Raw genomic sequence first — 55,991 nt, forward strand, 5'->3', positions numbered from 1 at the left:
ACCTCGGCGAGGAAGGGGTCGGTGTAGTAGGCCCGGCAGATGGCCCCCGAACGCCCGGTCGGGCCCGAGGCCGGGGCGCCCCGGTCGAAGACGGCGGTCGAGACGCCCCTGCGGGCGAGGTGGAAGGCCGCGCTGACCCCGTGGACTCCGGCTCCGATGATTCCGACGTCGTATGACACGCCACCACCACATCCTCGAACTAGGGCTTACCCGGACAAAATACCAATTCAACAGATAGGAATACTAGGTATCATGGCCGTCGTGATCACCCGGCACACCGCGGGGAGGCCGGAGGCGCCCCCCCCGGGCGAGGGAGCTACGCTCGTTTCATGATCACTGCTTGGGACCCCTCGGCGGCGGGTGTGCTACGGCTGCCCTCGGGCAGGCTCGTTCGCGGCCGGGGGCTTCGCCACCCTCTCCCCGCGGGACCTGAACCCACCTTCGCGCTGTATCTCCTGGGCCGTGAGCCGTCCCCGGTCCCCTGGGAGTCCCGCTGGCTCCGCTGGCCGGACTTCTGGCTGCCGTCCGACCGCGCCGCCGCGGGGGACGCGTTGCGCGAGGCGTGGGCGCGTGCCGGGACCGAACGCGTCGAGGTGGCCTGCGGCGGCGGACGCGGACGGACCGGCACCGCGCTGGCCTGCCTCGCCGTACTGGACGGGGTGCCCGGCCACGAGGCGGTCGCCTACGTCAGGGAGCACTACTCCTCACACGCCGTGGAGACCCCCTGGCAACGTCGCTTCGTCGCCCGCTTCCGGTAACGGCCCGTCTCCTCTTCCGACGGCTTCCGACGGCTTCCGACGGCCGCCTGACTCGTCAGCGGCCGTCCTGCCCTCGGGCGACCGCCCCGACCGCCCCGACCGCCCCGACGGAACGCTACCGGCCGGCGGCCTGGGCGGCGTCCGGGGTCTGGGCGGCGACCAGGGCGGCGTACCTGCCGCCTCTGGCGAGCAGGCCCTCGTGGGTGCCGCGCTCCACGATCTTCCCCTCGTCGACCACCAGGATGAGGTCGGCGTCCTTCACGGTGCTCAGCCGGTGAGCGATCACGATGCGCGTCTGGGTGAGCCAGCCGAGGTTGGCCTCGATGCGCGCCTCCGTGGTGCTGTCGAGATGGCTGGTGGCCTCGTCGAGAAGCAGGATCTTCGGCCGGGACAGCAGCGCGCGGGCGAGCGCGAGCCGCTGCTTCTGCCCGCCTGACAGGCCGCCTCCCTCCATGAGGAGGGTCTCGTACCCCATGGGCATCATGCTGATCTCTTCGTGCAGACAGGCCAGCTCGGCGGCCTGGATGATCCGCTCCATCGGCGCGTCGGGGGCGTTGAGGGCGATGTTCTCCCTGATCGACCCGGTGAACAGCGACGGCTCCTGGGTGACCACGCCGAACTGGCGGCGCAGCGAGCGCAGGTTCAGCTCGGACAGCGGAACGCCGTCGTAGCTGAGCTGTCCCTCCGACGGCGTGTGCAGCGCCAGCAGCAGTCTGGCCAGGGTGCTCTTGCCCGCCCCTGAGGGGCCGACCAGGGCGATCTTCTGACCCGAGCTGATCGACACGGAGATGCCGCGCAGCGTCCACGGTCCCCTGGGGTCGTGCCGGAAGCCGACGCCGTGCAGTTCGACCGAGCCGCGCAGCCTGAGCACCTCGATGCCCGCGGTCGACTCGGGCTCGGAGGCGAGGATGTCCGACAGACGGTCGAAGTGCGCCCCCGCCTGCTGGAGTCCCTGCAGACTGGCCATCAGCGAGCCGATGGGGGTCAGGGCGGCGGCCGCGAGGGCGTTGAGCGCGAGCAGCGCGCCCAGGGTCAGCTCCCCGTCGAGCACCCGCCACGCGCCGACCCAGAGCAGCGCGAGCGGGGCCAGCAGGCGCAGGGTCCCGAGCGCGGCCTCCAGCAGTCCCTGGGCCAGGCCGCCCCGCATGTCGGCGTTCAGCTGGGTGGTGAAGTGCCTCGACCACTGCTCGACCGCGCGGTGCTCCGCCCCGGAGGCCTTCAGCGTCTCGATGCCGCCGATGGCCTGGACCAGCTGGCTCTGGGTCGCGGAGAAGGCGCTGAGCTCCTCCTGGGTGAGGAGGCTGACCCTGCGGGCCGTGGCCAGCAGCAGCAGCACCTGAAGGGCCGCGAAGGCGAGCAGACAGGCGCCGAAGGCGACGTCCCAGCTGAAGACGAGGATCAGGTAGCCGACGGCGAGCGGCCCGTCGAGCAGCGCGGACAGGACCTGCCCCGTGAGCATGTCCCGCAGCACGGCGACGCTTCCCGCGCGTGTCATCAGGTCGCCCTTGCCCCGCAGCGCGAAGTAGCGGTACGGCAGGGCGACCAGATGTGAGACCACCCCCCCGGTCAGCTCGGCGTCCGCCCCCGCGCGTATGGCGACCAGCAGGACCGAGCGGAGGTAGCCGACCGCGAACTGCGTCGCGGCGGCGATCCCCAGCCCCACCCCGATCAGGGTCAGCAGCCCCTGCGCGCCCGTGGGAAGGACCCGGTCGACCAGCGCCTCGGAGAAGAACGGCAGCGCCAGGCCGAGCAGCTGCAGCAGCAGGGAGGCCAGCACCACCTGGGCGAGCAGCCCCTTCCTGCGCATCAGCAGCGCGCGGACGAACCTGCGACGCCAGGCCGCGCCCGCGGTCGAGCGGCCCCGCCGGAAGCCGGGCCCCGGCTCGAAGGCGAGCAGCACGCCGGTGAAGCCCTCGTCGAACTCCTCGGCGGTGAGCCTGCGGCGGCCACGCCCCGGATCGACGATGTCGACCCGGTCCTCGGCCCAGCGCTCGACGACCACGAAGTGCTTGAACTCCCAGTGCACCACCGCGGGCATCGGCACGCGGGCCAGGTCCGCGGGGGCCAGGGAGAAGGCCCGCGACTTCAGCCCGCACTCCACGGCCCCCTCGCGCAGCGCCTTGGCGCTGAGGCCGTCCCTGCCGATCTGGAGCCGGTCGCTGATCTCCTGCAACGAGATCCGCCGCCCGTGGTAGGACAGGACCATCGCCAGACAGGCGGCCCCGCACTCGGTCGCGGTGTTCTGCAGCACGACGGGCACGCGTCTCATGCCCCGCCTCCCATCCGTGTCCTCAGCACCAGGGCGAACACGACGCCCGCCGCCATCAGCAGCACGACCACCGCCCACAGCGCGACCAGCGTGCGCGTGCGGATCGTCAGCGGGACGTCCTCACGCGTCGAGGAGTCCCGGTAGCGGCGCAGGGACTCCTCACGGAAGATGCCGCCGCTCATGACCAGTGCCATTCGATCGAGGCCTGACGGCGGCGCTCGGCCAGCCATTGGGAGAACGCCAGGCGGCCTGCGGCGGCCAGCGTCCGCTCGTCCCGTACCGCGGCCGCACGGGTCAGGACGACTCCGGCGAGGAAGGTCCCGCCGTGGGCCACGGGCCCGACCACGGTCCCCGGCGCGGCGTCGCGGAGCGGCTCGGGCAGCTCGAAGGCCAGACGCTCGGCGATCGTCGTCTCGATGTCGCCGTCCCCCGACGCGAGAGCCGCGAGGCCGCCGTCGTGGACCCGGGCGAGGTCTCCCGCACAGGCCGCCAGAGACGTCTCGGGTCCGGTGATCCAGACCCCGCGCACCCGGTCGAACGCCCCGGGGGCGGCGGCCAGGCGGGCGGGGCCGAGCTCGGCCTCCATGCGGCGGCGGAAACCCCTGCGCCGGGCCACGCCGCCGATGTAGGTCTCGAACTGCGGCAGGGTCATGCCCATCTCGGCCAGCCAGGCCATCGTCGAGGCACGGTCGTGCAGGCCCCGCCCGCGGCGGAACTCGTCGGCCGCGGCCTGCAGATCCCCGGCGTCGACCGGCTCGGTCTCCTTCCGGATCTCGTTGAGGATCAGGCACTGGTCGACGATCTCGTCGTGCGGCGTCATGTCACGGCGCGACAGCGACCGGATCATGGTCAGTGCCTGCGCGACCGACAGATGCACCTCGTCGACGCTGACCAGCTGGCCCGCCGCCCAGTGCGTCGAGTGGTCGATCAGCCAGGGCACGCCGTCCTCCGCCTGCGCGGTGAGGGCGACCGTCCCGCCCTCCGGGTCCTCGACCAGCAGGTCGAAGTCGACCACCGGGGTGCCGGGGCGCTCGTCGACGACCAGCTGGGCCCGCAGTCCCGGATGCTCCTCGGCCCACGCGGCGGCCGCCCGCCTGGCCTCCTCGACGTCGGCGCGGCGTCGGGGCAGGCCGCGCAGCAGCCGCACGCCGGACGCGAGCGCGGTTGCGAAGTCACTCATGGTCCGTTGATCCGTTCTCGGTCTCCGCCGCCGCGAGCCAGTCGGCGATCGCCTCGGCGATGGGCAGCCCCGTGTGGTGCTCGACGAATCCCCAGGCCCCGTTGGGGTTGATCTCCAGGAACACGTACTCCCCCTCGGGGGTGAGGATGAGGTCGATCGCGCCGTAGGTCAGGTCGAGCGCGGCGACCAGGTCCGCGCACCGGCGTTCCAGGTCCTCGGGAAGCCGGTGCGCGCCGTGCCGCACCCGGTCGTCGTCGTAGTGCCGCCAGTCGTCCCTGGCCGTGCGCGACGCCTGCGAGTCGATCTCCATCGCGAAGACCCGGTCGCCGACCACGATCACGCGCAGTTCCACGGCCTTGGGAACGTACGGCTGGAGGATGACCGGCTCATGCCTGAGGCGGTGGCGCGAGGTGAGGTGCCGCCGGGTGAGGACCGTGGTGTAGGTGCGGTGGTCGACGCCGTCGAGGGTGAACTCGTCCGAGTTGATCTGCTTGGCGATGAGGTCTCCCCCGGCCCTCTCGTAGGCGGGCGCCAGCTCGAACGGGTCGTTGGTGTAGACGGTCTCCGGCACCGAGAAGCCGAGGGCCACGGCACGCGCCATATGAATGATCTTGTTGTGCGCCCTGCGCTCGACGTCCCTGCGCGCGGGCAGCCACCGGGCGGGCGCAAGCTCCCACGCCCCGTCGAGCAGGAACTCCGCCTGCCAGACCACGTGTCGGCGGTGGGAGGGCTCGGTGACGTTCTCCGCGGGTGTGGGCCGGTTGGGGCGACGCCACCACACGGCGCGCACCTGCGCCAGGTCCAGCGGCCCCGCGCCCGCTCCGGTGTCGAGCACGATCCGGTGGCCCTGACCGGTGAAGGCGGCGGTGAGACTGCCTCTGGCGGGAAAGTCGCCCGGATCCCACCACGTCACCGGCACCCCGCGCGCTCTCAGCTTCGGCAGCACCATCTCGACCGCGTCGTCCTGCCGGTCGCTCAGTATCAGGATCACGTCACCCTCGTCACAGAAGCGGCGACCTCCGGTGATCACGGCGTCCCGGCGGTCGTCCCTACGGCGAGGACGCTACGGGTCACCCCTTGTGATCACCTGGTGGATGACTTGCGAACCACTGAACCCACCGGGCGCCTCGCCCCCGCCTGGTTCGCGGCCGCCCCGGACGCGGCGCGGCGAGCGGGCCGACGCCGACGAAAGCCCCCGGAACGCTCAGGCCACGCGACCCCGACGCCGTGACGTCGGGGTCGCCGACGGACCCGTCGTGACCGCCCGCCGCCCGCCGCCCTCCGCTCAGCCCGCTCAGCCCGCCTCCGCGAGCCCGGGCCTGCAGTGCAGGCACGTCCGGTACCCGGCCCGCTCGGCCTGGGCGACGCTGTGGAAGCCGTGCCGGTGCGCGGAGGTGATCCTGCGCGCGTTGTGACAGGTGGGGAAGCACACGATCCCGGTGGTGTCGCTGCCCAGGTACAGCACGCCCGCCTCGGCCAGCGAGCGCACCTCGCCCAGGTCGACGTTCTCCGCGCGCAGCAGCGCCTCCTTCGCGGCCCGGCCGAACGCGTGCCCGCCCGCCGCGCCGTCCGCCCGGACGACGCGGTGGCAGGGGATGAGGACCGGCACGGGGTTGCGCTCCAGCGTCGAGGCGACCTCACGGGCGGCCTCCGGCCTGCCGACCAGCCTGGCGATCCAGGAGTACGGCCGCACCTGCCCCCTGGGGACGGTCAGGGCCGCGCGCAGCACGTCCCGCTGGAAGTCGTCGGCGTCCCGCAGGTCGAACCGGAGCCCCGAGCTCCGTCCCGACCGCAGCGCGGGCAGCAGCCCCGCCGGGGGACGCGGCGCGGGCAGCAGCGGGCGGGCGAACCTCTCCCTGAACGAGGCCGCGAAGTCCTCGCCCTCGAGCCGCGCGTAGACGATCCCCTCGTCGGTGAACGCGACGAGCAGCTCCCCCACCGGGCTCGGGGCGCGCGTCCAGCGGGCGGCGATCCGCCCGAGCAGGCCGTCGGGGGCATCGGTGGCCAGCCCGGCCAGCCTGGCGAGCAACGGGTCGTGGGTGGAATCCATCGGGCGCCTCCTTGCGGGCTTACGGGGTGGTCAGAGCGCGGAGCCGCTGCAGCCCCCGCGAGATGTGCGACTTGACGGTTCCCTGCGGGAGGCCCAGCACGACGGCGATCTCGCCGACGGGCAGATCGACGACGTGACGCAGCACCACCGCGGCCCGCTGGTCCTCGGGCAGCAGTCCCAGCAGGCCGGCCAGCTCGTCGCCCGTCTCCCGCCTGACCGCCGCCTCCTCGACCCCCTCGTGCGGGTCCGGGGTCTCCACCGGCTCCTCGAGCAGGGTGGTCGGCGGCCGGCGGGCCTCGGTGCGCAGGCTGTTGCGCCACACGTTCATCACGATCGTCATCAGCCAGGCACGCGACCGCAGCCTCGCGACGCGCTCGCGGTCGTAGCCGCACAGCGCGCGGTAGGCGCGCAGAAAGGCCTCCGCCGTCAGGTCCTCCGCGTCCGCCCACCGCCCGCACAGGCGCAGCGCGGTGGAGAACACCAGCCCCCGGTACGCGGCGAACAGCGCGGCGAACCCCTCGTCGAGATCCTCGACGAGGGCTTTCACGACGAGATCCGCGCACTCGGGCAGCGTTCCTGTCTCGCGGTCGACATCCCTCATGCCCGTCTCAACCCCGGGCGTCCCGTATCGGTTGCACCCGCCTCGCCGTACGGCGGGCGCGGGGCGCCCGGACGGCCGGGGAGGCGGCGAACGGGCGAAGGAGGTTTCGGCCGCGCGGGCACGCGGGGAGAGACCGGAGGTGACTCACTCCCGCACCGGTGTCTCCCTCAGCGTCTCGGTCGACGCGGCGGCCGCTCCCGAACGGGTGTTCGCCGTCATGACCGACTGGCCGCGTCACGACGAGTGGATGGTCCTGACCCGCGCCCGCGTCACCGGGGGAGACGGCCACAGCGCGGGGAGCCGTCTCGCGGCCTTCAGCGGGGTCGGCCCCTTCGGGTTCCTGGACACCATGGAGATCACCCGCTGGGATCCGCCGAGGACCGTGGAGGTCCGGCACACCGGCGGCCTGGTGCGCGGGACCGGCGCCTTCCACGTGCTGCCCCGCGAGGGCGGCGGCAGCACGATCGTGTGGGAGGAGGAGCTGGACCCGCCCTTCGGTCCCGTCGGACGGCTGGGCTGGCCACTGGTCAGACCGCTCGGCGAGGCGTTGCTGCGGCGCTCGCTGCGGCGCCTGGCCGATCTCAGTGGCCGGTGAGGTCGCGACTCGAGTCACGGGCGCCCGGCCTGTTCGGCTCGTCCCGGATGACCTCGCCGTGGATCACGGGCCCCGAGCCCCTGCCCTGGCCGCGCGTCGTGTCGAAGGGCGAGCCCGCCTCCCCGAACGGCGAGCCCATGGGGCCGAACGGCGAGCCGAGCCCAGGGCCCGCGGCCGTCTTGGCGAGCGTGCGGACCCTGCGGGCGAAGAACCAGGTGCCCAGCCTGCGGACCAGCGGCCGGGTGAAGGGCAGGATGCACAGGAAGCCGGCGATGTCGGTGACGAAGCCGGGGGTGAGCAGCAGCGTGCCCCCCGCGACGATCATGGCGCCGTCCGCGAGCTCGCGGTCGGGCATCCGGCCGCTCTGCAGCGCGGCCTGCAGGTTCCGCCAGGCCCTGCGGCCCTCCCTGCGGACGATCCAGGCGCCGAGCAGGCTGTCGGCGAGCAGGAGGGCGACCGTGGGCCAGCCGCCGATGACCTGACCGACCTGGATGAGCACCCAGATCTCCAGGACCGGGACCACCAGGAAGACCAGGAACAGCAGAAGGCGCATCTTTTCCTCGCTCGTGCGACAGCCCTACGACAGTGACAACGTCCGGGAGCGGCCGTGCGTTCCTGGCCGGCCCGGCCTCTGTCCGGCGTCCGCCCGGTGTTCGCTCAGCGTGGACGGCGCAGGCGGCGGGGCAGACCGGCCACGCCCCACACGGCGACCCGCCAGAACGCCTCCACGATGATGCCCCTGCTCATCTTGCTGGCCCCGACGGTGCGCTCGACGAAGGTGATGGGCACCTCCGCGACGCGCAGACCGTGGTGGACGGTGCGCAGGGTCAGGTCGATCTGGAAGCAGTAGCCCTGCGACTCCACGTCGTCGAGACCGATCTTCTCCAGGGTGGAGGCGCGGTAGGCGCGGAAACCGGCGGTGGCGTCCCGGATCGGGACGCCGAGCATGATCCGGCTGTAGAGGCTCGCGCCGCGCGACAGGAGCTCCCTCGACAGGGGCCAGTTGACCACCTTGCCGCCGGGCACCCATCGGGAGCCGACCACCAGGTCGGCCCCGTCGGCCAGCCTCTCCAGCAGCTTGGGCAGCTCCTCCGGCTGGTGGGAGCCGTCGGCGTCGATCTCGACGAGGACGTCGAAGCCCTCCTTCAGGCCCCAGTGGAAACCCTCGATGTAGGCCGCGCCCAGCCCCTGCTTTCCCGGGCGGTGCAGCACGCTGACGTGGTCGTCGTCGGCGGCCAGGCCGTCGGCGACCTCCCCGGTGCCGTCGGGGCTGTTGTCGTCGGCGATCAGCAGGTGCGCCTCGGGCACCGCGGCGCGAATCCGCCCGACGATCATCGGCAGGTTCTCCCGCTCGTTGTACGTCGGGACGATGACGAGCACCCGGTCCAGCATCCGCTCCATCACGCGTCTCCTACCTGCTGCTCGTCCTCCCGGCCCGGGAAGGGGGCCGGGGTGCGCGTCCTGCGCCGCCTGACGGCGGCCAGCGCGCCCGCACTCACAAGTATCAACAGCCACTCTGGCAGGGCGCCCACACGAGTGGCGAGGGTTTGGGCGGTCCGCACCGGAACGGTGAGGACGTTCATCGCGGGAACCAGTTCGCCGGTACGCCAGGCGATTTTTCCTTGGGGGGTCACATACGCGGATATACCCGTGATCGCGGAGGTGATCACCGCCCGGTTGTGCTCGACCGCGCGCAACTGCGACATGGCGAGCTGCTGGGCGGGCAGGTTCGTCAGCGCGTACGTGGCGTTGTTGGTCTGCACGATCAGCGGGCTCGCCCCGGTCCTGGCGGTGCCGCCGACGACGCCGTCGAAGGCCACCTCGTAGCAGTTGATCGCGCCGACGGTCACCGGGCCGAGCCTCAGGTCGCCGTCGCGGACGCCGGGCACCGACTGCTTGCCGACCAGGCCCGCCCGTTCGAACAGGGCCAGCACGAGGTCCTTGAGGGGGGTGTACTCCCCGAAGGGGACCAGCTTCTGCTTGTCGTAGTAGGCGCCCGGCCCCGTGACCGGGTCCCACACCAGGCTGCGGGTCGCGCGGTTGTCCTCACCGATCCCGACCACGGCGCCGACCAGGACGGGCACCCCGATGTCCTTGACCGCGGCGTCGATCTGCCCGCGGGCGAGCTCGCTGCGGTAGGGGTCGATGTCGGTCGAGTTCTCCGGCAGCGCGACGAGGTCGGGCTTGGGGGTTCTGCCCTGCCGTACGGCCTGCGCCATCTCGTGGAGCATGCGGGTGTGGTTGCCCAGGACCACGGCGGGCTCGTCTCCCAGGGGGTTCATGCCCCTTCCCGGGACGTTTCCCTGGATGACCCCGACGGCCACGGTCCTGCCCTCGTCTCCCGGTCGGGGAACGGCAAACGCGGCGGCGGGGACGGCCAGCGCCCCCGCGAGCGGCAGGACGACGGGGAGGGCGAGCCGGGAGGCGAGCGGCGACGCGGGCCTCGCCGTGGGCTCCGGCGCGGGCGGTACGGCGGACGGCGGGGCGGACGCCCTCCCGGGGCGGGTCCCCCTCGCGAGGGCCGCGAGCCTGAGCGCCGCCAGTGCGATCAGGCCGCCGCACAGGGCGACCGCGAAGGTCACCAGCGGCGCCCCGCCGAGGGCGGCGTACGGGGTGAAGGGCGACTCCCCCTGACTGAAGGCCACCCGGGCCCAGGGGAACCCGCCGAACGGGAAGGTCCCTCTGGCCCACTCCATCGTCACCCACAGCGCCGCGCCCCACAACGGCCACAGCGGCAGCCTGGAGGTCAGGGTGGCACAGACGGCCCAGACCGCGTAGAAGAGGCTCTCCATGGCCACCAGGCCCAGCCAGGCGTCCACTCCGATCGGGCTGACCCAGTGCAGCGCGGGCAGCAGGAAGGCGAGCCCGCCCAGGAAGCCGAGCCACAGGGCGCGGCGGGGGCGTGTGCCGCGCACGGCCAGCACGAGGAGCGCCACGCCGAACGGCGCGAGGAACCACAGCCCGAGCGGCGGGAAGGCGAGGAAGAGCAGCAGGCCGCCCGCGACGGCGCCCACGGCCCTGACCGCGGGGAGGCGGCGCCGGAGAGACCGCGGGCGATCCCGCCGCGCGCCCTCCGCGGCCTCCCCCGGCACCGGGACGGCCGTCTTCTCCTGCACCACGGGCGGGGCTCCTTGTGCTGTCTCGGGACGGGTTGACACCCGGTCCTGACCCATCTTTCTAGCCCGAACGGTACCGCTCCACCGCCCCTGTCCCAAAGCACGAGATCAGGGGCGGGAAAACGGCAACGGGGTGACCCTCTTCACACGAGGGCCACCCCGACGCTTGCGGCGCTCGCACGGGAGCGGGAAGAGGGCCCGGACAACCCTTCGGACCGGTTCCGTCCCGTCGGCGGCGAGCGCGGATTGCCGTTGTCTACTGGGTGTCCAGGCCCCTCCTGGGTCCAACCCCCCGCCCGGATGGGGTGCCCCGCCTCGACGAAACGCCGGCCCTGCGCCTGGCTGTACGGACGGGGTGACCCCCGTCACGGGCGCAGGAACCGACGATGCCGAAAGACGGCCAACCGGCCAGTCCCGTGCTGGACTGGGCAGCAAACTACCGACCCCAGCGCAGATGTCAACCGTGTCACCAGCAGCGCAAACACCAAGTTTTCGCAGCTGGGGCATGATCGACGAGAGCCGTCAATGCTCTCATGTGATCCGATGTCGCTCAAGTCGAGCGAGCGCCCGCGGCAGCGGGCCCGTGTGCACGACGCCAAGGCGCTGCGTCGCACGGGTCATCGCGACGTAAAGGTCGCTCGCCCCGCGAGGCGACTCCCCCAGGATCAGCTCGGGCTCGACCACGATGACCGCGTCGAACTCGAGTCCCTTGGCGTCCGCGACGCTCAGGACCGCGACCGGGGCGTCGAGGGCGGAGGCTCCCCGGTCCGCCACGGCTCCGTCGACGGACCGGGTCACGAGCTCCCCGATCTCCGCCGCCGAGGCCTCGGGGACGATCACGACCAGGCGGCCGCCCTCGACGGCCTCGGCCTTGACCAGTTCCGGGAGGGAGCCGAGAGGGGAGGCGGCCCACGGGCGCGCGCCCGTCTCCCTGACCGAGGTGGGCGCGACGAGACCGGGGCCGACCAGTTCCAGCACGTCGGCGGCCACGGTCATCAGCTCGGCCGGGGTGCGGTAGTTGACGCTGAGGTGCTCCTCGCGCCAGCGTCCCGCCACGTAGGGGTCGAGCATCCGGCCCCAGGAGCGCACCCCGGCCGAGGACCCGGTCTGCGCGAGGTCGCCGACGATCGTCATCGAGCGGCTCGGGCAGCGCCGCATCACCATCCGCCAGTCCATCGGCGACAGCTCCTGCGCCTCGTCCACGATGACGTGGCCGAAGGCCCAGGTGCGGTCGCCCGCGGCGCGTTCGGCGGTGGTGAGGTAGACGTCGTCGTTCAGGTGCCTGGCGGCGAACTTCTCCGCGTCCATGATCTCGGAGAGGCCCGTCAGCTCCAGCACCTCCCTGGCGTAGTTCAGCTGGTGCTGCCGTTCCTCGGCGGCCGCGGCGCGCGCCGCGGCCTGCTCCTCCTCGGCCATCCACGCCCCGGCCCGCAGCACCGACGGGTCGATGTCGCCGAGCAGCTCGGCGGCCTCGTCCAGCAGCGGCACGTCCGACGCGGCCCACCAGTTCTCCCCCTTGCGCGGCGGCTCTCGCAGCATCAGCGCCCGCTCGGCCTCGCCGAGGTCGGCCGCGGCGTAGTCGAGCCGCTCGCGGGAGGTGAACAGGCCGATGAGGAGCTGTTGCGGGGTGGTGTAGGGCCACAGCCTGTTCAGCGCGGCCTTGACGGGCTGCTCGGTGCGCAGTTCCTCACGGATGTCGGCCAGCTCGTCGTCGTCGATCGTCCCCTTGCCGATCTGGTGGGCGGCCTGCCTGGCGAGCGCGTTGAGCAGGTGGCGGACGAAGATCCCGCGAGCCTCGTTGTGGGGCCGCCTCGAGCGGGCGGCCCGGTTGCGCGCGGCGTCCAGGACGCGCCCTTCGAGTTTGAGGGTGTAGCGGTCGAGACGGATCTCGACCGGCTTGCGCGGCACCCGCTGCCGTTCGCGTACGGCCCGCGCGACGACCTGGGCCATCCGCGCGTCGCCCTTGACCGCCGCGACCTCGGGGCGCTCCCTGACCGTGGCGGTGACCCCGGGATACAGCTCGGCGACCGTGGACAGCAGCACGTCGGTCTCGCCCAGGGAGGGCAGCACCTGCTCGATGTAGCGCAGGAAGGTCAGGTTGGGGCCGAGGATGAGCACGCCCTTGCGGGCCAGCCTCTCCCTGTGGGTGTAGAGCAGGTAGGCCGCCCTGTGCAGGGCGACCACGGTCTTGCCCGTTCCCGGACCGCCCTGCACGACCAGCACGCCGTTGAGGTCGGAGCGGATGATCCGGTCCTGCTCGGACTGGATCGTGGCCACGATGTCGCGCATCCGCCCGGTCCGCCTGGCGTCGATGGAGGCCAGCAGCGCGGCCTCGCCGTTGAGGGTGCTCACGTCCTCTTCGGTGAGGCTGTCGAGGTCGAGCAGGTCGTCGTCGATCCCGATGACCTGGCGCCCCTTGGTCTGCAGGTGGCGGCGGCGGGTGACGCCCATCGAGGCCGCGGGGGTCGCGCCGTAGAACGGCTGGGCCACCGGGGCCCGCCAGTCGATCAGCAACCGCCGCTGGTCGTCGTCGGCCAGGCCGATGCGGCCTATGTAGAGGGAGGTCTGGTCGGCGTTGTCGAGTCGTCCGAAGCACAGGCCGTTCTCGACCGCCCACAGGCGGCCCAGACGCTCGGCGTACATCCCGGCGAAGGTGTCCCGCTCGGAGCGGTTCTGGTGCGTGCCGCCGCCTCCGCCCTGCGCCAGCACGTCGTCCAGCTGGCGCTGGGTGCGCTCGCGCAGCAGATCGAGCCGCGCGTAGAGGACGGAGACGTACTCCTGCTCCCTGTCGAGCTCGATTTGACGGGTTGCCTTCGCTCCATTATGGTTGATACTAATGGGATACTCCGGACCATTGCGCTAGTTGTTGTGACAAACCATCACCCTAGCAGGTCCGTCGAGATGTTCGCCCATCCTCCGGCCATCACAGGTTGATTGCGGCATCCTCCCCGCGCTTGACTCGACTGACCTGGGTTCCTTAGATTCTCTGGAAGTTAGGAAAGTTTCCTAACTCCGCTATACGGGCGCCCCATATGGACATCGCCGACACGGAGGACCTGTGACCCAGCCCACCCCGGGCACTCCCAGCCTGCTGCGGGCGATCAACGACCGGGCCGCCCTGCAGGCACTCCTGGAGCGCGGACCGCTGACCCGGCCCGAGATCGGCGCGCTCACCGGCCTGTCCAAACCCACAGCATCCCAGTTGCTCGTCCGATTGCAAGAGGCTGGGCTGGTCGTGCTCAACGGCATCCGCGAGGGCCTGCCGGGCCGTACGGCCGAGGTCTACCGGCTCAACCCCGCCGCGGCGCACGTCGCCGCGGTGGACGTCACCCCCGCGCACATCGACGTCAGGGTCGCCGACATCACCGGCACCGTGGTCGGCGAGCACCGGCTGCCCACTCCGGGACGCTCGGCGGGCGACGTGGTCGAACGGGTCCGCGCCGCGCTCGAGGGCGCGAACGCCCCCGCCGACCTGCGGCACGCGGTCATCGGCGTGCAGGGCGCCATCGACCCGGGAACCGGCAAGCTCGCCTACGCCACCAGCAAGGACATGCCGGGCTGGCACATCCCGGACCTGGTCTCCACCCTCAGCGAGGGACTGGGCGTGCGGGTCGCCGTCGAGAACAACGTCAACCTCGTCGCCCAGGCGGAGCAGGCGCACGGCGTCGCCCAGGGACACCAGGACTTCGTGCTGCTGTGGGCGGACGAGGGCCTCGGCTCCGCCCTGGTGCTGGGCGGCAGGCTGCACCGGGGCGCGACCGGCGGCGCGGGCGAGGTCGGCTACATGCCCGCCCCCGGCGCGCCGACGGCCCGCGAGGCGGGGCGCTACGCCAACCACGGCTACCAGGCCCTCACCGGCGGCCCCGCCGTGCTCAAGATCCTCAGGTCGTACGGCGTGCGCGGCTCGACCTTCGCCCAGGCCGTGCGGAACGCCGCGCAGCTCTCCGAGGAAACCGGGAAGCGCGCGGACAACGCCCGTGCCGGGCTGCGCGACGTCGCCGCCCGCCTGGCGGTCGGCCTGGCCTCGATCACCTCCGTCGTCGACCCCGAACTCATCGTGCTGACCGGCGGGACCCTCATGGCCGGCGGCGAGACCCTGCGGGAGCTCGTCGAACGAGAGCTCCACGCGCTGACCATCCCCCGCCCCCCATTGCTGCTGTCGGCCGTCGAGGGCAACCCCGTCCTTGCGGGCGCGCTCGACCTCGCCCTCGCCACCGCCAGAGAAGAGGTCTTCAGCTCCACCCTCCCCGCCTGATCCCCGCGTCACGCTTCCCCACCTTCCCCTCGTGATCCCCCCCACACGCAAGGAGGCAGCCGCCGTGCGCCGACGCTTTCTCACCTTCGCCATGGCCGCGACCGCGGCCACGGCACTGACCGCCTGCACCGCGGGCAAGGAGGGCGCGCCCGCTCTCGGAAGCGGGCCGAAACCCTCGGGCTCCGCGTCCTCCGCCCTGCCCGCCGCCTCCATCGAGGTGTGGCACGGGTTCAGCACCCCCGGTGAGGTGAAGGCGTTCGAGGACGCCGTCGCCGGGTTCCGCGCGAAATATCCGCAGATCACCGTGAAACTAGTCAAGGGCGTACAGGACGACCAGATCACCCAGGCCGTGCGCGGCGGGAAGGCGCCGGACGTCGCCTCCTCGTTCACCACGGACAACGTGGCGCAGTGGTGCAAGAGCGGAACGTTCCAGGACCTCACCCCGGTGATCAAGCAGGACGGCATAGACCTGTCGGTGATCCCCGAGGCCTCCCGCGCCTACACCGAGTTCGACGGCAGGCGCTGCACGATGCCGCTGCTCGCCGACGCCTACGGCCTCTACTACAACAAGGCCCTGATGAAGGGCGAACAGCCGCCGAAGACGCTGTCGGAGCTGACCGAGCTGACGAAGAAACTCACCGTCAGGGACGCCGACGGGAACATCAAGGTCGCCGGGTTCATCCCGAGCTTCCAGTACTACGAGAACGTCCCGACCCACTTCGCGCCGACCATCGGCGCGAAGTGGTACAACGAGGACGGCACCTCGGCGATCGGCTCCGACCCGGCCTGGAAGGGGTTCCTTCGCTGGCAGAAGGAGCTCGTCGACTGGTACGGCTACGACAAGCTGAACAAGTTCCGCAAGAGCCTGGGCCAGGAGTGGTCGGCCGACCATCCCTTCTACAAGGGCAAGGTCGCCATGGTGCTGGACGGCGAGTGGCGCAACGCCATGATCGCCAACGAGGCCGAGGAGCTCGACTACGGCACCGCGCCGTTCCCCGCCGCCGACGACAAGCCCGACCTGTACGGCGGCGGCTTCACCTCCGGCACCGTGATCGGCGTCCCGAAGGGCGCGAAGAACCCGCAGGCCGCCTGGGAGCTGGTGAAGTATCTCACCACCGACACCCAGGCCCTGGTGACCCTGTCGAACGCGGTGCGCAACGTGCCGACGACCAAGGCCTCGCTCGAGGCTCCCGGTCTGAAGAAGGACGCGAACTTCCAGACCTTCATCGACATCTTCGCCCACCCCAGGACGAGCACCATCCCCTCCAGCGTCAACAGCTCCTTCAACCAGGAGGCCTTCCAGGAGTTCATGAACCAGTGGGAGCAGGGGTCCGTCAAGGACCTCGACGCCGGGCTCGCCGAGGTCGACAAGCGCATCAACGACAAGCTGAAGCTGTCCGGGGGCTGATCCTCGATGAGCAGCATCGCCCACGCGACACCGCGACGGCGGCACGGTGAGGGCCTCAAGGCCCTGCTGTGGATGTCGCCGTGGCTGGTGGGGTTCGCGGTCTTCTTCGCCTACCCCCTCGCCGCGACGGTCTACTTCTCCTTCCACCGCTATGACCTGTTCACGCTGGAGTTCAGCGGCCTGGACAACTACCGCTACTTCCTGACGGACGACCGCGCCTGGATCTCCATCGGCAACACGCTGTGGCTGGTGGCCGTCATGGTCCCCGCCCAGGTGCTCTTCGGCCTGGCCGTCGCGCAGTTCCTGACCCACCTGAAGGCGGGCGCGGGCTTCCTGCGCACCGTGTTCTACCTGCCCTCGCTGGTGCCGGTGGTCGCGGGGACGGTCTCCTTCGTCTTCGTGATGAACCCCTCCGGTCCGGTCAACCAGGTCCTCGGGTTCTTCGGGATCACCGGGCCCGACTGGTTCGGCGACAAGGACTGGTCCAAGCCGGGCCTGACCCTGCTGGCCATGTGGGGCATCGGCAACACGATGATGATCTTCCTGGCGGCGCTGCTGGACGTGCCCAAGCACCTGTACGAGGCCGCGGCCATCGACGGGGCGGGCGCGTGGCGGCGCTTCCGCAGCATCACGCTGCCGACCATCTCCCCGGTGCTGATGTTCTCGGCCGTCACCGGCGTCATCTACGCCCTGCAGTACTTCACCCAGGCGATGATCGCCTCCCGGGTCGCCTCAGGGCGCACCGACTCGGCCGGCAGCACCTTCGTGCCGGGCTACCCGGAGCTGTCGACGCTGACACTGCCGCAGTGGCTCTTCCACGCGGGCTTCCGCGACTCCACCATGGGCTACGCCTGCGTGCTGGCGCTGGTGCTGTTCGCGGCGGCCATGGCCCTCACCCTCGTCCTGCTACGCCGGTTCCGCGCGTTCGCCGACGACGAGGGAGGCGGCCGATGACCGCCCTGGCCACGCCCCCCGTCACCGCCGTCTCCCCCGCCCGCCGCACGGGCGCGCGCGGCCGTGCCCGCAGGATCCTGTACTGGATCGCCACCCACGCCGTCGCCGTCGCGCTGTCGCTGATGTTCCTCGGGCCGCTGGCGTTCGTCGCGCTGACCGCGCTGATGACCGACGAGCAGGCGCTCACCGGCGACCTGTGGCCGACCAGCTGGAACTGGGGCAACTTCGGCGAGGTGTTCGCCAGGTCGCACATGCTGACCTGGATCGGCAACACGTTCATGTACGCCGGGCTCGCCACGCTGTTCATGCTGCTGTCGTCGATCCCGGTGGCCTACGCGATGGCCCGTTTCCGTTTCAGGGGCAGAAAACTGGCTTTCTTCGCGGTCATCACGATGATGATGCTGCCCCCTCAGGTCGTCGCCGTTCCCGTCTATCTCATCTGGGCGCGTTTCGATCTCACCGGCACGTTGTGGCCGCTGATCCTGCCGATGCTGCTCGGCGACGCCTTCTCCATCTTCCTGCTTCGGCAGTTCCTGATCACGATTCCCCGGGAGTACACCGAGGCAGCCCGAGTCGACGGCTGTTCGGACCTCAGGACGCTGGTCAGCGTGATCCTGCCGATGTCCAGGCCCGCGATCGCGGCGGTCGCCCTGTTCCAGTTCTTTTACTGCTGGAATGATTACTACGGACCGCTGCTTTACGCACAGATAAGCGAGGAAAACTGGACCCTGTCCCTCGGGCTGGCGTCCTTCCGGGCACTGCACAGCGTGCAGTGGAACCTCACCATGGCGGCGACCATCCTCGTCATGGCACCGGTGATCATCGTGTTCTTCTTCGCCCAGAGAGTTTTCATCGAGGGCGTGACGCTGACAGGAGTAAAAGGGTGAAACTCGCCGTTGTCGGGGGCGGCTCGACGTACACGCCGGAGCTTATCGACGGATTCGCACGGCTGCGGGACGAACTCCCCCTCACCGAGATCGCTCTGGTCGATCCGGACCCCAACCGTCTCGAACTGGTCTCCGGGATGGCCCGCCGGATGCTGGCGCACGCCGGTCACCCGGCCAGGGTCGTCGCGACCGGTTCGGTCGAGGAGGGCGTCGCCGGAGCCCACGCGGTCCTGCTGCAGCTGCGCGTCGGCGGCCAGGCCGCCCGCAACGTGGACGAGACGCTGCCGCTCGAGTGCGGCTGCGTCGGCCAGGAGACCACCGGCGCGGGCGGTCTGGCCAAGGCGCTGCGCACCGTCCCCGTGGTGCTGGACATCGCCGCGAAGGTGCGCGAGCACGCTCCCGACGCCTGGATCGTCGACTTCACCAACCCGGTGGGCATCGTCACCAGGGCGCTGCTCGAGGCCGGGCACCGGGCCATCGGCCTGTGCAACGTGGCCATCGGCTTCCAGCGCCGCTTCGCCGCCAAGCTGGGGGTCGCTCCCGAGCGGATCTCGCTGGGCCACGTGGGCCTGAACCACCTGACCTGGGAGCGGGCCGTGTTCCTCGACGGCGTGGACGTGCTGCCCCGGCTGCTGGAGAGCCACGGCGAGGAGATCGCCCAGGACATCGGCCTGCCCGTCTCCCTGATCCGCCACCTCGGCGTCGTGCCCTCCTACTACCTGCGCTACTTCTACGAGCACGACGCCGTGGTCGAGGAGCAGCGGAGCAAGCCGTCCCGCGCCGCCGAGGTGGCGGCGATGGAGGCCACGCTGCTGGAGATGTACGCCGACCCGTCGGTGAACACCAAGCCCGAACTGCTGGAGAAGCGGGGCGGGGCGTTCTACTCCGAGGCCGCGGTCGCGCTGATCGCCTCTCTGCTCGGCGATCGGGGCGACACCCAGGTGGTCAACCTGCGCAACGACGGCACGCTGCCCTTCCTGTCCGACGACGCGGTCATCGAGGTCCCCGCCACGATCACCGCGACCGGCGCGAAGGCCCTGCCCGTCGACCCCGTCGAGCCGCTCTACGCGGGGCTCATGGCGCACGTCACGGCGTACGAGACGCTGGCGCTCGACGCCGCGCTGCACGGCGGCGTCGAACGCGTCTCCGACGCGCTGCTGGCCCACCCGCTGATCGGCCAGGCCTCGCTGTCGGACGACCTCGCACGGCGCCTCGTCGAGGCCAACCACCGGCACCTGCCCTGGGCGACAAGGTGAGGACAGTCCTGGCGGTCGACGGCGGCAACAGCAAGACCGACGTCGCGCTGGTCGCCGAGGACGGCTCCGTCCTCGCCACGGCCCGGGGAGCGGCCTTCCAGCCGCAGAGCGCGGGCGTCGGCGTCGCGATCGACGCGGTCGGCGACGCCGTGCGCGCGATGCTCGGCCAGGACGCGGCGCTCCCGTTCGCCGACCACGTGGCCGCCTACGTGGCGGGCGCCGACCTGCCGGTCGAGGAGGACGCCCTCAGGGACGAGATCGTCGCCAGGGGGTACGGCGGGAACGTGGTCGTCGGCAACGACACCTTCGCGCTGCTGCGCGCGGGGGCGTCGGGGCCCGCGGGAGTGGCCGTGGTGTGCGGGGCGGGCATCAACGCCGTCGCGGTCTCCCCGACCGGCGAGGTGACGAGATACCCCGCCCTCGGCAGGCTCACCGGCGACTGGGGCGGAGGGTACGGCCTCGGCGAGGAGACGCTGTGGTCGGCGATCCGCTCGGAGGACGGCCGCGGCCCGGCCACCGCGCTGGAGCGGGCGGTACGCGAGCACTTCGGCGCGAGCACGGTCGAGCGGGTGTCCCTGGACATCCACTTCGGCGATCTGCCGCCCGGCAGGCTGCACGAGCTCGTGCCGGTGCTGATGGCCGTCGCGGCCTCGGGCGACGCGGTCGCCCGCTCGATCGTGACGCGGATGGCCGACGAGGTCACCGTGCTCGGGGTCGTCGCGCTGCGCCGTCTGGACCTGCTCGACACCCCGATGGAGGTGGTCCTGGGCGGCGGCGTGCTGACCGCCCGCGACCCGCTGCTGAACGGCCTGATCGAGGAGCGCTTCGCCGAGCAGGCCCCCAGGGCCAAGCTGGTCGTGGCGGACGTCCCCCCGATCGTCGGCGCCGCCCTGCTCGGCCTGGACGCCCTGGACGCCGCCGAGGAGGCGAAGGCCCGCCTGCGCGCCCACTTCCACGCGGCGGCGTGAGAGCACGCCGTGCGGCCCGCGACAGGGCCGCACGGCGTGGACGGTCAGGCCTGCTCGTCGGGCTTGTCTCCGTCGGCGCCGATGAGCTCGGGCGCGCGGTGCTCGTACGGCGTGCTGAGCACGACCGTGGTCCTGGTCGAGACGTTCGCCGAACTGCGGATCTGGTTGAGCAGCTCCTCGAGCGCGATCGGCGAGGCCACCCTGACCTTGAGGATGTAGCTCTCGTCTCCGGCCACGCTGTGACAGGCCTCGATGGCCCCCAGGTGGGCGAGCCGCTCGGGGGCGTCGTCGGCGGCGGCCGGGTCGATGGGCTTGATGGACACGAAGGCGGTGAGCGGCAGCCCGATCGCGTCGTAGTCCACGAGCGCCGCGTAACCCCGCACGACCCCGCGCTTCTCCAGCCGGCGCACCCGCTGGTGCACCGCGGAAACCGAAAGTCCGGTCTCCCTGGCGAGGTCGGTGAAACTCATCCGGCCATCCCGGGCCAGCAACGTCACGATCCGGCGGTCGATCTCCTCCACCCGGTCAACGGTAACGGCACCCGGAGGCCGCCCGCGCCGCGGCATGGTCACGGCATGGTCCCAACCGCACCCGATCCGCCCGAACCGGATCGATCTCCGCGTGGAACCGGGGACGGCGAGCCCGGCCCGGCTCCGCGGCCCCGTTAACGGATCGCCTGTTCCCGGGAATTCGGTCAACGCGCCGGTTGGCAGGCGCTCCTACGAAATTTACCGTCAATCCATGACGAAACGGATATCGCTCCTGCTGATCATCGGTTTCCTCCTCCTGGACTCCGGAGCGGCGGCCGCCGGCACGGCACGGCTCCAGTCGTACGTCATCCGCGGTGGAGACAGCTTCTTCACGACCACCGGTCGCTGCACGGTCGGGGTCGCCGTACGAGGCGGTTACGTCACCGCCGGCGCCTGCGGGCGCGTGGGCGAGGCCGTCCGCGGGCGGAACCAGACCGCCCAGGGAGCGATCCGCGCCTCGAGCTTTCCCTCCGCCTCCATGGCCTGGGTCGAGGTGAACCCCGACTGGGTCCCGCGAGGGGCGGTCAACGGCGTCGGGGGCGAGATCGCGGTCCGCGGCGGCAGTCCGGCCCCCGTCGGCTCCTCCGTCTGCCGTTCCGGCGGCACGAGCGGGTGGCACTGCGGCATCCTGCTTCGCAGGAACGCCTCGGTGACCTATCCGCAGGGCACCCTGCACGGGCTGATCGAGGCAAGCGTCTGCGCCGAGCCGGGCGACCTCGGAGCCCCCCTCATGTCGGCCGGGCACGTGCAGGGCGTTCTCGTCGGCTCCACGGGCAACTGCAGCACGGGAGGCCGCTCCTACTACCAGCCCATCGACGAGATCCTGCAGAGGTACGGCCTGACCCTGCTCACCCTGTGACCTCCCTCACCCCTCGTCCCCCGCGGCCGGGCCCCCGGGAGCGGAAAGGCCCTCGGGCGGCCTCCCCGCGGGCGACGCGGAGGCCGGGAGGGCGACGACGAACCGGGCTCCGCCGGTGTGAGCGGTGTCGAGCCAGATCCTCCCCCCGTGGTGTTCCACGATCTTCTTGCAGAGCGCCAGACCGATTCCGGTGCCCTCGTAGGCGTCCCGGTGGTGCAGGCGCTGGAAGATCACGAAGATCTTGTCCGCGAAGTTGGGGGCGATGCCGATCCCGTTGTCGGTGAGGGTCAGCCGCCACTCGCCGTCCCTCTCCTCCGCCTCGATCCGGACGTGCGGCCTGCGGCCCGGGCTGCGGAACTTCAGGGAGTTGCCGATGAGGTTCTGCCAGAGCATCACGAACCGGGTCCGGTCACCGACGATCACCGGCAGGTCGCCGACGTCGATCTCGGCCTCCGTCTCCTCGACCGCGGCGGAGAGGTTGGCCAACGCTCGATCGACCACGTCGTTGAGGTCCATCTCCACGGGCTCCTGCTGGATCCTGCCGACCCGGGAGAAGGTGAGCAGCTCGTTGATGAGCGTCTGCATGCGCTTGGCGCCGTCCACGGCGAAGTCGATGTAGGTGTTGGCCCTGTCGTCCAGTTGGGACGCGTAGCGCTGTTGCAGCATCTGACAGAACGACGCGATCTTGCGCAGCGGTTCCTGCAGGTCGTGCGAGGCCACGTAGGCGAACTGCTCGAGCTCGGCGTTGGAGCGTCTCAGCTCCTCCGTCTGCGCGGCGAGCCGCTGCCTCGAGGTGCGGGTCTCCTCGAGCTCGGCGACGATCCGCCCGCGCATGGCCTCCATGTCGCGTGCCAGCGCGGCGAGGTCCGCGGGGCCCCCGGTGTCGACGTGGTGCTCGAAGTCGCCGCCGGTGACACGGCGGGACGCCTCCCCGAGCCGCGCCAGGGGACGGAAGACGGCGATCCTGAGCAGCACGGCCACCATGACGATGGTGAGCAGGAAGGCGACCAGGATCGCGACGAACGTCGCGTCCCTGACCGCGCGCGCCGCGTCCAGGTCGCCGCGGGCGTCGTCCCTGGCCCGGCTCCAGGCGGCGCCCTGCCTCACGAGGGCGCCGCGGACCGCGTCGAAGGCGCGCTTGCTCCCCTCGGTCGACACGGAACCGACGCTCTCGGGACCCGAGGCCCGGGTGGCGGCGATCATCGGCTCGGCGTGGCGGAGCCGCCACTGGCCGGCAAGACGCTCGACCTCCTGGAGCTCCTCCAGCACCCCGGCCGCGGACACGACCGCCCTGATCCGCGAGGAGGCCTCGAGCTGGGCGCTCAGGCCGTCCAGGTAGGGCTGCAGGAACTCCTCCTTGCCGGTGATGACGAACCCCCGCAGCCCGGTCTCCTGGTTCAGCAGCGCCGTCTGCAGCCGTTCCGACTCGATCCTGCCGACCGAGATCTTGTCGATCAGGCGGTTGGACGCCTGCGCGGCGTTCCGCAGGACGACCGCGCCGACCACCGCGGACACGCCGAGCAGCAGGGCCATGGCCAGCAGCACGACGGTGAACCACGTCTGCGCGCGCCAGCGGCCTCGCCGGAACGCGGGCGGGTTTGTCTGCTCGGCGGTCATCGGCCTCTCATCTCAGGGGGAGCCCGCCGGTAGCGAATCCGCGAAAAGTCCGGCGGCTGACGAAAGATACCGGAACGGACAGGCTCGCGCCCCGGGGCTCGGCTCTCCTGCCCACGGGAGGACCTGTCGGCCCCTCTCCCGCGTGACGGCCGCTCTCCTCCGGGAGAGCCGCCCGCTCTCCTCCGCGCACGTGTCCGCGCACGTGGCGACGGGCCGTGAGGCGGGCCGTGCGGCCGTCGTACATTCTCAGGATGAGCAATCTGGAACATGCCCCTCGGACGACGGAGTGCGGCGGCCCCGAGGACGTCGCGGCGGGGCCGGTGAGCGAGCTGCTGACGGGCCGCGACGTGGTGCTGGGCGGTCCGAGGGCGATGAAGGTGACCCGGACCCTGCCGAACCGGGACGTCCGGATGGTGGGCGCGTGGTGCTTCCTGGACCACTACGGTCCCGAGAGGACGGCCATGCGGGTTCCCCCGCACCCGCACACCGGGCTCCAGACGGTCAGCTGGCTCGTCGAGGGCGAGGTGCTGCACCGGGACTGTCTCGGCAACGAGCAGCTGATCCGGCCGGGGCAGCTCAACCTCATGACCACGGGCCGCGCGATCTCGCATTCGGAGGACTCTCCCGGCGACGCCCGCCTGCACGGCGCGCAGCTGTGGGTGGCGCTCCCCTCGGCCCATCGGCACACCGCCCCGCACTTCGAGCACCACCCCACCCTGCCTTCGCTGTCCGGCCCCGGTTTCACGGCGACGGTCCTCATGGGCGAGCTGGGCGGCGTCGTGTCACCGGCCCGGACCTACAGTCCCCTCACCGGCGCCGAGGTGTCCCTGGACGGGGGCGCGGAGGTCGGGATCCCGCTCAGGCCCGACTTCGAGTACGCCGTGCTGGCCCTGTCCGGCACGGCCCGGGCCGACGGGACGGAGCTCGTGCCGGGACCGCTGCTCTATCTGGGGACGGGGCGCTCAGAGCTCGCCCTGGCGGCCGAGGGACCCACGCGTCTGCTGCTCCTCGGCGGCGAGCCGTTCGAGGAGCGGATCGTGATGTGGTGGAACTTCGTCGGCCGCGACCACGAGGAGATCGTCCGTTTCAGACGGGAATGGATGACGGGCGACGCGTTCGGCACGGTGCCGGGCACGACCGCGGCCCCGCTGCCCGCTCCCGAGCTGCCCGGAGTCCCGCTGAAACCCCGCGGACGCCACCGGTAGCGGCCCGGTCCCGCCGCCGCCTCCGAGGCCCGGCCGAACCGTCCGCCCGCTGACGGGGAGCCGTGGCCGCCCGCCCCGGCGTGTCCCCTGCCGCGCCGGAGGGCACGGGGCCGTGGGAGCCGCCCGCGGACGCGCTCCGCGTTCGTCGGCGACGCCCGGCCGTTGCGGGGGCTCGGTGACGCACTCCGGCTGCGGCGGGTGCGAAGCTGGTGCGGCGGGCGCCGTCGCCCGGACGCGCGACGGGCTCGTTTCAGGCCGGGAGTTTCGGAAGTTCTGGGAGGCAGTCGTGTCGGACGAGTTCGACGTGGTCGTCATAGGCGCGGGTCCCGCCGGGGAGAACGTCGCGGGCCGCGCGGTCCGCGGGGGGCTGAGCGTCGCCGTGGTCGAGGAGAACCTGGCGGGCGGTGAGTGCTCCTACTGGGCGTGCGTCCCCAGCAAGGCCCTGCTCCGCCCGGTGGACCTCACCGCGGAGGTCGGCCGGGTGCCCGGATTGACGCCGGGGCCGATCGACGTCGCCGCCGTGCTCGCCAGGCGCGACGAGGCCGTGTCGAACTTCGACGACGGCAAGCAGGTGGAGTGGATCGAGGGGCTGCCCGCGGAGTTCGCGCGAGGACGCGGGAGGCTGCGGGGGCCCAAGGTCGTCGAGGTGACCGCGCCGGACGGCTCGGTGCGCTCGCTGCGCGCCCGGCACGCCGTCGTGCTGGCCACCGGCAGCCGCCCGCTGGTCCCGCCGGTCCCCGGGCTGGCCGAGGCCTCGCCGTGGACGAGCCACGAGGCGACCGCGGCGCGGGCGGTCCCGCGCAGGCTGGCGGTGCTCGGCGGAGGCGTGGTGGCCTGCGAGATGGCCCAGGCGCTGCACGGCCTCGGCGCGCGGGAGACGACGCTCCTGGTGCGCGGCGACTCCCTGCTCGGCAGGATGGAGCCGTTCGCCGGAGAGCTGGTCGCGGCCTCGCTGGCGGAATCGGGTGTCGAGGTGCGCACCGGCGCCCAGGTGACCCGGGTCGAGCGGCCCGTGCCCGGTGGCCCCGTCACCGTCCACCTGGCCGAGGGCGCCCCGGTCGAGGCCGACGAGCTGCTGGTGGCGACGGGCCGCAGAGCCGCGACCGGAGACCTGGGCCTCGACACCGTCGGCCTGTCCGTCACGGGGCCTGTCGAGGTCGACGACAGCATGCGCGCCACCGGTGTCGACGGCGGCTGGCTGTACGCCGTCGGCGACGTCAACGGCCGCAACCTGCTCACCCACATGGGCAAGTACCAGGGGCGGGTGTGCGGCGACGTCATCGCGGCCAGGGCGCGGGGAGAGCGCGACGACCTGCCCGGACTGCGCGACGTGGCCGACGGGCAGGGCGCGCCCCAGGTGGTCTTCACCGACCCGCAGGTCTGCGCGGTCGGCCGCAGCGAGGCGGCGGCCAGGGCCGAGGGGTTCGACGTGCGCGTGGTCGAGTACGACCTGGGCGCGGTCTCCGGGGCCTACCTGCTGGGTGAGGGTTACCGGGGCAGGGCCAAGGCGGTCGTGGACGAACGGCGGCGCGTCCTGCTCGGCGTGACCTTCGCGGGTCCCGGGGTGGCCGAGATGCTGCACTCGGCGACGGTCGCCGTCACCGCGGAGGTGACCCTCGACCGCCTCTGGCACGCGGTGCCGTCCTTCCCCACGGTCAGCGAGGTCTGGCTGCGGCTGCTCGAGCAGTACGGACTGTGAGGTGAGCGCGGACGGAGCGTGACCCGCAGGTCCGGCGGACCCGGCCGACGCGGCGTGCCGCCTCTGGCGCACCACCACGCGCACGCGCGTCACGGGTCCGTCCTCCCGGCTCGCCACGCCCGCCCGGAGAGCGGTTTCCGCTCGGCAAAGCCACAATCGAGGCAGGAAAAAAACGCTTTTTTGACTGGTTTGTCATATTTTCGAAACAACAGGGCACCACTGTGAGGGACACGGTTTTCGACAGGCAGACGTCCAGGAGAGGCGAGGGGGCGAAATGGCGGCCATGGACAGGGGGATGCGCGGCAGCCAGCACGAAACGCCCTGGCAGGTCGATTTCCAGGCGCTGGACAGGCGGGAACGCCTCATCATCAAACGGATGCTGGCGGGCCTGGCGCTCGGCATGATCCTGGCCGTGGTCGGCGAGACGCTCGCCGAGGTGCTGCCCGCCGAGATCACCGCGGCCTACGACCCGTACGTCTACGGGCTGCTGGTCCTCGTCATGACGCGCGGCTCCGCACACGTCGGCTGGGCGACCCTGAACGGCCTCCTGGCGGCCGCGGGCCTCACGGCGGGGCACGTGGTCGCCCACGCCCTCAACCACGAGGAGACCCTGCTCGCCTCGACCAGCGAGAACTGGCCGATCGCGCTGAGCATCACGATGGCCGCCTTCGGCGTGGTCGGCTACCTCAGCCGCAGGCGCGGTCTCAGCGGCGACGTGGCCGTGGGGTTGTTCAGCGGCCTGCTGTTCACCCGGGGCGCCGAGAACGTCCAGCAGGCCGCCCTGACGCCCCACATCGGCTCTCAGCCGGGCGGGCCCTGGATGCTCACCGCCCTGGTGGTCATGGGGTTCGCCTTCCCCCTCCTGCTGCGCCCGACGGCGCGGGCGCGGTCGCGCACCCTGCTCGTCACCCTCGGCTGCGCCGCCCTGTTCACCGCGCTCTCCCTGATGCGCACGCTGTGACGAGAGCGCTCTCCCCCGACGGCGAGGGCGCTCCCGCCTCGGCGCACGGCGCCGGCCCTGAAGGGCCGCGCCGGGTCACCGCTCCTTGGCCAGGGCCCTGCTGATCACCAGGCGCTGGACCTGGTTGGTGCCCTCGACGATCTGCAGGACCTTGGCCTCCCGCATGTAGCGCTCGACCGGGAAGTCCTCGACGTAGCCGTAACCACCGAAGACCTGGACGGCGTCCGTGGTGACCTTCATGCACACGTCGGTGGCGAACAGCTTGGCCATCGCGGCCCGCGTGCCGTAAGGACGGCCCGCGTCGCGCAGGCGGGCGGCGTCCAGGTAGAGGGCGCGGGCGGCGGCGACCTGGGTCGCCATGTCGGCGAGCATGAACCCGATCCCCTGGAAGTCGATGACCCGCGTGCCGAACTGGCGACGCTCCCCCGCGTAGGCGGTGGCGGCGTCCAGCGCCGCCTGGGCGAGGCCGACGGCGCAGGCCGCGATGCCGAGCCTGCCTCCGTCCAGGGCCGCCAGGGCGATGCGGAAGCCCTCTCCCTCCGCGCCGAGCAGTGCGTCGGGCGTGAGCCGTGCCCCGTCGAAACGGACCTGGGCGGTCGGCGAGGACCTCATGCCCATCTTCCGCTCCGGCGCGCCGAACGACAGGCCCTCCGTCCCCGCGGGGACGTGGAAGCAGGAGATGCCCCTGGCGCCGTCGGAGGAGGTCCTGGCCATCAGGGTGTAGAAGTCGGCGACGCCGCCGTGGGTGATCCATGCCTTGACCCCGTCCACGGTGTAGCCGTCGGCGTCCGGCACCGCGCGGGTCGTCAGCGCCGCGGCGTCCGAGCCCGAGTGGGGCTCGGACAGGCAGTAGGCGCCGAGCAGCTCGCCGCCGAGCAGCTCGGGCAGCAGCGCGGCGCGTTGCTCGGCGGTGCCGTAGGCGGCCACGGGGAAGCAGGACAGCGTGTGCACCGACAGGCCGAGACCGACCGCGAGCCAGGCCGAGGCGAGCTCCTCGAGCACCTGGAGGTAGACCTCGTACGGCTGCGCCGCGCCCCCGTGCTCCTCGGGGTAGGGCAGCCCGAGGAGGCCGGACCTGCCCAGGGTGGTGAACACCTCGCGGGGGAAGCGTCCGGCGGACTCGTCCGCCGACGCCCTGGGCGCGACCTCCTTGGCGATCAGATCACGGACCAGGTCAAGCAGGTCGTGAGCCTCGGCGGTCGGCAGCGCACGCTCAACGGTCATATCCGCATACTCCGATCAGGACGCGAAAGACAAAAGGGGCAGCCGGGGTCGCCGGCCACCCCGATTGTGACATCCGTTACACGACGACGAGCTCACGAGGCCGGTGGTTGACCCGCTCACCGCCGTCCTCGGTGCAGACCAGGATGTCCTCGATGCGCGCGCCGTGCGCGCCGGGCAGGTAGATGCCCGGCTCGACGGAGAAGGCGAAGCCCGGCGCCAGCGGCTCGGTGTTGCCCGCGACGATGTAGGGCTCCTCGTGGGTCTCCAGGCCGATGCCGTGCCCCGTGCGGTGGATGAAGTAGTCGCCGTACCCCTCCGCGGCGATCACCTCCCGCGCCGCGGCGTCGACCGCCTCGCACGACACACCGGGCCTCACGGCCTCACAGGCGGCCTCCTGGGCCCGCTGGAGCACCTCGTAGTACTTCACGAAGCCCGCGGGGGGCTCCCCGACGCAGTAGACCCGGGTGGAGTCCGAGCAGTAACCGCTCGGCATCTGGCCGCCGATGTCGACCACGACCGGCTCTCCCGGCTGGATGATCCGGTCGGACAGCTCATGGTGGGGGCTGGCGCCGTTGTGGCCGGAACCGACGATGACGAAGTCGACGGTCGAGTGGCCCGCCGCGATGATCGCGTCGGCGATGTCCCTGCCGACCTCGCGCTCGGTACGGCCCGCCCGCAGGAAACCGGGCACCTGCGCGTGCACGGCGTCGATCGCGGCTCCCGCCTCGCGGAGCGCGGCCACCTCGGCCTGGCTCTTGCGCATGCGCAGGTCCCGCAGGACGGTCCCCGCGAGCACCTGCTCCGCGCCGGGCAGCGCGGCGCGGAAGCGGAGCGACTGCATCGCCCACATGCGGTCGGCCAGGCCGACCCTGCCCACGCTTCCTCCCGCACGCCCCAGCCGCGCGGCCACGGCCGCGTACGGGTCGTCGGTCTCGTCCCAGGGCACGAACTCGATGCCGAGCCTCGACGCCGGGGAGTGCTCGGCGGCGGGCAGCTCGAGCCGGGGCACCACCAGGAAGGCCTCCCCCTCCGCGGGCAGCACCAGACAGGTGAGCCGTTCCAGCGGCAAGGCCTCGTAACCGGTCACGTAGCGCAGGTCCGGCCCCGGCGTGAGCAGCAGAGCGTCGAGCCCTGCGGCGGCCGTGGCCTCCTGGGCGGCGGCCAGGCGGGTAACGGGATACAGATCAGAGGACTCCATTGTCACACCAACCAATCTAATCCGGGATGGATCAGCACCGTACCGGGACCGGTAGTGGACAGGGAAAGTCCAGGAAAAGCCGCCGGTCTCGCAATGCCATCACTACAATCCGTTGAAGGACGATCACATTTTGTTGACAGGATGCCCCCAGGTCCCCACATTTCGAGAGCGAGCTAAATGGTCGGCGTAGTGGGCGGCCACCAGCCACCCCTCCACCCACGAAACGACCACGTGACCGGTTCCGCCCCGCTGACCGCGGCAGAGATGGTGCAGCGGTTGCGCGGAGAGCTGGACGAGCACATGGCCGTGGAACAACAACTTCTCAGCGCGCGGCTGGCCCACGCCGAGCGGCTGGGCAACCTGGGCTGGGCCGAGTGGAACCTCCAGACCGGTGAGTCCGTCTGGTCCGATCACGCCTACGCCGTCTTCGGCCGCGACCCCGACGAGGGCCCGGTCCCGCTGCGCGACCTGGTCCGTCACGTCGAGCCGCTCGACCGGGCGGCTCTCGACCGGCTGCTCCGGGCCGTGGTGAACCTCGCGGAGCCGGGGCAGACCGAGTTCCGCGTCCGCAGCCAGGGGGAGATCAGGAACCTCAGGGCGACCCTCGACCTCGTCGTGACCGGCGGGCACGCCACCGTCCACGGTGTGATCCAGGACGTCACCGACCGGCGCAGAGCCGAGCGGATCATCTCGGAGTCCCAGCGGCAGCTGCTCGAGGCCCGCGAGCGGGCCGCGGAGGAGCGGCGGGTGAGCATGGCGCTGCGCGAGGTGATCATGCCGGGTCTCGGGACCGCGATCGACCTGCCGGGCGCCAGGGTCGGGGTCCGCTACGTTCCCGCGGGCATGAAGGACGGCCTGGGCGGCGACTGGCACGACGCCACCGTCCTGCCGGACGGGCGAGTGCTGCTGACCATCGGCGACGTGTCGGGACACGGCCTGCCCGCGATGGCCCAGATGACCCGCCTGCGGACCGCGCTGGACGCCCTCGCGATGACCGGCGAGTCTCCGGAGCGCCTGCTGACCTGGCTCAACGACCTGGTGATGCACCGTTTCGAGGAGACGACCGCGACCGCGGTCATCGGCCACCTCGACCCGGCGGCCGGCGTGTTCTCCTGGAGCCAGGCCGGGCACCCCGCGCCCATTCTGATCCGGGGCGGCGTGGCGACCCCGCTCGACCCGCCCGCGGGGGTCCTGCTCGGCGCGACCCAGGCCGAGCCGTACGAGCTGGCCCGCGTGCGGCTGATCGAGGGGGACCTGCTGCTGCTGTTCACCGACGGGCTGGTCGAGCGACGCGACCGCGACATCGACGAGGGCCTCGCACTGGCCCTGGAGGCGGCGGCGGGCCTGTCACGGGGCGACCTGGACGCGGGCGTCGACCGGCTGATCCGGTCGGTCGGCGGGCCGAATCCCGAAGACGACACCTGCGTGCTGGTGATCGACGTGCTCGCCTGAACGGCTTGGTTAAATGGTCGCCATGCCCGGGCTGATGCTTCTCGACACACCATCGCTGTACTACCGCGCCTTCTACGGGGTGCCGGAGTCGGTGACCGCTCCCGACGGGATGCCCGTCAACGCGATCCGCGGCCTCATCGACATGATCGCCACGCTGGTCAGGCAGCACTCCCCCGCCGAGCTGGTCGCCTGCATGGACGCCGACTGGCGTCCGGCCTTCCGGGTGACGGCGATCCCCACCTACAAGGCCCACCGGGTCGCCCCGGACGGCGGCGAGGAGACCCCCGACACTCTCGCCCCGCAGGTGCCGGTGATCGAGCGGGTCCTCGACGCCGCGGGCGTCGCCCGCGTCGGCGTGCCCGGCTACGAGGCCGACGACGTGATGGGAACCCTCGCCGTGCGGGCCTCCGGCGCGGTGGACATCGTCACCGGCGACCGGGACATGTTCCAGCTCGTCGACGACAGCCGGCCGATCCGGATCCTCTACACCGCGAAGGGGGTCAAGAACCTCCAGCTCGTCGACGAGGCCGCCGTCGCCGCCAGATACGGCGTCCCCGGGCGCTCCTACGCCGACTTCGCCACCCTGCGCGGCGACCCCAGTGACGGCCTGCCGGGCGTGCCCGGGGTCGGGGAGAAGACCGCGGCGACCCTGATCACCCGCTTCGGCTCGCTGGAGGCCCTGGTGCGCGCCCTGGACGAGGGCGGCGACCTCACCGCGGGGCAGCGGGCCAAGCTGGACGCGGCCCGCGACTACCTGCGGGTCGCCCCGGACGTGGTCCGGGTGGCCCGCGACGTGCCGATTCCCGACACGGACCTGGCCCTGCCCGCCAAGCCGCGCGATCCGGAGGCGCTCGCCGACCTGGCCGAGCGCTACGGTCTCGGCGGCCCTCTCGGCCGCCTGTCCGAGGCGATCGCCCAGACCTCCCACGGCTGAAACCCGCGAGTTCGAGTGCATTGTCCTGCCCTGCCGGGGCAGGACGTACTTCTCGGACACCCGCCCACGAAAGACTCCGACATGGAGAGACCGATCTCGCCTCGGCGCGGTCACGGCGCCGGAGGGCCGCACCGCGGCGACCTGCCGTCTCCTGCCCCGGAGAAGCGGGCATGACATGGAACGGTAGGTTGACCCCCGTGCCTCACAAGAGCATCCGGGTGCCCGGAGAGTCCCATCCCCGGCTCAGCGACGGCTTCGAGCGGATCCGCAGGGAGCTGAAGCTCCCCGACGGGTTCCCCCTGGCCGTGTCCGAGGAGGCGGAGTGGGTCGTCGAGGTGCCCGCGCTGCCCTCCCTCGACCGCACCGACCTTCCGCTGATCACCATCGACCCGCCGGGCTCCATGGACCTGGACCAGGCCATGCACCTGGAGGAGCGTCCGGGCGGCTACCGCGTCTGGTACGCCGTCGCCGACGTGGCCGCGTTCGTACGGCCGGGCGGCGCGATCGACACCGAGGCCCGCAACCGGGGTGAGACCGTCTACATGCCGGACGGACGGGTGCCGCTGCACCCCACGGTGCTGTCCGAGGGCGCGGCCAGCCTCCTTCCCGGAGCCACCAGACCCGCCGCGCTGTGGTGCGTCGACCTGGACGCGGAAGGCCGGATCGTGGGCTCGGACGTGACCAGGGCCCTGGTGCGCAGCCGCGAACGGCTGGACTACGACTACGTCCAGGCGGCGGTCGAGACCGGCACCGCGGACGGCACGCTGCGGCTGCTGGCCGAGATCGGCAGGCTCAGGCTGGCGCTCGAGCGGGCCAGGGGCGGTGTCACGCTGCCCACGCCCGAGCAGGAGGTCGTCCCCGACGGGGACGGCTACCGGGTCGAGCTGCGCGCCCCGCTGGAGGCAGAGGCGTGGAACGCGCAGATCTCCTTGTTGACCGGCATGGCCGCCGCCTCGATGATGCTGGACGCGGAGATCGGCCTGCTGCGGGTGCTGCCGCCCGCTCCGGCGGAGAAGATCGCCCAGGTCCGCCGGGTGGCCGCCGCGCTCGGGGTGCCGTGGCCCGAGGGGGCGGCGTACGGCGACGTCGTCCACGGGCTCGACCCGAAGATTCCCGGGCAGGCCGCGTTCCTGGAGGAGTCGACGGTGCTGCTGCGCGGAGCCGGATATGTGGCCTTCAACGGCGAGCCCCCCGTCCAGGCGGACCACGCCGCGGTGGCCGCGCCGTACGCCCACGTGACCGCACCGCTGCGCAGGCTCATCGACCGCTACGCCACCGAGATCTGCCTGGCGGTGGCGGCGGGCGAACCGGTGCCCGAGGACGTCCAGCGGGTCATGGGCGAGCTGCCGGGCATCATGCAGTCGACCGGACGGCGCGCGGGCGCGGTCGAACGGGCCTGTGTCGACCTGGTCGAGGCGTTCGTGCTGCGCGAGCGGGTGGGCCAGACGTTCGACGCGGTGGTGATCGACGTGGACGGCGGCCATCCCTGGGGGCAGGTGCAGGTCACCGACCCGGCGGTGGTGGCCCGCTGCGACGGCGAGAACCTCCCGCTGGGCGAGGCGGTCAAGGTACGGTTGACGCGCGCCGATCCGGCGACCCGGGAGGTCCGCTTCAGCCTGGCCTGACGGCGAGGCCGCGGCCAGACCTCTCCCGGGCCGCCTGCCTGCGGTTACCTCTTCAGGGTCCAGCCCGCTCCGACACCTGCCAGGTGCAGGGCGACGCAGAGCAGTCCCGCGATGGCGAGCGTGGTGACGGTTACGACGGTGCCGACGGCCACACCGGCGATCTGGAAGATCAGGGCGAGAACGAACAGCAGTGCGGCGGCGAGGGCGAACATGCCTACCTCCCTGGGCGGGGGTCCAACGGGGTTCTGACATGGGGATTTCCGGGACGGTCTCCCGGAAAACAGCCCTGAAGGTGACGTTCCGCACGCCAGGCGTCACAAGGTATTGACCGGGCGGTCAGTTAGCCTCAGGGCGGCAGGGAACCCGGCACAGCAGACGATGCCGCAGGCGACGCTCGCGGCGGCCCAACGGTGTTCGACTGGTTCGTTCGGCTGGTCCGCTTTGTTGTCTTGGTTGGGGTGGTTCGGCTTTGTTCGCGTGGAGGGGGGCGCACAGACCGTAGTCGCTCCCTTTTCCGGCCGCCCATTCATCCCTGGGCGGCTGAAGCAACCTGCCAGGGTTCCATCCATGGTCGATCGCCGTAGCTGAAGCCCGGTGCGGAAAGGAGCGCAGGGCTGAGCTGGAAAAACCCTCGCGGAGAGAAGGGCCTCCCCACCCGTGAGGCGCCGGCTTCGCTGGGCCGCCTGTTGCCCGCCCCCTGATCGTTGCCCAGAGCACCCCCGCCGACATTCTCGGGCGCAGTACCCCCACCGGTGCTCTCAGGCACAGCACCCCCAGCGGCGTTCTCGGGCCCAACGCCCACCCTGACGTTCTCGAGCACAACGCCCCCACCGACGTTCTCGGGCAGGACACGCCTACGGGTGTTCTCCGGGGGCGGCCGGAATACGCCGGAAAGGGGCCGCGGGTTGCTGTAGCCGCAGCTCAACGGGTTCGGCGGTAGACGCGACATCCTCTAGGCGCACATAGCGGCCGAGGCTGGCAAGGTGCTGGTGGCGACTCCTGGCCTGCAACTCCGGGGCGGTACGCCCGGCCTGGGCGAGATGCTGCAGCGCGCTGTGGCGAAGCTGGTGCGACGTCCACCCCTGACGGTGCTGGTCGAGCTGGGCGGAGGCGGTCTTGAACAGGTACTCGGCACACGAATAGGGCAGGCGGCCCCGCCCGGTGACGGGGCAGATGTCGGGGGCCGCGGGCACGCAGATCCGGAGACAGGGGCGCGCCGGTCGGCCAGGAACACCGGCCCGGCGGTGCCGACCGGCCGGCACCGACACTTCGATATGTCTTTAGTGGCTAAAACTCGATACAAAGAGTCGCGAAGTAAATTTCCCGCTCCGTGCTATTGATTCAGCGTCGATCAAAATGCACCATCATATTGGGTCCCTGAGGAAAGCGGGCCGGGGCTAAGCGGCCGAGAATCCACGATGCCGTCGCATTCAGCACGATCGACGCCGCCCCCAAAGGCGCACGCAAAATTCTGGTTTCGGCTGCCATCATTTTCGGCAGCATTGAGCACCAAATCCCATACACCAAAGGAAGGGAGCACGACATGCGCCTGCTCAAGAAGCTCGCCAGCGCCGCCGCCGCAGCAGTGATGGCGGGTGGCGCACTGCTCGCCACCGCCCCCGGCTCCTACGCCGCATCCGAGCCCGACCCCGCCCCCGCCCTGCTCGTGGAGGCGCCAACCTGCGTCAGCCGCCCCGTGTACGAGGTGCCCGGCGGCTTCGACGTGTTCATGACGAACAGATGCGGTCGCACCATGTACGTCAGAGTCATCGTCGACTGGGCCCCCGACAGCGTCTGCATCGAGCTTCTCAACAACCAGTCGAGAACGTGGCACTACCAAGGCGTGACCGGGCAGTACGACCACCTGGCCCTGTGCTGATACCGAAAACGACATCAAGTCGCGCTCGCGCCTATTCCCGAGCACAACAAGAACAGTTAAGGCCTCGCCGTTAATAAACGCGTCCATGGGTCCTGAGAATGGAGTCTGTCAGACCCGTTCGTCGTTCGGCCGTCTCTTCTGCAGGGGCGGCCCGGGACCGGTGAGCCGCACGGCCACAGGCCGGGCCGGGCCGGGCCGGATGGACTCAAGCCGGGCGGTGCGGTAGGCACACCACCGCACCGCCCGTCCCCTGTTGTACGGAGGTCCGCTCTGATGGGATGTCCCACCAGGCCCGGCGCTCGGGTCGGTGTCGCCAGGGGTGAAGTAGCCCAGCGTGAGATCTGACCGGACAGAACGTTGATTCTGTCCGGTCAGCACCCCCGCGCAGCCCGTTTCTGCCGTATTCCGGTGGCACCCCTTCTCGGGCGGGACACCCCCACCGGCGTTCTTGGGCAGGGAGTCCCGTTCGGCTTCTCCGGCAGGTGATGGTCATCACTGTGCGTTCGTTCCCGCCGGGGGCGTCCCGCCAGGGGGTCGGCCGTGTTCGCCGCGTGCCGGCGGGAGTGTTTTCAGTGGCGGTGCCGGCCGGGGTGGTGTCGCCTGCTGTCGCTGCCGGTCACGCGGGCGGTTCGAGGCCAGCCCGTCACGGGGGTCGGTGGTGGCGGCCGTTTCCCCTGGCCCGCTGTCGTCCCGCTCTCGCTTCCCGTTGTCGTCCTGTTCCTGCTGTCGTGGCGGCGAGGGGTCAAATCACAGCGGAGATCGCTCTGTCAGGAGCCCCGGAAGTCGAGTGGGGTGCTCTGCCCAACAACACCACTGGGGGTGCCCTGCCTGAGAGTGCCGGGGGTGTCTGCCCGAGAACGTCAGTGGGGGCAGGGGTGCTGTGCCCGAGAAGGTCAGTGAGGGTGTCCTGCCTGAGAACGTCAGGGTGGGCGCTGTGCCCGAGAAGGTCAGTGAGGGTGTCCTGCCTGAGAACGTCAGGGTGGGCGCTGTGCCCGAGAACGCCGGTGGGGGCACTGTGCCCGAGGATGTCGCTGAGGACGCCCTGAGCAACGATCAGAGGGCGGGCAACAGGCGGCCCAGCGAAGCCGGCGCCTCACGGGTGGGGAGGCCCTTCTCTCCCCGGGGGTTTTTCCAGCTCAGCCCTGCGCTCCTTTCCGCACGGGGGCTTCAGCTACGACGAGGTGCCCTGAACCGAACCACGGCGGATTGCTTCAGCGTCAGTCAGGACGCTGGGCGGTCGGAAAGGGAGCGACTACGGTCCGCAGGGCGTACGGCGGAGCAGCATGGCGTGGAGGGGGGCGGGTGGTCCGGCCGGCGTATAAAAGGACCGCGACCACCGGCGCCCGCCAGGCCGGAGGCCTGATCTCACCAGAGCTCAGCTGAGACGGCCGGCCGGACCACCCGCCCCCCTCCACGCGAACAAAGCCCAGCCCAGCAAACAAAACGAACCAAGCGGACCCAGCCAACCAAGCAAACCAACCGACCCCAGCGAACACCGCAGCTCAGGTCAACGAACCGCAGCTCAGGTCAACGAGGAGTAGGCCACCACGCCGCGCCTGAGCGCGTCCATCGCCTTGCCCGCGTTCTGCTTCACCTTGCTGCCGGTCGGCGCGGCGTCGGAGATCTGGCCGAGCAGGTCGAGCAGCTGCTTGATCCAGCGTACGAAGTCTCCCGCGGCCAGTTCGGAGCCGTTGACGCCGTCGCCCAGCACCGCGTCCAGGGTGTGACCCCTGGCCCAGCGGAAGGCCGCCCAGGCGAACCCGAAGTCGGGCTCCCTGATGAACGACAGGCCGTGATCGCTCTCGATGGACTCCAGTTCGCCCCACAGACGGACCATGTCGCCCAGCGCCTTCTGCACCCCGCCCGCGGGAATCCTCGGCTGGCGCGCCTCGTCGGCCTGCCTGGACTCGAAGACCAGCGAGGAGACGCTGGCGGCGAGCTCGGCCGGGTCGAGGCCCTCCCAGAGCCCGGCGCGCAGGCACTCGGCGGTGAGCAGGTCGAGCTCGGTGTACAGCTGGGCCAGACGGCGGCCCTCTCCGGTGACGTTCTCACCGTCGAGGTAGCCGAGCTGGTCGAGCACCCCGCAGACCTTGTCGAAGGTGCGGGCGATGACGTGGGAGCGGCCCTCGACCCTGCGGCGCAGCCCCTCGGTCTCGCGGAGCAGCTTGTAGTAGCGCTCCGCCCAGCGGGCGTGGTCCTCCCGCTCGTCGCAACCGTGGCAGGGGTGCTGGCGGATCTCCCTGCGCAGGCGGAGGATCTCCTCGTCCTCCGCGGCGTGGTCGCGTGCCCTGGCGGGCTTGCCGAAGTCGCGGTCGCCGATCTTGGCGTGCATGGAGGAGACCAGGTTGGCCCGCTCCTTCGGCGAGCGCGCGTTGAAGTTCTTCGGGATGCGCAGGTGCTCGACCGGCTCGACGGGGACGGGGAAGTCGGCGGGTGAGAGCTTCTTCACCTGTTTGCCGATGGTCAGCACCAGCGGGGAGGGGCCCTCGCCCCGGGAGTTGAGTCCCGGGTCGAGGACGACCGCGAGCCCCGCCCTGCGCCCGCCGGGAACGCGGATGATGTCACCGGGCTTCAGCGCCTCCAGCGAGCGCAGCGCCTGCGCCCTGCGGGCCGCGCCGCGCTGCCGCGACAGCTCGGCCTCCCGGTCCGACAGCGCCCTGCGCATCGCGGCGTACTCCTCGAAGTCGCCCAGATGGCAGGTCATCGCCTCGCGGTAGCCCTGCAGCGCCTCCTCGTGGCGGCGCACCTGCTTGGCGATGCCGACGACCGCCCTGTCGGCCTGGAACTGGGCGAAGGAGGACTCGAGCAGCGATCTGGCGCGTTCCCTGCCGACCTGGCCGACCAGGTTAACCGCCATGTTGTAGGAGGGGCGGAAGCTGGAGCGCAGGGGGTAGGTCCGGGTGCTGGCCAGGCCCGCCACCTGCAGCGGGTCCATGCCGGGCTGCCACTGGACCACCGCGTGGCCCTCGACGTCGATGCCGCGCCGTCCCGCCCGGCCGGTGAGCTGGGTGTACTCGCCCGGGGTGAGGTCGGCGTGGGTCTCGCCGTTCCACTTGTCGAGCTTCTCGATCACCACGGAGCGCGCGGGCATGTTGATGCCCAGCGCGAGGGTCTCGGTGGCGAACACGGCCTTGACCAGGCTACGGGTGAACAGCTCCTCGACGACCTCCTTGAAGGCCGGCAGCATGCCCGCGTGGTGGGCGGCCAGGCCTCGCTCCAGGGCGTCGCGCCACTCGAGATAGCCGAGCACGGCCAGGTCCTCGTCGGGCAGGTGCGCGGTGCGCTCGTCGACGATCTGCCGGATCTCGTGGCGTTCGGCGTCCGTGGTGAGCCGGATCCCGCCGTACAGGCACTGCATGACCGCGGCGTCGCAGCCGGCCCTGGAGAAGATGAAGGTGATCGCGGGCAGCAGGCCCGCGGCGTCGAGACGCTCGATGGTCTGGGCGCGGTCGGGCGGGCCGCTCCTGCGCGGGCGGGAGTAACCCCTGCGGCCCCTGCCGTAGGCCTGGCGTTCCTCGTCCCTGGCCAGACGCAGGAGGTTCGGGTTGACCAGCGGGCGTTTGCCGTCCTCCTCGGAGACGAACAGGTCGTACAGGCGGTGGCCGACGAGCATGTGCTGCCAGAGGGGGACCGGGCGGTGCTCGTCGACGATGACGCTGGTGTCGCCGCGGACCTCGCCGAGCCACTCGCCGAACTCCTCGGCGTTGCTGACCGTGGCGGAGAGGGCGACCAGCCGGACCGACTCGGGCAGGTGGATGATCACCTCTTCCCATACGGCGCCGCGGAACCTGTCGGCCAGGTAGTGCACCTCGTCCATGACCACGAAGCCGAGCCCCGCCAGGGTCCCCGACCCGGCGTAGAGCATGTTGCGCAGCACCTCGGTCGTCATGACGACGATGGGGGCCTCGCCGTTGACGCTGTTGTCACCGGTGAGCAGGCCGACCTTGGCCGCGCCGTACCGTTTGACGAGATCGTTGTACTTCTGGTTGGACAGCGCCTTGATCGGGGTCGTGTAGAAGCACTTGCGGCCCTCCTCCAGGGCCAGGTGCACGGCGAACTCGCCCACCACGGTCTTGCCCGAGCCGGTGGGGGCGGCCACGAGCACTCCGTCGCCCGCCTCGAGAGCGCGGCAGGCGTCGAGCTGGAAGTCGTCCAGCTCGAAGTCGTACAGACCGCGGAACGAGGTCAGTGCAGGCCCGCTGTCGGCCTGGCTCTGACGGAAGGCAGCGTAACGTTCCGCTGGGGTCGTCATGTCTCCAAGCCTACCGATATCGGGATTCCGGTCCGTCCGGCGTGGACTCGGCGAACTCTCGGCGGGCAGAGGCCGCCGCCCGCCGCAGGAGGGTCACAGCAGGACCCGCAGCGCGCCGGGGACGATCTCGCAGGTGAGCGGGACGGGACCGATCCGCTCACCGTCGGCGTAGGCGATCACGTCGGGGGCCTCGAGGGTGACCCTGGCCGCGCGCCTGGTCTCGACGAAGGGGCTGCCCACGTGGGAGCCCCGGTAGACCTGCGGGAAGACGCGCAGGAAGCGGCCCTTGGGCACGGCGTCGAGGATCGTCACGTCCAGCAGGCCGTCGTCGGGAACGGCGTCGGGGCAGACGCGCATCCCCGCGCCGTAGGAGGAGGTGTTGCCGACCGCGACCAGCATGGCCTCGCGCTCGATCGTCTCGGAGCCGCCGGGTCCCTCAAGGGTGATCCGGAAGGGGATCGGCCGGAAGGAGCGGAGTTCCTCGGCCAGCGCGAGGAGGTATCTGGCCATGCCCGGCGGCCAGGTCATCCGGTTGGCCCGTTCGTTGACGCGGGAGTCGAAGCCGCAGGCCATCACCCCGGCGAACCACTCCTCGCCCGTCTTCGCCGCGTCGAGCACGCGGATCCCGCCCGCGAGCACGACGTCGGCGGCGGCCAGGGGTGCTCTTCTCGGCAGGCCGAGCGCGGCGGCGATGTCGTTGCCCGTGCCCGCGGGGATGACGCCCAGCGGGGTGCCGGTTCCCGCGACCGCCTGGACGGCCAGGTGCACCAGGCCGTCGCCGCCGAAGGCGACCAGCGCCTCGGGCCTGCCCGCGACGGCCTCCCGGGCGTGCCTCAGGGCGTCGTCCGCCGACTCCCCCACGATCACCGAGACCTCGTGCCCGTCTCTCCCCAGCCGGTCGAGCACCGGGGCCAGCAGGCCGCGCGAGCGGCCGCCTCGGGCTGCGGGATTGACGAGGACGGCGATCTCTCCGGGCACAGACCGGAACTTATCGCCTATTTGATCTGGTCGGTATCCGTCGTTCCCAGGTCAAGAGGAGAGGCCTCGTCATCGGACAGATGGGAGAAGTCCTCGTCCTTCGAGGCCCGTCTCTCCCTGAGGTACATGAACCCCTCGGCGAGGGCGAACAGCCCGACCATCGGGATCGCCAGGGCGACCATCGAGAACGGGTCGGTGCTCGGGGTGGCGATCGCCGCGAAGACGAACATGATGAAGATGGTCATGCGGCGGTGTTTGGCCACCGTGGCCCGCGGCAGAACACCGATCACGTTGAGGAACACCATCAGCAGCGGCAGCTCGAAGGAGACACCGAAGATCACGATCATGACCAGGATGTAGCTGAGGTACTCGTCGATCGTGAGGCCGGTCAGCGTCCCCTCGGGGGCGAAGCTGAGCAGGATCGCCAGACCGGTGTCCGTGACGAGGTAGGCCAGGCCCGCCCCGGCGAGGAAGAGGGGGACGGCGAGCCCCATGAACATCAGGGAGTAACGCTTCTCGTTGCGGTACAGACCGGGGGTGACGAAGGCCCAGATCTGGTACAGCCACACCGGGGAGGAGGCGACGAGGCCGAACAGGGCCGCCACCTTGAGGTTGACGAAGAAGGACTCGAAGACTCCCAGGACGAGCAAGGTGCACTGCCCCGGCCGCAGCTGCTGGGCCTGCTGGAGGCTGCAGTACGGCTCCTCCAGGAAATTCCAGATCGGGTCGAAGTAGACGAAGCCGATCCCGATGCCGACGGCCAGGCCGAGAAAGGAGATCAGGATGCGGTTGCGCAGCTCACGGAGATGCTCCATGAGCGACATGCGTCCCTCTGCCGCCCCCTCGGGCGGCACCGATCCGTTCGAGCCCGGCTTGGGCCATTTCAGCAGCGCCATTCGCGAATCCCGGTCCGACGAGTGAGGTGATCAGGAGCGAGGTGGAGCCTACTGCGGCTTGGCCGCGCCAGCCTGGGCGCGCAGCTTCGCGGCCTGCTCCTCCAGGGCGCGGGCCTGCTCCTCCGCCGACAGCGCGGGGGCGGGCGCCTGAGCCGTGGTGAGCGGCTGCGGAGCCGGGGCGGCGGGCTGGGGCTGTGCCTGGACGACGGTGGCCGCGGGGGCGCCCGTCTCCTCGTCGTCGCGCAGCTTGGAGGTCTCCGACTTGAAGATACGCAGCGACCGGCCAAGCCCGCGAGCCGCTTCCGGCAGTTTCTTGGCACCGAACAGCAGCACCAGGATCAACCCGATGATGATCAGCTCAGTGGGTCCCAGGTTGGGCATGACACATCCTTAAGCCGAACGACATGCACTCTCTTGCCCGATCGTACGCTCCCGCGAGCACAGACTCATCCCTTCCGGGCCTGGATTGTCCGGACCTGCTCGTTCAAGGCGCTGTGTGCGGGGGCGATCATCCGGCGCATCCGGTCGACCTCTCTGCCCAGTTCCCGGGTCGCGAGCAGCACGCGAACCCCCAGAAAACCGAGCACGAGCAGCCCGGCGAAGGCCAGGCCGACCGCGGCGAAGATCCAGCTCATATCAGCAGATCATAACTCCGCGGGTCAGGAAACCGACTCGTAACGATTCAGCGCCGACGCCGCGGCCTGCCTGACGCTCTCGGCCAGCGAGGCGGGAGACAGCACCCGCCCCGTGTCGCCGAGGCGCAGCGCGAGCCGTACCAGCCAGTCCTGGTCGCGGGCCCGCAGCGCCACCCGCATCCGGCCCTCGCCGAGCTCCTGCGCCTGCTCGCACGGGTAGTACTCGGCGACCCAGCGGCCCGCGGGGGTCAGCTCGAGCTCCACCAGCTCGTCGGTCGGCGAGGGGCGGAAGACACCGGGCGTCACCTCGTCGGGGGTGGCGTCCGCGGGCGGATCGGCGGCCACGTCGAGGATCTCGACCGTGAGCACCCGGTCGAGCCGGAACAGCCGCACCGCCTCCGCCCGGTAACACCAGCCCGACAGGTAGGAGCGGCCGTCCACCACGACCAGGCGCATCGGGTCGACCTCGCGCGGGGTGACCTCGTCGCGACCCGGCACGTAGTAGCGCAGCGACAGCCTCCTGCCGCGCCGCAGCGCCTCCTTGACCGTGGGCAGCGCGTCCGGGGTCGCGTCGACCTCGACGGCGACCTGGCTGCTGACCGCGGCCGCGCCCTCGCCTGCGGCCTGCTCGAACTTGGCGATGACCCGGGTCAGCGCGTCACGCTCGCCGAACTCCGGCAGCTCGGCGAGCATGCGCAGGGCCACCAGCAGTGCGCTGGCCTCGTCGACGCCGAGGCGCAGCGGGCGGGCGATCGTTTCGGCGTTGTCGATGATGATCTCGCCGCCGTCCCACGAGACGTCGATCAGGTCGCCGGGGGTGTGCCCCGGCAGCCCGCACATCCACACCAGCTGCAGGTCGTCGATGAGCTGTTTCTCGCTCAGCCCGAAGACCTTCGCCACCTCGGGCACCTGCGCCCCCGGGTGCGACATCAGGTAGGGAACCAGTGCCAGCAGTCTGGGCAGCCGGTCTGCCGTGCTCATGCCTCGCTCCTCCAGCTCCACTGTGTGCCCGTGGCGTCGCGCGTCACGTCAGCGCCCCCTTCAGCCGGCAGATCACGGCCTCCCTGGCGTCGGGCGGCCCGACCACCTCGGCGTCGGCGGCGAAGCCGACGACCCAGCCTGCCAGCCTCTCGGGGTCGGTGAAGTCGACGTCGAGCTCGTCCCAGCCGTCCCGCCCCTGCCGTACGGCCTTCGCCACCTGGCGCAGCCCCTGGCAGGCTCCCTCGCGGACCCGGATGAGGGCGGTGCGCTCCTGCACCGTCATGTCGTCGCGGTAGCCGACCATCGACGTGATGTCGACGCCGTCGGGGACCACGACGGTTCCCGGGCGGCCGACCGGGACGACGGGGCCGCTGATCCGGCTGAGCCTGAACACCCGGGACGCGCCGCGGTCGCGGTCGTGTCCCACGACGTACCACCGGCCGCGGCGGCTGACCACGCCCCACGGCTCGACGGTGCGGGTCAGCACGCTCTCGCTGGCCGCCGCCCGGTAGGGGAAGCGGACCGCGCGCCGGTCGCGCACGGCCTCCCACAGGGCGGGGAAGGCCGGGTCGCGCGTGTCGACCCGCAGCTCCAGCGCCCCGCCGAGCATGCCTCCCGCCTCGTCGGTCTCCACGCCCCCCGCGCGCAGCTTCAGCAGCGCCCCGCTGGCGGCCTCGGCCAGGCTGGCCCGCTGCCACACCTGGGCGGCGAGGCCGACCACGGCCGCCTCGTCGGGCTCCAGGGTGATCTCGGGCAGCTCGTAGGCCTGCCGGACGATCCGGTAGCCCGGGTCCTCCTCCCAGGGGTCCTTCTGGACCTCGATCGGGATGCCGATCTCACGCAGCTCGTTCTTGTCCCGCTCGAACATCCGCTGGAAGGCCTCGTCGTTGGCGGCGTCGTAGCCGGGCACCGCCTGGCGGATGTGCTCGGCGCTGAGGGGCCGCCTCGTGGCCAGCAGGCAGATCACAAGGTTCAGCAACCGCTCGGTCTTCCGGCGCGACATCCGGCCTCCTTCCCTGTTCAAATGACTCTACGTCCAGGTGGCGCTACTCTTCCCCGGTGATCAGATGGCGCAGGGGCGAGGTCGTACGGATCCGGCGCGAGTGGCCGGGGGCGGTGGAACTCGACGTCACCACCGAGGATGGCAGCGTGCGCGCGCTGGCCTACCCCGCCCTGGTGGGGCGTCCTGAGCCAGGCGACGCGGTGCTGCTCAACACGACCGCGCTCGCCATGGGTCTCGGTACGGGAGGTTACGCCATGGTGGTGGCGCTCCCGAACAGATTGCCGAAAGATCCGCAGGGTCCCGGACACCTGGTGAAGGCACGCTACACCCCGTTGCAGGCAACCGTGCTCGGCGCCGACGAACAGGACTCGCCCTTCCACGAGACGCTCCGCGAGGCCGACTCCCTGGACGGCATGCCGGTGGTGGTCGCCGACCTGCACTCGGCGCTTCCCGCGATCCTGTGCGGCCTGTACGGCTCGCACCCTCCCACCTCCGGTGAGAACCCCCGCGAGGACTCGCTCGAGGGCCCAGGAGGCGACGGGGGCGCCGAGGCCGCGCCGTCGCCGCCTCCCGCGCAGGGGCGGCCTCCCAGGGTCGCCTACGTGATGCTCGACGGGGGCGCGCTGCCCGCCTGGTTCTCCATGTCCTGCGCCCGGCTCAGGGAGGTCGGCTGGCTGGACGGGGTGGTCACGGTGGGGCAGGCGTTCGGCGGCGACGTGGAGGCCGTGACGCTGCACACGGGCCTGCTCGCGGCCCGCCACGTCCTGGGCGCCGACGTGGCGATCGTCACCCAGGGGCCGGGGAACCTGGGCACCGGCACCCGCTGGGGCTTCTCCGGCGTCTCGGCGGGCGAGGCGGTCAACGCCGTCGCCGTGCTCGGAGGCAGGCCCGTCGCGGCGCTGCGGGTCAGCGAGGGCGACCTGCGTGAGCGTCACGTCGGGGTCTCCCACCACTCACTGACCGCCTACGGCAGGGTCGCCCTCGCCCCCGCCCGGATCGCGGTGCCCGAGCTGCCCGGCGACTTCGGCAGGCGGGTGGCCGAGCAGGCCGAGGCGCTGGCCTCGCGGCACGAGCTGGTCGGGGTGTCCGTGGACGGGCTGCACGAGGCGCTCGCCGGCAGTCCGGTGCGGCTGTCCACGATGGGCCGGGGGCTGGAGGAGGACCTGGCCTACTTCCTGGCCTCGGCCGCGGCGGGACGCCACGCGGCCTCACTGCTGTCGTAGAACTGCTTGAAGGTGAAGGCCTCCGGCGTGGGGCCCTGAGCCCTGAGCGCCTCCAGGCGCCCCATCCCCTCCTTCAGTGAGGGGACGTGCCCTTCGGGGATCCACCACATCACCGAGTACGGCTCGGCCACGCGCAGGAACCACTCCCTGCGCCGCTGCAGAAGGCCCAGGTGGGCGCTGCGGTAGACGTAGTCCCAGAGGTTGTCGCGCGACTCCCACACCGAGAAGTTGATCAGCAGGTGGTCGCCGTACCCGTGCTCGACGACGTCCTGGGGGCCTTCGCCTCCCTTGAGCCGCCAGACGAAGCCGGGCGCGTCCTCGGCGAGCCGGTTGAGGGGGTCGAGGGCTGCGACGAAGTCGGCGAGTTCGGGTGAGTCGACGGGGGCGCGCATGTGGGCGACGTTCAGCTGGGCGAGGTGCATGACCACCAGCAGACCATCCCTCGCCCTTCTATGTCAATTCTCATTGTTTTTAGAAAAGACGACGCAGCACTCCCCCGGCCTGGGATCCAGCCTGGCCGTAGCGGAGTCGTTCCCCAGACCTTCGAGCAGCCCACGGCACAACGCCAGGTTCACCGAGCACACCAGCAGCGGGTGTTCCATCGACAGCACGTGGAACGGGCAGTTGCGCAGCCGCAGGCCGTCCTCCGCCTCGTAGGGCTCGTAACCGCGCTCGCTCAGCGCCCGGCCGAGGTCCTCTCCCTCCGCCACGAGCCCCGCCCCGACCCGCCTCGCCGCCTCCTGCGCCACCTCGTCCCCGCCGAGCAGGTCCACCACCTCGGCGAGCACCAGCGCGAGCGTGCGGTAGTCCCTGGCCGGGACGCTGACCTGCCACTCCCCCCGCGCCCTGCGGTAGACCTTCGCCGGGCGGCCGCTGCCGGGGCCCGTCCTGTCCGTCAGCCGCTTGAACCCCGACTCCAGCAGTCCCGCCTCGGCCAGCTTGTCGAGGTGGAAGGCGGCCAGGGTCCGTTGCACCCCCACCGCCTCCGCGACCTCGTTGCGCCCCGCCTCGCGGCCCAGGGAGATCACATACTCGTAGACGGCCCGCCGAACCGGATCGTGGAGGGTCGCAACCGTGCCGAGGTCGTCGCTGCTCACAGCGGGATTCTAGGCGTCGCCCGCGCGGCCGCGTCCCTCGCTCGGGACGTCACGGGAACAGGCACGGGAACAGACGCGAGGACAGGCATGGGGACAGCGCGGGGGAAGGACGGGGGAAGAACGGGGGAAGGGCGCGTGAACGCCGCAGGACCCGGCCACGCGGGAGCGTGACCGGGTCCTGCGAGACCGCCTCACCGAGCCCTCACGGGCCCTGTCGGCGGAGAAACCCCTGCGGCGAGCCGCCGTCAGGGAGCGATGTCAGAAGGCGGCTCCCGACGAGGCGCTGTCAGCGCGCCCGTCAGACCGCCCAGCGGGCCGCTCAGTAGGCCGCGACGACGTCGACCAGGAAGACCAGCGTGTCGGTCCCCTTGATCTTCTCGCCGGAGCCCTGCTTGCCGTACCCGAGGTCCGGCGGGATGCTCAGCAGCACGCGGCTGCCGACCGGGACGCCGACCAGGCCCTGGTCCCAGCCCTTGATGACCTTGCCGGTGCCGATCTGGAACATGATCGGCTCACCGCCGCGCGACCAGCTGCTGTCGAACTCGAGGTCAGAGCCCCAGATCTTGCCGGCGTACTGGACCAGGATCGACTGGCCGGACTTGACCTCGGGCCCGGAGCCCTTGATGACGACCTTGGAGACGAGCTCCTTCGGCGCCTTCTCCTTGGTCTTGGTGGTCAGCTTGGGCGCGGCGTCGCCGCCCGGGTTCTCCACCTTGACGCCCTTGAGGCCGGGGTCGGTCGCGGTGCCCTGGGCGGCCTTGCCCGAGGGAACCCCGACCACGTCGACCACGAAGACCTGCGACTGGCCCGCGGGCGCCTGCGCCTGCTGCTCCTTGGGCAGCGCGTCCTTGCCGACGACCGACAGGAACCGCCCTCCGCCCTTGGTCTCCGCGAAGCCCTTGCGCAGGATCTCGGGAACCTGCTCGTTGAGGGTGATCAGCTGCGGGCCTCCCTCGTCATAGGTCGAGCCCGCCAGCTTGTTCTCCTTGCCGTCCCAGGTGAAGACGGTGAAGTTGGCCACCACGTTGCCTCCGTCCTTGGCGGGGGCGCCGACGGTCCCGGGCGTGACCACCTGGTAGGAGGAGGTCTCCACCACCTTCGCGGGGAAGGCGACGGTCGGCTTGGCGTTCGCCGCCCCGGTGACCTTCAGGGCGGGCGCCCCCGCGCTCGCGGGAGAGGCGGCACTGCCCGCGCCCCCCTCGGAGCCGCAGGCTGCGGCGAACAACAACGGCACTGCGGCCAGTACGGCCAGGCTGCGGCGGCGCATAGGTATCCCTCAAGCAGACGTCAGGTTTGCGCCACACTACCCGCCCTCACATACGGGTGCGGTAAGGCGGAGGGCGACCTTGCCGAAGCGTGACCATCACATGCCCGCGATGAGCTTGTCCACTCTCTCGTCCACACTGCGGAAGGGGTCCTTGCACAGCACGGTGCGCTGCGCCTGGTCGTTGAGCTTCAGGTGCACCCAGTCGACGGTGAAGTCGCGCCGCTTCTCCTGCGCCCTGCGGATGAACTCCCCGCGCAGCCGCGCCCTGGTGGTCTGCGGCGGAACCGACTTGGCCTCGAAGATCTTCAGGTCGGAGGCGACCCGCTCGACCGCGCCGCGCTTCTGCAGCAGGTAGAACAGCCCTCGGCGGCGGTGCACGTCGTGGTAGGCGAGGTCGAGCTGGGCGACCCTGGGGCTGGACAGCGGCAGGTCGTACTTCCTGCGGTAGCGCTCGATCAGCTGGTACTTGGTGACCCAGTCGATCTCGCGGGCGACCAGGTCGAGGTTTCCGGTCTCGACGGCGGTGAGCGTCCGCTCCCACAGCTCGAGCACCCGGTGGCTGATGTCGTCGCCTCCCCTGCGGTCGACGAAGTCACGCGCCTTGGCGAGGTACTCCTGCTGGATCTCCAGCGAGGACGCCTCCCTGCCGTTGGCCAGGCGCACGCGACGCCGCCCCGTCATGTCGTGGGAGACCTCCCGGATGGCCCTGATCGGGTTCTCCAGCGACAGGTCGCGCATCACCGTGCCCGCCTCGATCATGCGCAGCACCAGGTCGGTCGCGCCGACCTTGAGCAGCATGGTCGTCTCGCTCATGTTGGAGTCGCCGACGATGACGTGCAGGCGACGGAAGCGCTCGGCGTCGGCGTGCGGCTCGTCGCGGGTGTTGATGATCGGCCGGGACCGGGTGGTCGCGCTGGAGACGCCCTCCCAGATGTGCTCGGCCCGCTGGGAGACGCAGTAGACCGCCCCGCGCGGGGTCTGCAGCACCTTGCCCGCCCCGCAGATTATCTGGCGGGTGACCAGGAAGGGGATGAGCACGTCCGCCAGGCGGCCGAACTCCCCGTGCCTGCCGACCAGGTAGTTCTCGTGGCAGCCGTAGGAGTTGCCCGCCGAGTCGGTGTTGTTCTTGAACAGGTAGATGTCTCCGGCGATGCCCTCCTCGCGGAGCCTCTTCTCCGCGTCGACGAGCAGGCCCTCGAGGATGCGCTCGCCCGCCTTGTCGTGGGTGACGAGCTCCACGACGTTGTCACACTCTGGGGTGGCGTACTCGGGGTGGCTGCCCACGTCGAGGTAGAGACGCGCCCCGTTGCGCAGGAAGACGTTGCTCGACCGGCCCCAGGAGACGACTCTGCGAAATAGATAACGCGCGACCTCGTCGGGCGACAGCCGTCGCTGTCCCCTGAACGTGCAGGTGACGCCGTACTCGTTCTCAAGCCCGAAGATGCGACGATCCATTGCCTCACACTATTCGCCGAACCCCTCTGGCGGGAGGGATCAGTGGGGGTTTTCGGTCCTACGGCTTATGCCCCCGGGGATGCTCGGCTAAGCGTGAGCGGGGCTCACGCCCGCTGGAATCGGGGCGTGAGCCGTACGACGGGGCTCAGGGGGTGTAGATCTCCTGAACCTTGACGATCTGCCCCCGGTAGACGGTGATCAGCGAGGGACGCTGGAACTTCGCCGCTCTGGTCAGCAGGACCTTGCGGGAGCAGCGCTTGGCCCCGAGCCCCTTCTTGTCGACGGTGAACCCGTTGAGGTTGGCCGAGCAGCCGAAGGCGCTCAGGAAGACGACGTTCCTGGCGACGGGCGAGGCGTAGGCGGTCACGTCCCCCTCGGGCGGGCCGACGAAGTGCCCCTCGCTGTACTTGTCCTTCACCCACTTGATCGGCGTGTACTCCGCGTCGTGCGGGCTCACGTGGACGATCCAGCCGCGCAGGATGCCGTCCTTGCGGGAGCTGATGTGCTTGGTGAAGTCGTGGCCGGGATCGCTCTGGAACGTGGTCCCGAAGGTCTTCGGCGCGGGGAAGTCCGGGATCGCCGCGGCTTCGGCGGGGATCGCGCCGGCCAGTGCTACGGAGAGCACGGCGGCGGCGGCCAGCAGGGAACGCTTCATGCCCGTTACGACGACGCCCCGGGGGAGACGGTTGGCCCGGCAGAGGGTGATCCCCGTCACAGCGGAGCGCCGCACCCCGGACGGGGACGCGGCGCTCCGCCGTCACGCGAAGGGGACGGTCAGCCGTTCGAGCCGGTGTCGAGGTCGCCCTCGGGGGCGGTCGGCGGCAGGTCCGGCGTCTGCGGGGTTCCCGGAGCCTCGGGCGCGGTCTCCTGGGTTGCGCCCCCGGCGCCTTCGGCCAGCAGGCGCTCCAGCCTCGGGCCGTTGAGACGCAGGAACTTGCGGTGGGGACGGTTGCGGTCGAGCACCGCGACCTCGAGCTGGCTGGCCGGGGAACGCTCACCACCGGGCTCGGTGAGCGCGAACAGCGCCGCCTCGAGCGCCTCGGCCAGCGGGAGCCCCTCGCTGTAGCGCTCCTTGAGCCTGCCCGCGACCGCCTCGGCTTGACCGCCCATCGCCACCAGGCCGGTCTCGTCGAAGACCGAGCCGTCGAAGGTGAGGCGGTAGATGTGGTCCTCCTCCGAGGAGTCGCCCACCTCCGCGACCACGATCTCGACCTCGAACGGCTTCGGCGACTCGGTGAAGATCTGGCCGAGGTTCTGCGCGTAGAGGTTGGCCAGGCCGCGCGCGGTGACGTCGTCCCTGGCGTAGTTGTAGCCGTTGATGTCGGCGTAGCGGATGCCGCCGAGACGCAGCGCCTCGAACTCGTTGTAGCGGCCGACCGCGGCGAAGCCGATCCTGTCGTAGATCTCGCTGATCTTGTGCAGGGCCCGGGAGGGGTTGGGGGCGACGAACAGGATGCCGTGCTCGTACTGCAGGACGACGACACTGCGGCCTCGCGCGATGCCCTTGCGCGCGTAGTCCGCCTTGTCCCGCATCTGCTGCTCGGGCGAGACATATCCAAAAGGCATGGACACCTGGGGTGATCCTCTCGTGTTAGCGCAGCGGGGCGACGGGGCCGTCGGGGGAGCTCATCCGCGTTTCGAGGACGGTCTGGACGTGACCGCCCACCTCCTCGTCGGACAGACGGTGGAAGCCGTCGGCGGTGATCTGCGCTACGACAGGCCAGATCCTTCGGGTGACGTCGGGGCCGCCGGTCGCCGAGTCGTCGTCGGCGGCGTCGTACAGGGCGTTGATGAGCACCAGGATGATCTCCTCGGGCGAGGCGTTCTCCCGGTAGAGCTTCTTCAGCGAGCCCCGCGCGAAGATCGAGCCGGAGCCGATCGAGTGGTACTGCTGCTGCTCGTAGGGACCGCCGCCCACGTCGTAGCCGAAGATCCGTCCGCCGTCGACCTCGGGGTCGTAGGCGGCGAACAGCGGCACCACGACCAGCCCCTGCATCGCCATGCCGAGATTGCCGCGGATCATCGTGGCGAGCCGGTTCGCCTTGCCCGCGACCGAGAGCGTCCTGCCTTCCATCTTCTCGTAGTGCTCGAGCTCGACCCGGTAGAGGCGGGCCATCTCGATGCCGGTGCTCGCCGCCCCGGCGATGCCCATGCACGAGTAGTCGTCGGTGCGGAACACCTTCTCCATGTCCCGCTGGGAGATGATGTTCCCCGAGGTCGCCCTGCGGTCACCGGCCATCACCACGCCGCCCGCGCAGGTCGCGGCGACGATCGTGGTGGCGTGCGGCACATGGTCGCCGACCGGGGTTGCCAGGGTCTCGTTTCTGCCGGGCAACAAGTCCGGCGCGTAGGAGCCGACGAACTCGGTGAACGAGGAAATCCCGCTGTTCGTGAAGATGTGATTCACCATGCCGGCGGGCAGGTCCCTGTGCGATCCCACGCGACTCCCTCCAAAGGTGCGGTCCTATAAGGCCCGACCTTACTCATCTTGCCGTGCTGCATGCACTTCCCTGGATCAGCTCAGCGCGAACCCCCTTCGCGCGGATCATCGAATCTTTGCACCGGGCCTGACACCGGCGGGCGCGGGCGATCCTCCGCCTCCGCGGGGCGCGCCGGGACGGGCGCGTTCCATGATCGGCGCGTTCCACGGCCGGCGTCCCGTGAGCGGCGCGGGCGGGCCGGACGGCGCGCACGACGGCGGGAGGCCGGGCCTGCGACCGCCGCGACCGGTTTCGCCGGTCCGCGTCATCCGGGCATGACGGGACAGGCGACGGCCGGTCGACCCGTCGTCCACGGCGGTGACGGCCGGAACCGGCGCGTCTCTCGTCTCCCTGCGTTTTCCTATGTTCCCAGCGGCGCTCGCGCCCTGTGGGGACCCGGTGCCGCGGCGCGCGGCCTCACCCCGTCCGGTCTCGAGCCCGCGACGACTCCGTTCTCACTCCGAGAGGAGGCGAGCCAGGGGCGTCCGCCTACTGGCCGCCCTTCTGAACGTACGACCTGACGAACTCCTCGGCGTTCTCCTCGAGAACCTCGTCGATCTCGTCGAGGATGGCGTCGACGTCGTCGGAAAGCTTCTCGTGGCGGTCCTGGACGTCGGTGGAGTCCGCGGGCGCGGTCTCCTCGACCTCCTTGTCGGTCCGCCCGGTCTGCTTCTGGCCTCCGCTGTCCTTGCTAGCCATCTGTGGCACCTCCACATGGGGGACGTCTGTTGCCCAATATCTTCCCCGAACCGGCAGACATTTCGCGTGGATCGTCCTCGATCTTTGTCAGAGTCCGCCGAAGTCGCCTCCGGCCTCACCCGCAAGACAACCCGCATCTCCCGTCCGGAGGCAAATCCGCCCGCGCTTGACTGGATAGCGATTCTATCCAACAATTGGCTAGCATCGCTATCCAACGGAGGATCCATGTTGTCGTCGTCGTCGCTGAGCACCGCGGGAGTGCTCCTGATCACCGTTCCCGCCGTCGCCTTCGGCGGGCTCTCCCTGCTGGCGCACATCATGCGCCACATCCCCGGCTACCTCGACAACCCGGTACGGCGGGGCCTGTGGCGGGCGGGGCACGCCCACGCGGGCGTCCTGGTGCTCTTCGCGCTCGTCGCGCTGCTCTACGTCGACCAGGCCGCCATGTCGGACGCCACCAGAACCCTGACCAGGATCCTGATCGTGGCGGCGCCGATCCTGATGCCGCTCGGCTTCTTCCTGTCGGTCGTCCGCCCCTCGGACACCAGGCCGAACAGGCTGATCTGGCTCACGGGCGTCGGCGGCGTGTCCCTGGGCGCGGGTACGCTGCTGCTCGGCATTGGCCTGATCTGATGCCTTTACAGGGTGTATTTGAATTTATCGACCATGCTCGGCGAGTCAGGATCGTTCCAAGTAGGCCAACGCGGCGCAAAACTGCGATCATTGGCGGGTGAGCACCATCGTCGCCAGCCGCTACAAGCTTCATTCCCCCGTCGGCCGGGGAGCGACGGGCGTGGTCTGGCGCGCCTACGACCTGTTACTGGAGCGGGTGGTGGCGCTCAAGGAGATCGTCCTGCCACCGGGCCCCGCCGCGGCGGAGCAGCGGCGGCGGGTGGTGCGCGAGGCGCGGATGGCCGCCCGGCTGAGCCACCGGGGCATCGTGACCGTGCACAACCTGGCCGAGGAGTCCGAGCGGCTCTGGATCGTCATGGAGTTCCTCGAGGCGCTGACCCTGCACGACACGCTCGTGCAGGCGGGCCCTCTCCCCGCCGACCTGGTGGCCGCGATGGGACGCAGGCTGCTGGACGCCCTGCGGCACGCGCACGACGGCGGGGTGATCCACCGTGACATCAAGCCCGCGAACATCATGCTGACGGGCGACCGGGTGGTGCTGGCCGACTTCGGCTTCGCCGCCCCCGAGGGCACGGCGGGCACCTCGATGCGCGGCACCCCGGCGTTCATCGCGCCGGAGACCCTGCACGGCCGGGGCGGGACACGCGAGGCGGACATGTGGTCGTTCGGGGCGACGCTCTACATGGCGGTCGAGGGCAGGACCCCGTTCAGGTCGGTGAGCTCGATGCCCGCCCTCGTCGAGGCGCTCAGGGAGCCCGCGCGGGCCCCGCAGCGGGCGGGCGCGCTGGAGCCCGTCCTGCGCGGCCTGCTGCGCAAGGACCCCCGGGCACGGCTGAGCGCGGAGCAGACCTCGGCCATGCTGGCCAAGATGCGCTGCTTCAGCGCCGCCTGAGCCTGCTCCGCGGAACCGCCGGCCCTGGCCGCCCGGTCGAGCTCCCCCGCGGGCGGCGCGCGGTCAGGACCGGGCCTGCGGCCGTCACGGTGACGGCCGACGCCCTTTACAACGTAGATCAGAGGATTTCGACGGCCCCGCCGTCAGCGGGGCACGGCGAGGCCGTCAGCGGCACGCCTCGACGAACCTGGCGGCGAGCTGGGGACTGCCCGCCCAGTGCAGGTGCAGGTAGGAGGCGACGACCCGCCCCTCGGCGAAGCCGTCCGCGCCGCCCCGCCAGCGGAACAGGGGGCGTTCCGGCAGGGGGTCGACGGCCGTGCGGTGGAACTCGTGGCCGCGGTAGCGCTCACCGGTCCTGGTCAGCGCCGAGTCCCGCACCGCCACCGCGTCGCGGTAGCCCAGGGTGAGGGCGCCCGTCATCCTGGCCTCGAGGTCCAGGACCCCGCACATCGGCCTGCCGTCCAGCTTCCTGGACAGGTACAGCAGGCCCGCGCACTCGGCGGATATCGGGCCGCCGAACGCGGAGACCTCCTTGCGCAGCGGCTCGTTCGCCGCCAGCTCGGCCGCGTAGACCTCGGGGAAGCCTCCGCCGATGACCACTCCCCCCGTCCCCTCCGGCAGGGCCTCGTCGACGAGCGGGTCGAAGGTGACGACCTCGGCTCCCGCCGCCGCCAGGAGCTCGGCCTGCTCGGTGTAGCCGAAGGTGAACGCCTGACCTCCGGCGACCGCGACCCTCGTGGTGACGGGCGCGGCGGGCCCCGGGCTCCAGGGCGTGGCGGCAGGCGCGGGGGCGGTGCGGGCGAGCCGTACGAGCTCCTCCAGGTCGCAGGAGGCGGCGACCAGCTCCGCGACGGCGTCCATGGCGCGGGCCGCCTGCGTCCTGCGTTCGGCGACGGGCACCAGGCCGAGGTGACGGGAGGGGGCGGCGACGGCGTCGCTGCGGTGGATCGCCCCCAGCACCGGGACGCCGCTCTCGGCCAGGGCCTGACGGCAGAGGTCCTCGTGCCTGGCGGAGCCGACCCGGTTGAGGATCACCCCGCCGAACCTGAGCCTGGTGTCGTACGAGGCGAACCCGTGCACGAGCGCGGCCACGGAGCGGCTCTGCTTGGCCGCGTCGACCACCAGGACGACCGGGGCGTCCAGCAGCCTGGCGACGTGCGCGGTGGAGGCGAACTCGCTCGCCCCCGCCCCGTCGTAGAGGCCCATCACCCCCTCGACCACGGCGAGGTCGGCGCCCGCCGCGCCGTGCAGGAACAGCGGGGCGACCAGTTCCTCCCCCACCAGCCAGGGGTCGAGGTTGCGCCCCGGACGGCCCGTGGCCATGGCGTGGTAGCTGGGGTCGATGTAGTCGGGCCCCACCTTGTGCGGGGAGACCGCCATGCCCCGCCGGGTGAGCGCCGCCATCAGCCCGGTCGCGACCGTGGTCTTGCCCGCCCCCGAGGCCGGTGCGGCGATCACCAGGCGGGCTACCATTCGATGCCCTTCTGACCCTTCTGTCCGGCGTCCATCGGGTGCTTGACCTTGCCCATCTCCGTCACCAGGTCGGCGGCCTCGAGCAGCCGGGAGTCGGCGTCACGTCCGGTGACGACGACGTGCTGGCTGCCGGGCCGCTCCGCGAGGGTGCGCACGACCTCGTCGACGTCGATCCAGCCCCACTTCATCGGGTAGGTGAACTCGTCGAGCACGTACAGGCGGAACGTCTCTGCGGCGAGGTCCCGCTTGATCTGCTCCCAGCCCTCGCGGGCGTCCGCGGCGTGGTCCTCCTCACTGCCGGGACGCTGGATCCAGGACCACCCCTCCCCCATCTTGTGCCAGGAGACCGTGCCGCCCTCGCCCGAGTCGCCGAGGACGCGCAGGGCGCGTTCCTCGCCGATGCGCCACTTGGCGGACTTGACGAACTGGAACACGCCGATCGGCCAGCCCTGGTTCCAGGCGCGCAGGGCCAGGCCGAACGCGGCGGTCGACTTCCCCTTGCCCGGCCCCGTGTGGACGATCAGCAGCGGCCGGGTACGGCGCTGCC

At 71.3% G+C, this 55,991-nt stretch carries 53 protein-coding genes (2 of these 53 cut by a window edge); 19 read left to right on the forward strand and 34 right to left on the reverse strand.

The genetic code is table 11. The features are described from left to right. Positions 1 to 179 carry the beginning of an NAD(P)/FAD-dependent oxidoreductase gene (locus tag PKF00_RS15720; protein WP_271218257.1) on the reverse strand. The gene continues 973 nt to the left of window position 1, outside the view, so only the first 179 of its 1,152 coding nucleotides appear in the window; the start codon lies at positions 177 to 179; its stop codon lies off the left edge, out of view. Positions 180 to 329: 150 nt separating this feature from the next. Here PKF00_RS15720 and PKF00_RS15725 point away from each other — a divergent pair, with 150 nt between their 5' ends. After that, on the forward strand, positions 330 to 758 hold the full coding sequence (locus PKF00_RS15725) for a protein-tyrosine phosphatase family protein (protein WP_271218258.1): 429 nt from the start codon (positions 330 to 332) through the stop codon (positions 756 to 758). A gap of 115 nt (positions 759 to 873) precedes the next feature. Here PKF00_RS15725 and PKF00_RS15730 read toward each other — a convergent pair whose 3' ends face one another. The 6 genes from PKF00_RS15730 to PKF00_RS15755 all read right to left on the reverse strand — a co-directional run bounded on the left by PKF00_RS15730 (position 874) and on the right by PKF00_RS15755 (position 6,858). Beyond that, positions 874 to 3,027: a peptidase domain-containing ABC transporter gene (locus tag PKF00_RS15730; RefSeq protein WP_271218259.1), complete on the reverse strand. Its 2,154-nt coding sequence runs from the start codon at positions 3,025 to 3,027 to the stop codon at positions 874 to 876. Then, positions 3,024 to 3,221: a hypothetical protein gene (locus tag PKF00_RS15735; RefSeq protein WP_271218260.1), complete on the reverse strand. Its 198-nt coding sequence runs from the start codon at positions 3,219 to 3,221 to the stop codon at positions 3,024 to 3,026. The genes PKF00_RS15730 and PKF00_RS15735 overlap by 4 nt, the downstream gene beginning before the upstream one ends. After that, positions 3,206 to 4,207, reverse strand: a complete 1,002-nt coding sequence (locus tag PKF00_RS15740) for a TIGR04500 family putative peptide maturation system protein (protein ID WP_271218261.1) — start codon at positions 4,205 to 4,207, stop codon at positions 3,206 to 3,208. The genes PKF00_RS15735 and PKF00_RS15740 overlap by 16 nt, the downstream gene beginning before the upstream one ends. Further along, positions 4,200 to 5,198, reverse strand: a complete 999-nt coding sequence (locus tag PKF00_RS15745) for an MvdC/MvdD family ATP grasp protein (protein ID WP_271218262.1) — start codon at positions 5,196 to 5,198, stop codon at positions 4,200 to 4,202. The genes PKF00_RS15740 and PKF00_RS15745 overlap by 8 nt, the downstream gene beginning before the upstream one ends. A 303-nt stretch (positions 5,199 to 5,501) precedes the next feature. Further along, positions 5,502 to 6,257, reverse strand: a complete 756-nt coding sequence (locus PKF00_RS15750; RefSeq protein WP_271218263.1) for a methylated-DNA--[protein]-cysteine S-methyltransferase — start codon at positions 6,255 to 6,257, stop codon at positions 5,502 to 5,504. 19 nt (positions 6,258 to 6,276) lie between these two features. Beyond that, positions 6,277 to 6,858, reverse strand: coding sequence for an RNA polymerase sigma factor (locus PKF00_RS15755; protein ID WP_271218264.1), 582 nt, complete (start codon positions 6,856 to 6,858; stop codon positions 6,277 to 6,279). Positions 6,859 to 6,997: 139 nt separating this feature from the next. On the opposite strand from PKF00_RS15755, the gene PKF00_RS15760 reads away from it, so the two are divergent. Next, entirely contained in the window at positions 6,998 to 7,453 is a 456-nt protein-coding gene (locus tag PKF00_RS15760) for an SRPBCC family protein (protein ID WP_271218265.1), read from the forward strand. On the opposite strand, the gene PKF00_RS15765 is transcribed toward PKF00_RS15760, so the two are convergent. The 4 genes from PKF00_RS15765 to PKF00_RS15780 all read right to left on the reverse strand — a co-directional run bounded on the left by PKF00_RS15765 (position 7,440) and on the right by PKF00_RS15780 (position 13,407). After that, complete coding sequence (locus PKF00_RS15765) at positions 7,440 to 8,006, reverse strand: FxsA family protein (protein ID WP_271218266.1); 567 nt, start codon at positions 8,004 to 8,006, stop codon at positions 7,440 to 7,442. The genes PKF00_RS15760 and PKF00_RS15765 overlap by 14 nt on opposite strands. A gap of 104 nt (positions 8,007 to 8,110) precedes the next feature. Then, positions 8,111 to 8,854, reverse strand: coding sequence for a polyprenol monophosphomannose synthase (locus PKF00_RS15770; protein ID WP_271218267.1), 744 nt, complete (start codon positions 8,852 to 8,854; stop codon positions 8,111 to 8,113). Continuing rightward, positions 8,854 to 10,572 (reverse strand): apolipoprotein N-acyltransferase, encoded by a 1,719-nt coding sequence (lnt, locus tag PKF00_RS15775; protein WP_271218268.1) that lies wholly within the window; start codon positions 10,570 to 10,572, stop codon positions 8,854 to 8,856. The genes PKF00_RS15770 and lnt overlap by 1 nt, the downstream gene beginning before the upstream one ends. A gap of 528 nt (positions 10,573 to 11,100) precedes the next feature. Continuing rightward, the gene (locus PKF00_RS15780; protein WP_498073061.1) at positions 11,101 to 13,407 is read right to left on the reverse strand and encodes a HelD family protein; all 2,307 of its coding nucleotides are present in this window, start codon (positions 13,405 to 13,407) and stop codon (positions 11,101 to 11,103) included. 220 nt (positions 13,408 to 13,627) lie between these two features. On the opposite strand from PKF00_RS15780, the gene PKF00_RS15785 reads away from it, so the two are divergent. The 6 genes from PKF00_RS15785 (at position 13,628) to PKF00_RS15810 (ending at position 20,297) form a co-directional block, all read left to right on the forward strand. Beyond that, positions 13,628 to 14,824, forward strand: coding sequence for an ROK family transcriptional regulator (locus PKF00_RS15785; RefSeq protein ID WP_271218269.1), 1,197 nt, complete (start codon positions 13,628 to 13,630; stop codon positions 14,822 to 14,824). A 64-nt stretch (positions 14,825 to 14,888) separates the two neighbouring features. Next, entirely contained in the window at positions 14,889 to 16,232 is a 1,344-nt protein-coding gene (locus tag PKF00_RS15790) for an ABC transporter substrate-binding protein (RefSeq protein ID WP_271218270.1), read from the forward strand. Positions 16,233 to 16,238: 6 nt separating this feature from the next. After that, positions 16,239 to 17,186: a carbohydrate ABC transporter permease gene (locus PKF00_RS15795; RefSeq protein WP_271218271.1), complete on the forward strand. Its 948-nt coding sequence runs from the start codon at positions 16,239 to 16,241 to the stop codon at positions 17,184 to 17,186. Continuing rightward, the gene (locus PKF00_RS15800; protein ID WP_271218272.1) at positions 17,183 to 18,073 is read left to right on the forward strand and encodes a carbohydrate ABC transporter permease; all 891 of its coding nucleotides are present in this window, start codon (positions 17,183 to 17,185) and stop codon (positions 18,071 to 18,073) included. The genes PKF00_RS15795 and PKF00_RS15800 overlap by 4 nt, the downstream gene beginning before the upstream one ends. Then, positions 18,070 to 19,329 carry a 6-phospho-beta-glucosidase gene (locus PKF00_RS15805; protein ID WP_271218273.1) on the forward strand — a complete coding sequence of 420 codons (1,260 nt, stop codon included), beginning with the start codon at positions 18,070 to 18,072 and terminating at the stop codon, positions 19,327 to 19,329. The genes PKF00_RS15800 and PKF00_RS15805 overlap by 4 nt, the downstream gene beginning before the upstream one ends. Next, entirely contained in the window at positions 19,326 to 20,297 is a 972-nt protein-coding gene (locus PKF00_RS15810) for an N-acetylglucosamine kinase (protein ID WP_271218274.1), read from the forward strand. The genes PKF00_RS15805 and PKF00_RS15810 overlap by 4 nt, the downstream gene beginning before the upstream one ends. 44 nt (positions 20,298 to 20,341) lie before the next feature. Here the strand turns inward: PKF00_RS15810 and PKF00_RS15815 are convergent, their stop codons facing one another. Then, positions 20,342 to 20,818: an Lrp/AsnC family transcriptional regulator gene (locus PKF00_RS15815; RefSeq protein WP_271218275.1), complete on the reverse strand. Its 477-nt coding sequence runs from the start codon at positions 20,816 to 20,818 to the stop codon at positions 20,342 to 20,344. Between the two features lie 220 nt (positions 20,819 to 21,038). Here PKF00_RS15815 and PKF00_RS15820 point away from each other — a divergent pair, with 220 nt between their 5' ends. Beyond that, entirely contained in the window at positions 21,039 to 21,686 is a 648-nt protein-coding gene (locus PKF00_RS15820) for a S1 family peptidase (protein WP_271218276.1), read from the forward strand. A gap of 6 nt (positions 21,687 to 21,692) precedes the next feature. Here the strand turns inward: PKF00_RS15820 and PKF00_RS15825 are convergent, their stop codons facing one another. Continuing rightward, positions 21,693 to 23,303, reverse strand: a complete 1,611-nt coding sequence (locus PKF00_RS15825) for a sensor histidine kinase (protein WP_271218277.1) — start codon at positions 23,301 to 23,303, stop codon at positions 21,693 to 21,695. Between the two features lie 251 nt (positions 23,304 to 23,554). Between PKF00_RS15825 and PKF00_RS15830 the strand changes: the two genes are divergently transcribed. The 3 genes from PKF00_RS15830 to PKF00_RS15840 all read left to right on the forward strand — a co-directional run bounded on the left by PKF00_RS15830 (position 23,555) and on the right by PKF00_RS15840 (position 27,168). Continuing rightward, positions 23,555 to 24,508, forward strand: coding sequence for a pirin family protein (locus PKF00_RS15830; RefSeq protein WP_271218278.1), 954 nt, complete (start codon positions 23,555 to 23,557; stop codon positions 24,506 to 24,508). Positions 24,509 to 24,794: 286 nt separating this feature from the next. After that, positions 24,795 to 26,207 carry a dihydrolipoyl dehydrogenase family protein gene (locus PKF00_RS15835; protein ID WP_271218279.1) on the forward strand — a complete coding sequence of 471 codons (1,413 nt, stop codon included), beginning with the start codon at positions 24,795 to 24,797 and terminating at the stop codon, positions 26,205 to 26,207. 274 nt (positions 26,208 to 26,481) lie between these two features. After that, positions 26,482 to 27,168, forward strand: coding sequence for a hypothetical protein (locus PKF00_RS15840; protein WP_271218280.1), 687 nt, complete (start codon positions 26,482 to 26,484; stop codon positions 27,166 to 27,168). Between the two features lie 75 nt (positions 27,169 to 27,243). Here PKF00_RS15840 and PKF00_RS15845 read toward each other — a convergent pair whose 3' ends face one another. Both PKF00_RS15845 and PKF00_RS15850 read right to left on the reverse strand, forming a co-directional pair. Further along, positions 27,244 to 28,392: an acyl-CoA dehydrogenase family protein gene (locus tag PKF00_RS15845; protein WP_271218281.1), complete on the reverse strand. Its 1,149-nt coding sequence runs from the start codon at positions 28,390 to 28,392 to the stop codon at positions 27,244 to 27,246. A 76-nt stretch (positions 28,393 to 28,468) separates the two neighbouring features. Next, complete coding sequence (locus PKF00_RS15850; RefSeq protein WP_271218282.1) at positions 28,469 to 29,590, reverse strand: M24 family metallopeptidase; 1,122 nt, start codon at positions 29,588 to 29,590, stop codon at positions 28,469 to 28,471. Between the two features lie 231 nt (positions 29,591 to 29,821). Between PKF00_RS15850 and PKF00_RS15855 the strand changes: the two genes are divergently transcribed. From PKF00_RS15855 to PKF00_RS15865, 3 genes are all read left to right on the forward strand, one after another. Beyond that, positions 29,822 to 31,042, forward strand: a complete 1,221-nt coding sequence (locus PKF00_RS15855) for a PP2C family protein-serine/threonine phosphatase (protein WP_271218283.1) — start codon at positions 29,822 to 29,824, stop codon at positions 31,040 to 31,042. Positions 31,043 to 31,064: 22 nt separating this feature from the next. Next, entirely contained in the window at positions 31,065 to 31,976 is a 912-nt protein-coding gene (locus PKF00_RS15860) for a 5'-3' exonuclease (protein ID WP_271218284.1), read from the forward strand. Positions 31,977 to 32,173: 197 nt separating this feature from the next. Further along, positions 32,174 to 33,601: an RNB domain-containing ribonuclease gene (locus tag PKF00_RS15865; protein WP_271218285.1), complete on the forward strand. Its 1,428-nt coding sequence runs from the start codon at positions 32,174 to 32,176 to the stop codon at positions 33,599 to 33,601. Positions 33,602 to 33,645: 44 nt separating this feature from the next. Here PKF00_RS15865 and PKF00_RS15870 read toward each other — a convergent pair whose 3' ends face one another. Both PKF00_RS15870 and PKF00_RS15875 read right to left on the reverse strand, forming a co-directional pair. Then, entirely contained in the window at positions 33,646 to 33,813 is a 168-nt protein-coding gene (locus tag PKF00_RS15870; protein WP_271218286.1) for a hypothetical protein, read from the reverse strand. A 642-nt stretch (positions 33,814 to 34,455) separates the two neighbouring features. Then, on the reverse strand, positions 34,456 to 34,869 hold the full coding sequence (locus tag PKF00_RS15875) for a tyrosine-type recombinase/integrase (protein ID WP_309298403.1): 414 nt from the start codon (positions 34,867 to 34,869) through the stop codon (positions 34,456 to 34,458). A 275-nt stretch (positions 34,870 to 35,144) separates the two neighbouring features. Between PKF00_RS15875 and PKF00_RS15880 the strand changes: the two genes are divergently transcribed. Next, positions 35,145 to 35,480 (forward strand): alpha-amylase inhibitor, encoded by a 336-nt coding sequence (locus PKF00_RS15880; protein WP_271218288.1) that lies wholly within the window; start codon positions 35,145 to 35,147, stop codon positions 35,478 to 35,480. A 1,522-nt stretch (positions 35,481 to 37,002) separates the two neighbouring features. On the opposite strand, the gene PKF00_RS15885 is transcribed toward PKF00_RS15880, so the two are convergent. The 7 genes from PKF00_RS15885 to PKF00_RS15915 form a co-directional block, all read right to left on the reverse strand. Beyond that, positions 37,003 to 39,732: a DEAD/DEAH box helicase gene (locus PKF00_RS15885; protein WP_271218289.1), complete on the reverse strand. Its 2,730-nt coding sequence runs from the start codon at positions 39,730 to 39,732 to the stop codon at positions 37,003 to 37,005. A 93-nt stretch (positions 39,733 to 39,825) separates the two neighbouring features. Continuing rightward, positions 39,826 to 40,710 (reverse strand): YegS/Rv2252/BmrU family lipid kinase, encoded by an 885-nt coding sequence (locus tag PKF00_RS15890; protein ID WP_271218290.1) that lies wholly within the window; start codon positions 40,708 to 40,710, stop codon positions 39,826 to 39,828. Positions 40,711 to 40,727: 17 nt separating this feature from the next. Continuing rightward, a complete protein-coding gene (gene tatC, locus PKF00_RS15895) occupies positions 40,728 to 41,606 on the reverse strand; it encodes a twin-arginine translocase subunit TatC (RefSeq protein ID WP_271218291.1) in 879 nt (292 codons plus the stop codon). A 48-nt stretch (positions 41,607 to 41,654) separates the two neighbouring features. Then, the gene (tatA, locus tag PKF00_RS15900; protein WP_271218292.1) at positions 41,655 to 41,987 is read right to left on the reverse strand and encodes a Sec-independent protein translocase subunit TatA; all 333 of its coding nucleotides are present in this window, start codon (positions 41,985 to 41,987) and stop codon (positions 41,655 to 41,657) included. Between the two features lie 65 nt (positions 41,988 to 42,052). Continuing rightward, the gene (locus PKF00_RS15905; protein WP_271218293.1) at positions 42,053 to 42,241 is read right to left on the reverse strand and encodes a hypothetical protein; all 189 of its coding nucleotides are present in this window, start codon (positions 42,239 to 42,241) and stop codon (positions 42,053 to 42,055) included. A gap of 24 nt (positions 42,242 to 42,265) precedes the next feature. Next, positions 42,266 to 43,222, reverse strand: a complete 957-nt coding sequence (locus PKF00_RS15910; RefSeq protein WP_271218294.1) for a helix-turn-helix transcriptional regulator — start codon at positions 43,220 to 43,222, stop codon at positions 42,266 to 42,268. Between the two features lie 43 nt (positions 43,223 to 43,265). Beyond that, entirely contained in the window at positions 43,266 to 44,225 is a 960-nt protein-coding gene (locus PKF00_RS15915; protein WP_271218295.1) for a helix-turn-helix transcriptional regulator, read from the reverse strand. Positions 44,226 to 44,281: 56 nt separating this feature from the next. Between PKF00_RS15915 and PKF00_RS15920 the strand changes: the two genes are divergently transcribed. Then, positions 44,282 to 45,448 carry a DUF3866 family protein gene (locus tag PKF00_RS15920; RefSeq protein ID WP_271218296.1) on the forward strand — a complete coding sequence of 389 codons (1,167 nt, stop codon included), beginning with the start codon at positions 44,282 to 44,284 and terminating at the stop codon, positions 45,446 to 45,448. Here the strand turns inward: PKF00_RS15920 and PKF00_RS15925 are convergent. The 8 genes from PKF00_RS15925 to PKF00_RS15960 form a co-directional block, all read right to left on the reverse strand. Then, on the reverse strand, positions 45,394 to 45,870 hold the full coding sequence (locus PKF00_RS15925; protein ID WP_271218474.1) for a DUF3291 domain-containing protein: 477 nt from the start codon (positions 45,868 to 45,870) through the stop codon (positions 45,394 to 45,396). The two genes, PKF00_RS15920 and PKF00_RS15925, sit on opposite strands and share 55 nt — an antisense overlap. 33 nt (positions 45,871 to 45,903) lie before the next feature. Then, positions 45,904 to 46,545, reverse strand: a complete 642-nt coding sequence (locus PKF00_RS15930; protein ID WP_271218297.1) for a helix-turn-helix transcriptional regulator — start codon at positions 46,543 to 46,545, stop codon at positions 45,904 to 45,906. A 319-nt stretch (positions 46,546 to 46,864) separates the two neighbouring features. After that, complete coding sequence (locus PKF00_RS15935; protein WP_271218298.1) at positions 46,865 to 47,812, reverse strand: FKBP-type peptidyl-prolyl cis-trans isomerase; 948 nt, start codon at positions 47,810 to 47,812, stop codon at positions 46,865 to 46,867. A 96-nt stretch (positions 47,813 to 47,908) separates the two neighbouring features. Continuing rightward, positions 47,909 to 49,267: a Pup--protein ligase gene (pafA, locus tag PKF00_RS15940; RefSeq protein ID WP_271218299.1), complete on the reverse strand. Its 1,359-nt coding sequence runs from the start codon at positions 49,265 to 49,267 to the stop codon at positions 47,909 to 47,911. A 145-nt stretch (positions 49,268 to 49,412) separates the two neighbouring features. Next, on the reverse strand, positions 49,413 to 49,922 hold the full coding sequence (locus tag PKF00_RS15945) for a hypothetical protein (RefSeq protein ID WP_271218300.1): 510 nt from the start codon (positions 49,920 to 49,922) through the stop codon (positions 49,413 to 49,415). Positions 49,923 to 50,041: 119 nt separating this feature from the next. Further along, positions 50,042 to 50,833 (reverse strand): proteasome subunit alpha, encoded by a 792-nt coding sequence (prcA, locus tag PKF00_RS15950; RefSeq protein ID WP_271218301.1) that lies wholly within the window; start codon positions 50,831 to 50,833, stop codon positions 50,042 to 50,044. A gap of 25 nt (positions 50,834 to 50,858) precedes the next feature. After that, positions 50,859 to 51,707 (reverse strand): proteasome subunit beta, encoded by an 849-nt coding sequence (gene prcB, locus PKF00_RS15955; RefSeq protein WP_425582217.1) that lies wholly within the window; start codon positions 51,705 to 51,707, stop codon positions 50,859 to 50,861. Between the two features lie 529 nt (positions 51,708 to 52,236). Then, a complete protein-coding gene (locus tag PKF00_RS15960) occupies positions 52,237 to 52,446 on the reverse strand; it encodes a ubiquitin-like protein Pup (RefSeq protein ID WP_271218302.1) in 210 nt (69 codons plus the stop codon). Between the two features lie 225 nt (positions 52,447 to 52,671). Here PKF00_RS15960 and PKF00_RS15965 point away from each other — a divergent pair, with 225 nt between their 5' ends. Together PKF00_RS15965 and PKF00_RS15970 are read left to right on the forward strand one after the other, a co-directional pair. After that, on the forward strand, positions 52,672 to 53,079 hold the full coding sequence (locus PKF00_RS15965; protein WP_271218303.1) for a hypothetical protein: 408 nt from the start codon (positions 52,672 to 52,674) through the stop codon (positions 53,077 to 53,079). Between the two features lie 97 nt (positions 53,080 to 53,176). Next, positions 53,177 to 53,971, forward strand: a complete 795-nt coding sequence (locus PKF00_RS15970) for a serine/threonine-protein kinase (RefSeq protein ID WP_271218304.1) — start codon at positions 53,177 to 53,179, stop codon at positions 53,969 to 53,971. A 165-nt stretch (positions 53,972 to 54,136) separates the two neighbouring features. On the opposite strand, the gene PKF00_RS15975 is transcribed toward PKF00_RS15970, so the two are convergent. Both PKF00_RS15975 and cobO read right to left on the reverse strand, forming a co-directional pair. Further along, positions 54,137 to 55,444, reverse strand: a complete 1,308-nt coding sequence (locus PKF00_RS15975) for a cobyrinic acid a,c-diamide synthase CobB (protein ID WP_271218305.1) — start codon at positions 55,442 to 55,444, stop codon at positions 54,137 to 54,139. Continuing rightward, positions 55,438 to 55,991, reverse strand: partial view of a cob(I)yrinic acid a,c-diamide adenosyltransferase gene (cobO, locus tag PKF00_RS15980; RefSeq protein ID WP_271218476.1) — the 3' portion only. 49 nt of this gene lie beyond the right edge of the window; the window shows 554 of its 603 coding nt (coding positions 50-603); the start codon falls outside the window, past its right edge; it ends in the stop codon at positions 55,438 to 55,440. Before cobO ends, PKF00_RS15975 begins: the two co-directional genes overlap by 7 nt.

Source organism: Streptosporangium carneum, from assembly GCF_027922005.1.
GTDB classification, from domain to species: Bacteria; Actinomycetota; Actinomycetes; order Streptosporangiales; family Streptosporangiaceae; genus Streptosporangium; species Streptosporangium carneum.

Excerpts from the sequence above, each read along its gene's own strand:
- PKF00_RS15850 (WP_271218282.1), bottom strand. The coding sequence starts at position 29,590 with ATGGAGTCCTCTGATCTGTATCCCGTTACCCGCCTGGCCGCCGCCCAG.
- PKF00_RS15800 (WP_271218272.1), top strand. The coding sequence starts at position 17,183 with ATGACCGCCCTGGCCACGCCCCCCGTCACCGCCGTCTCCCCCGCCCGC.
- PKF00_RS15840 (WP_271218280.1), top strand. The coding sequence starts at position 26,482 with ATGGCGGCCATGGACAGGGGGATGCGCGGCAGCCAGCACGAAACGCCC.
- PKF00_RS15870 (WP_271218286.1), bottom strand. The coding sequence starts at position 33,813 with ATGTTCGCCCTCGCCGCCGCACTGCTGTTCGTTCTCGCCCTGATCTTC.
- PKF00_RS15925 (WP_271218474.1), bottom strand. The coding sequence starts at position 45,870 with ATGCACCTCGCCCAGCTGAACGTCGCCCACATGCGCGCCCCCGTCGAC.
- PKF00_RS15960 (WP_271218302.1), bottom strand. The coding sequence starts at position 52,446 with ATGGCTAGCAAGGACAGCGGAGGCCAGAAGCAGACCGGGCGGACCGAC.
- PKF00_RS15945 (WP_271218300.1), bottom strand. The coding sequence starts at position 49,922 with ATGAAGCGTTCCCTGCTGGCCGCCGCCGCCGTGCTCTCCGTAGCACTG.
- pafA (WP_271218299.1), bottom strand. The coding sequence starts at position 49,267 with ATGGATCGTCGCATCTTCGGGCTTGAGAACGAGTACGGCGTCACCTGC.
- PKF00_RS15795 (WP_271218271.1), top strand. The coding sequence starts at position 16,239 with ATGAGCAGCATCGCCCACGCGACACCGCGACGGCGGCACGGTGAGGGC.
- tatC (WP_271218291.1), bottom strand. The coding sequence starts at position 41,606 with ATGGCGCTGCTGAAATGGCCCAAGCCGGGCTCGAACGGATCGGTGCCG.
- PKF00_RS15825 (WP_271218277.1), bottom strand. The coding sequence starts at position 23,303 with ATGACCGCCGAGCAGACAAACCCGCCCGCGTTCCGGCGAGGCCGCTGG.
- PKF00_RS15845 (WP_271218281.1), bottom strand. The coding sequence starts at position 28,392 with ATGACCGTTGAGCGTGCGCTGCCGACCGCCGAGGCTCACGACCTGCTT.
- PKF00_RS15975 (WP_271218305.1), bottom strand. The coding sequence starts at position 55,444 with ATGGTAGCCCGCCTGGTGATCGCCGCACCGGCCTCGGGGGCGGGCAAG.
- prcA (WP_271218301.1), bottom strand. The coding sequence starts at position 50,833 with ATGCCTTTTGGATATGTCTCGCCCGAGCAGCAGATGCGGGACAAGGCG.
- tatA (WP_271218292.1), bottom strand. The coding sequence starts at position 41,987 with ATGCCCAACCTGGGACCCACTGAGCTGATCATCATCGGGTTGATCCTG.
- PKF00_RS15885 (WP_271218289.1), bottom strand. The coding sequence starts at position 39,732 with ATGACGACCCCAGCGGAACGTTACGCTGCCTTCCGTCAGAGCCAGGCC.
- PKF00_RS15740 (WP_271218261.1), bottom strand. The coding sequence starts at position 4,207 with ATGAGTGACTTCGCAACCGCGCTCGCGTCCGGCGTGCGGCTGCTGCGC.
- PKF00_RS15965 (WP_271218303.1), top strand. The coding sequence starts at position 52,672 with ATGTTGTCGTCGTCGTCGCTGAGCACCGCGGGAGTGCTCCTGATCACC.
- PKF00_RS15935 (WP_271218298.1), bottom strand. The coding sequence starts at position 47,812 with ATGCGCCGCCGCAGCCTGGCCGTACTGGCCGCAGTGCCGTTGTTGTTC.
- PKF00_RS15750 (WP_271218263.1), bottom strand. The coding sequence starts at position 6,257 with ATGGATTCCACCCACGACCCGTTGCTCGCCAGGCTGGCCGGGCTGGCC.
- PKF00_RS15765 (WP_271218266.1), bottom strand. The coding sequence starts at position 8,006 with ATGCGCCTTCTGCTGTTCCTGGTCTTCCTGGTGGTCCCGGTCCTGGAG.
- PKF00_RS15725 (WP_271218258.1), top strand. The coding sequence starts at position 330 with ATGATCACTGCTTGGGACCCCTCGGCGGCGGGTGTGCTACGGCTGCCC.
- PKF00_RS15735 (WP_271218260.1), bottom strand. The coding sequence starts at position 3,221 with ATGGCACTGGTCATGAGCGGCGGCATCTTCCGTGAGGAGTCCCTGCGC.
- PKF00_RS15755 (WP_271218264.1), bottom strand. The coding sequence starts at position 6,858 with ATGAGGGATGTCGACCGCGAGACAGGAACGCTGCCCGAGTGCGCGGAT.
- PKF00_RS15910 (WP_271218294.1), bottom strand. The coding sequence starts at position 43,222 with ATGAGCACGGCAGACCGGCTGCCCAGACTGCTGGCACTGGTTCCCTAC.
- PKF00_RS15830 (WP_271218278.1), top strand. The coding sequence starts at position 23,555 with ATGAGCAATCTGGAACATGCCCCTCGGACGACGGAGTGCGGCGGCCCC.
- PKF00_RS15860 (WP_271218284.1), top strand. The coding sequence starts at position 31,065 with ATGCCCGGGCTGATGCTTCTCGACACACCATCGCTGTACTACCGCGCC.
- PKF00_RS15770 (WP_271218267.1), bottom strand. The coding sequence starts at position 8,854 with ATGGAGCGGATGCTGGACCGGGTGCTCGTCATCGTCCCGACGTACAAC.
- PKF00_RS15820 (WP_271218276.1), top strand. The coding sequence starts at position 21,039 with ATGACGAAACGGATATCGCTCCTGCTGATCATCGGTTTCCTCCTCCTG.
- PKF00_RS15905 (WP_271218293.1), bottom strand. The coding sequence starts at position 42,241 with ATGAGCTGGATCTTCGCCGCGGTCGGCCTGGCCTTCGCCGGGCTGCTC.
- PKF00_RS15730 (WP_271218259.1), bottom strand. The coding sequence starts at position 3,027 with ATGAGACGCGTGCCCGTCGTGCTGCAGAACACCGCGACCGAGTGCGGG.
- PKF00_RS15880 (WP_271218288.1), top strand. The coding sequence starts at position 35,145 with ATGCGCCTGCTCAAGAAGCTCGCCAGCGCCGCCGCCGCAGCAGTGATG.
- PKF00_RS15915 (WP_271218295.1), bottom strand. The coding sequence starts at position 44,225 with ATGTCGCGCCGGAAGACCGAGCGGTTGCTGAACCTTGTGATCTGCCTG.